This is a genomic window from Streptomyces sp. NPDC006235 (genome assembly GCF_040613735.1).
Taxonomy (GTDB): domain Bacteria; phylum Actinomycetota; class Actinomycetes; order Streptomycetales; family Streptomycetaceae; genus Streptomyces.
Window position 1 is genome coordinate 54262 of record NZ_JBEXSR010000019.1, and the last position, 54359, is coordinate 108620.

At 71.8% G+C, this 54359-nt stretch carries 57 protein-coding genes and 1 pseudogene (2 of these 58 only partly in view); 28 read left to right on the forward strand and 30 right to left on the reverse strand.

Annotated features, from left to right (window positions below):
* Positions 1–198: the end of an NADH:flavin oxidoreductase gene (locus ABZ192_RS22570; RefSeq protein ID WP_356926238.1), read on the forward strand. Its footprint begins 933 nt before the window's first position; the window shows 198 of its 1131 coding nt (coding positions 934–1131); its start codon lies off the left edge, out of view; it ends in the stop codon at positions 196–198.
* A gap of 87 nt (positions 199–285) precedes the next feature.
* Entirely contained in the window at positions 286–1836 is a 1551-nt protein-coding gene (locus ABZ192_RS22575; protein WP_356926239.1) for a carboxylesterase family protein, read from the forward strand.
* A 1-nt stretch (position 1837) separates the two neighbouring features.
* Here the strand turns inward: ABZ192_RS22575 and ABZ192_RS22580 are convergent, their stop codons facing one another.
* The 5 genes from ABZ192_RS22580 to ABZ192_RS22600 all read right to left on the reverse strand — a co-directional run bounded on the left by ABZ192_RS22580 (position 1838) and on the right by ABZ192_RS22600 (position 5241).
* Positions 1838–2407 (reverse strand): hypothetical protein, encoded by a 570-nt coding sequence (locus ABZ192_RS22580; protein WP_356926240.1) that lies wholly within the window; start codon positions 2405–2407, stop codon positions 1838–1840.
* A gap of 14 nt (positions 2408–2421) precedes the next feature.
* A complete protein-coding gene (locus ABZ192_RS22585; RefSeq protein ID WP_356926241.1) occupies positions 2422–3102 on the reverse strand; it encodes a Uma2 family endonuclease in 681 nt (226 codons plus the stop codon).
* Positions 3103–3161: 59 nt separating this feature from the next.
* A complete protein-coding gene (locus tag ABZ192_RS22590; protein ID WP_356926242.1) occupies positions 3162–3968 on the reverse strand; it encodes a hypothetical protein in 807 nt (268 codons plus the stop codon).
* Positions 3969–4220: 252 nt separating this feature from the next.
* The gene (locus tag ABZ192_RS22595) at positions 4221–4418 is read right to left on the reverse strand and encodes a DUF397 domain-containing protein (RefSeq protein ID WP_356926243.1); all 198 of its coding nucleotides are present in this window, start codon (positions 4416–4418) and stop codon (positions 4221–4223) included.
* On the reverse strand, positions 4402–5241 hold the full coding sequence (locus ABZ192_RS22600; protein ID WP_356926244.1) for a helix-turn-helix transcriptional regulator: 840 nt from the start codon (positions 5239–5241) through the stop codon (positions 4402–4404). The genes ABZ192_RS22595 and ABZ192_RS22600 overlap by 17 nt, the downstream gene beginning before the upstream one ends.
* A gap of 114 nt (positions 5242–5355) precedes the next feature.
* Here ABZ192_RS22600 and ABZ192_RS22605 point away from each other — a divergent pair, with 114 nt between their 5' ends.
* Together ABZ192_RS22605 and ABZ192_RS22610 are read left to right on the forward strand one after the other, a co-directional pair.
* Positions 5356–5601, forward strand: coding sequence for a hypothetical protein (locus tag ABZ192_RS22605; RefSeq protein WP_356926245.1), 246 nt, complete (start codon positions 5356–5358; stop codon positions 5599–5601).
* Positions 5602–5735: 134 nt separating this feature from the next.
* Complete coding sequence (locus ABZ192_RS22610; RefSeq protein ID WP_356926246.1) at positions 5736–7775, forward strand: hypothetical protein; 2040 nt, start codon at positions 5736–5738, stop codon at positions 7773–7775.
* Here ABZ192_RS22610 and murQ read toward each other — a convergent pair.
* Together murQ and ABZ192_RS22620 are read right to left on the reverse strand one after the other, a co-directional pair.
* The gene (gene murQ / locus ABZ192_RS22615) at positions 7772–8728 is read right to left on the reverse strand and encodes an N-acetylmuramic acid 6-phosphate etherase (protein WP_356926247.1); all 957 of its coding nucleotides are present in this window, start codon (positions 8726–8728) and stop codon (positions 7772–7774) included. The two genes, ABZ192_RS22610 and murQ, sit on opposite strands and share 4 nt — an antisense overlap.
* A gap of 46 nt (positions 8729–8774) precedes the next feature.
* A complete protein-coding gene (locus ABZ192_RS22620) occupies positions 8775–9665 on the reverse strand; it encodes a MurR/RpiR family transcriptional regulator (RefSeq protein WP_230528713.1) in 891 nt (296 codons plus the stop codon).
* A gap of 67 nt (positions 9666–9732) precedes the next feature.
* Here ABZ192_RS22620 and ABZ192_RS22625 point away from each other — a divergent pair, with 67 nt between their 5' ends.
* On the forward strand, positions 9733–10116 hold the full coding sequence (locus tag ABZ192_RS22625; protein WP_356926248.1) for a hypothetical protein: 384 nt from the start codon (positions 9733–9735) through the stop codon (positions 10114–10116).
* A complete protein-coding gene (locus ABZ192_RS22630) occupies positions 10113–10403 on the forward strand; it encodes a DUF4031 domain-containing protein (protein WP_356926249.1) in 291 nt (96 codons plus the stop codon). The genes ABZ192_RS22625 and ABZ192_RS22630 overlap by 4 nt, the downstream gene beginning before the upstream one ends.
* Here the strand turns inward: ABZ192_RS22630 and ABZ192_RS22635 are convergent.
* Both ABZ192_RS22635 and ABZ192_RS22640 read right to left on the reverse strand, forming a co-directional pair.
* Positions 10376–11427 (reverse strand): annotated as a pseudogene (locus tag ABZ192_RS22635) (GNAT family N-acetyltransferase). The gene ABZ192_RS22630 and the pseudogene ABZ192_RS22635 overlap by 28 nt on opposite strands.
* Positions 11428–11461: 34 nt before the next feature.
* Positions 11462–12124, reverse strand: coding sequence for a hypothetical protein (locus tag ABZ192_RS22640; RefSeq protein ID WP_356926250.1), 663 nt, complete (start codon positions 12122–12124; stop codon positions 11462–11464).
* A 47-nt stretch (positions 12125–12171) separates the two neighbouring features.
* Between ABZ192_RS22640 and ABZ192_RS22645 the strand changes: the two genes are divergently transcribed.
* Both ABZ192_RS22645 and ABZ192_RS22650 read left to right on the forward strand, forming a co-directional pair.
* Complete coding sequence (locus ABZ192_RS22645) at positions 12172–12852, forward strand: maleylpyruvate isomerase family mycothiol-dependent enzyme (RefSeq protein ID WP_356926251.1); 681 nt, start codon at positions 12172–12174, stop codon at positions 12850–12852.
* Positions 12853–12969: 117 nt separating this feature from the next.
* Positions 12970–13668 carry a copper homeostasis protein CutC gene (locus ABZ192_RS22650; protein WP_356926252.1) on the forward strand — a complete coding sequence of 233 codons (699 nt, stop codon included), beginning with the start codon at positions 12970–12972 and terminating at the stop codon, positions 13666–13668.
* Positions 13669–13788: 120 nt separating this feature from the next.
* Here the strand turns inward: ABZ192_RS22650 and ABZ192_RS22655 are convergent, their stop codons facing one another.
* The gene (locus ABZ192_RS22655) at positions 13789–15798 is read right to left on the reverse strand and encodes a UvrD-helicase domain-containing protein (protein ID WP_356926253.1); all 2010 of its coding nucleotides are present in this window, start codon (positions 15796–15798) and stop codon (positions 13789–13791) included.
* Between the two features lie 245 nt (positions 15799–16043).
* Between ABZ192_RS22655 and ABZ192_RS22660 the strand changes: the two genes are divergently transcribed.
* Positions 16044–16235, forward strand: a complete 192-nt coding sequence (locus ABZ192_RS22660) for a hypothetical protein (RefSeq protein ID WP_356926254.1) — start codon at positions 16044–16046, stop codon at positions 16233–16235.
* A gap of 52 nt (positions 16236–16287) precedes the next feature.
* Here ABZ192_RS22660 and ABZ192_RS22665 read toward each other — a convergent pair whose 3' ends face one another.
* Complete coding sequence (locus ABZ192_RS22665) at positions 16288–17931, reverse strand: DNA repair helicase XPB (RefSeq protein ID WP_356926255.1); 1644 nt, start codon at positions 17929–17931, stop codon at positions 16288–16290.
* Between the two features lie 199 nt (positions 17932–18130).
* Between ABZ192_RS22665 and istB the strand changes: the two genes are divergently transcribed.
* Positions 18131–19417, forward strand: a complete 1287-nt coding sequence (gene istB / locus ABZ192_RS22670) for an IS21-like element helper ATPase IstB (RefSeq protein WP_356926256.1) — start codon at positions 18131–18133, stop codon at positions 19415–19417.
* Here istB and ABZ192_RS22675 read toward each other — a convergent pair.
* The 3 genes from ABZ192_RS22675 to ABZ192_RS22685 all read right to left on the reverse strand — a co-directional run bounded on the left by ABZ192_RS22675 (position 19395) and on the right by ABZ192_RS22685 (position 22529).
* Entirely contained in the window at positions 19395–19586 is a 192-nt protein-coding gene (locus tag ABZ192_RS22675; RefSeq protein WP_356926257.1) for a hypothetical protein, read from the reverse strand. The genes istB and ABZ192_RS22675 overlap by 23 nt on opposite strands.
* Before the next feature lie 101 nt (positions 19587–19687).
* Positions 19688–19819 (reverse strand): hypothetical protein, encoded by a 132-nt coding sequence (locus ABZ192_RS22680; protein ID WP_356926258.1) that lies wholly within the window; start codon positions 19817–19819, stop codon positions 19688–19690.
* A gap of 175 nt (positions 19820–19994) precedes the next feature.
* On the reverse strand, positions 19995–22529 hold the full coding sequence (locus ABZ192_RS22685; protein WP_356926259.1) for a helicase C-terminal domain-containing protein: 2535 nt from the start codon (positions 22527–22529) through the stop codon (positions 19995–19997).
* Between the two features lie 154 nt (positions 22530–22683).
* Between ABZ192_RS22685 and ABZ192_RS22690 the strand changes: the two genes are divergently transcribed.
* Both ABZ192_RS22690 and ABZ192_RS22695 read left to right on the forward strand, forming a co-directional pair.
* Positions 22684–23706, forward strand: a complete 1023-nt coding sequence (locus tag ABZ192_RS22690; RefSeq protein WP_356926260.1) for a hypothetical protein — start codon at positions 22684–22686, stop codon at positions 23704–23706.
* A 67-nt stretch (positions 23707–23773) separates the two neighbouring features.
* Positions 23774–24406 carry a haloacid dehalogenase-like hydrolase gene (locus ABZ192_RS22695; protein WP_356926261.1) on the forward strand — a complete coding sequence of 211 codons (633 nt, stop codon included), beginning with the start codon at positions 23774–23776 and terminating at the stop codon, positions 24404–24406.
* Here the strand turns inward: ABZ192_RS22695 and ABZ192_RS22700 are convergent.
* Positions 24385–24633: a hypothetical protein gene (locus ABZ192_RS22700; protein ID WP_010035898.1), complete on the reverse strand. Its 249-nt coding sequence runs from the start codon at positions 24631–24633 to the stop codon at positions 24385–24387. The two genes, ABZ192_RS22695 and ABZ192_RS22700, sit on opposite strands and share 22 nt — an antisense overlap.
* 163 nt (positions 24634–24796) lie before the next feature.
* Here ABZ192_RS22700 and ABZ192_RS22705 point away from each other — a divergent pair, with 163 nt between their 5' ends.
* Positions 24797–25180: a cold-shock protein gene (locus ABZ192_RS22705; RefSeq protein WP_010035896.1), complete on the forward strand. Its 384-nt coding sequence runs from the start codon at positions 24797–24799 to the stop codon at positions 25178–25180.
* Positions 25181–25202: 22 nt separating this feature from the next.
* Here ABZ192_RS22705 and ABZ192_RS22710 read toward each other — a convergent pair whose 3' ends face one another.
* From ABZ192_RS22710 to ABZ192_RS22725, 4 genes are all read right to left on the reverse strand, one after another.
* Entirely contained in the window at positions 25203–26051 is an 849-nt protein-coding gene (locus ABZ192_RS22710) for a 1,4-dihydroxy-6-naphthoate synthase (protein WP_356926262.1), read from the reverse strand.
* Entirely contained in the window at positions 26041–26847 is an 807-nt protein-coding gene (locus ABZ192_RS22715; RefSeq protein ID WP_356926328.1) for a futalosine hydrolase, read from the reverse strand. The genes ABZ192_RS22710 and ABZ192_RS22715 overlap by 11 nt, the downstream gene beginning before the upstream one ends.
* A gap of 14 nt (positions 26848–26861) precedes the next feature.
* Positions 26862–27335 carry a DUF2771 domain-containing protein gene (locus ABZ192_RS22720; protein WP_356926263.1) on the reverse strand — a complete coding sequence of 158 codons (474 nt, stop codon included), beginning with the start codon at positions 27333–27335 and terminating at the stop codon, positions 26862–26864.
* A gap of 108 nt (positions 27336–27443) precedes the next feature.
* Positions 27444–28877: an MFS transporter gene (locus tag ABZ192_RS22725; protein WP_356926264.1), complete on the reverse strand. Its 1434-nt coding sequence runs from the start codon at positions 28875–28877 to the stop codon at positions 27444–27446.
* 282 nt (positions 28878–29159) lie between these two features.
* On the opposite strand from ABZ192_RS22725, the gene ABZ192_RS22730 reads away from it, so the two are divergent.
* From ABZ192_RS22730 to ABZ192_RS22745, 4 genes are all read left to right on the forward strand, one after another.
* Positions 29160–30074: a DUF3027 domain-containing protein gene (locus tag ABZ192_RS22730; RefSeq protein ID WP_356926265.1), complete on the forward strand. Its 915-nt coding sequence runs from the start codon at positions 29160–29162 to the stop codon at positions 30072–30074.
* A 141-nt stretch (positions 30075–30215) separates the two neighbouring features.
* Positions 30216–33362, forward strand: coding sequence for a molecular chaperone Hsp90 (locus ABZ192_RS22735; protein WP_356926266.1), 3147 nt, complete (start codon positions 30216–30218; stop codon positions 33360–33362).
* Between the two features lie 173 nt (positions 33363–33535).
* Positions 33536–34402, forward strand: coding sequence for a calcium-binding protein (locus ABZ192_RS22740; RefSeq protein ID WP_356926267.1), 867 nt, complete (start codon positions 33536–33538; stop codon positions 34400–34402).
* 216 nt (positions 34403–34618) lie between these two features.
* Positions 34619–35473, forward strand: coding sequence for a hypothetical protein (locus ABZ192_RS22745; protein WP_356926268.1), 855 nt, complete (start codon positions 34619–34621; stop codon positions 35471–35473).
* A gap of 45 nt (positions 35474–35518) precedes the next feature.
* On the opposite strand, the gene ABZ192_RS22750 is transcribed toward ABZ192_RS22745, so the two are convergent.
* The 3 genes from ABZ192_RS22750 to ABZ192_RS22760 form a co-directional block, all read right to left on the reverse strand.
* Positions 35519–37912 carry an HAD-IC family P-type ATPase gene (locus ABZ192_RS22750; RefSeq protein ID WP_356926269.1) on the reverse strand — a complete coding sequence of 798 codons (2394 nt, stop codon included), beginning with the start codon at positions 37910–37912 and terminating at the stop codon, positions 35519–35521.
* A gap of 144 nt (positions 37913–38056) precedes the next feature.
* A complete protein-coding gene (locus ABZ192_RS22755; RefSeq protein ID WP_356926271.1) occupies positions 38057–38902 on the reverse strand; it encodes a methyltransferase domain-containing protein in 846 nt (281 codons plus the stop codon).
* Positions 38903–39020: 118 nt separating this feature from the next.
* Positions 39021–39323: a DUF2530 domain-containing protein gene (locus ABZ192_RS22760; RefSeq protein ID WP_356926272.1), complete on the reverse strand. Its 303-nt coding sequence runs from the start codon at positions 39321–39323 to the stop codon at positions 39021–39023.
* Between the two features lie 117 nt (positions 39324–39440).
* Between ABZ192_RS22760 and ABZ192_RS22765 the strand changes: the two genes are divergently transcribed.
* The gene (locus ABZ192_RS22765) at positions 39441–40892 is read left to right on the forward strand and encodes an NCS2 family permease (RefSeq protein WP_356926273.1); all 1452 of its coding nucleotides are present in this window, start codon (positions 39441–39443) and stop codon (positions 40890–40892) included.
* Here ABZ192_RS22765 and ABZ192_RS22770 read toward each other — a convergent pair.
* Positions 40862–41107 (reverse strand): ribbon-helix-helix protein, CopG family, encoded by a 246-nt coding sequence (locus tag ABZ192_RS22770; protein ID WP_356926274.1) that lies wholly within the window; start codon positions 41105–41107, stop codon positions 40862–40864. The genes ABZ192_RS22765 and ABZ192_RS22770 overlap by 31 nt on opposite strands.
* 155 nt (positions 41108–41262) lie before the next feature.
* On the opposite strand from ABZ192_RS22770, the gene ABZ192_RS22775 reads away from it, so the two are divergent.
* Entirely contained in the window at positions 41263–41700 is a 438-nt protein-coding gene (locus ABZ192_RS22775) for a MarR family transcriptional regulator (RefSeq protein WP_020273509.1), read from the forward strand.
* Positions 41701–41727: 27 nt separating this feature from the next.
* Entirely contained in the window at positions 41728–43113 is a 1386-nt protein-coding gene (locus ABZ192_RS22780) for an MFS transporter (protein ID WP_356926275.1), read from the forward strand.
* A 30-nt stretch (positions 43114–43143) separates the two neighbouring features.
* On the opposite strand, the gene ABZ192_RS22785 is transcribed toward ABZ192_RS22780, so the two are convergent.
* Positions 43144–43665 carry a GNAT family N-acetyltransferase gene (locus tag ABZ192_RS22785; RefSeq protein WP_356926276.1) on the reverse strand — a complete coding sequence of 174 codons (522 nt, stop codon included), beginning with the start codon at positions 43663–43665 and terminating at the stop codon, positions 43144–43146.
* 25 nt (positions 43666–43690) lie between these two features.
* On the opposite strand from ABZ192_RS22785, the gene thpR reads away from it, so the two are divergent.
* Positions 43691–44263, forward strand: coding sequence for an RNA 2',3'-cyclic phosphodiesterase (gene thpR, locus ABZ192_RS22790; RefSeq protein WP_356926277.1), 573 nt, complete (start codon positions 43691–43693; stop codon positions 44261–44263).
* Positions 44264–44470: 207 nt separating this feature from the next.
* Here thpR and ABZ192_RS22795 read toward each other — a convergent pair whose 3' ends face one another.
* Positions 44471–45463: an aldo/keto reductase gene (locus tag ABZ192_RS22795; protein ID WP_356926278.1), complete on the reverse strand. Its 993-nt coding sequence runs from the start codon at positions 45461–45463 to the stop codon at positions 44471–44473.
* A 300-nt stretch (positions 45464–45763) separates the two neighbouring features.
* Entirely contained in the window at positions 45764–46348 is a 585-nt protein-coding gene (locus ABZ192_RS22800; RefSeq protein ID WP_356926279.1) for a Uma2 family endonuclease, read from the reverse strand.
* A gap of 91 nt (positions 46349–46439) precedes the next feature.
* Here ABZ192_RS22800 and ABZ192_RS22805 point away from each other — a divergent pair, with 91 nt between their 5' ends.
* Positions 46440–47189 (forward strand): aminoglycoside adenylyltransferase family protein, encoded by a 750-nt coding sequence (locus ABZ192_RS22805; protein WP_356926280.1) that lies wholly within the window; start codon positions 46440–46442, stop codon positions 47187–47189.
* Here ABZ192_RS22805 and ABZ192_RS22810 read toward each other — a convergent pair.
* Positions 47177–47851: a GDSL-type esterase/lipase family protein gene (locus tag ABZ192_RS22810; protein ID WP_356926281.1), complete on the reverse strand. Its 675-nt coding sequence runs from the start codon at positions 47849–47851 to the stop codon at positions 47177–47179. The genes ABZ192_RS22805 and ABZ192_RS22810 overlap by 13 nt on opposite strands.
* Before the next feature lie 134 nt (positions 47852–47985).
* Between ABZ192_RS22810 and ABZ192_RS22815 the strand changes: the two genes are divergently transcribed.
* The 3 genes from ABZ192_RS22815 to ABZ192_RS22825 all read left to right on the forward strand — a co-directional run bounded on the left by ABZ192_RS22815 (position 47986) and on the right by ABZ192_RS22825 (position 49690).
* Positions 47986–48345 (forward strand): VOC family protein, encoded by a 360-nt coding sequence (locus tag ABZ192_RS22815; RefSeq protein ID WP_356926282.1) that lies wholly within the window; start codon positions 47986–47988, stop codon positions 48343–48345.
* A gap of 122 nt (positions 48346–48467) precedes the next feature.
* Positions 48468–48638: a hypothetical protein gene (locus tag ABZ192_RS22820; RefSeq protein WP_356926283.1), complete on the forward strand. Its 171-nt coding sequence runs from the start codon at positions 48468–48470 to the stop codon at positions 48636–48638.
* A 77-nt stretch (positions 48639–48715) separates the two neighbouring features.
* A complete protein-coding gene (locus ABZ192_RS22825; RefSeq protein ID WP_356926284.1) occupies positions 48716–49690 on the forward strand; it encodes a WD40 repeat domain-containing protein in 975 nt (324 codons plus the stop codon).
* A gap of 259 nt (positions 49691–49949) precedes the next feature.
* On the opposite strand, the gene ABZ192_RS22830 is transcribed toward ABZ192_RS22825, so the two are convergent.
* Complete coding sequence (locus ABZ192_RS22830; RefSeq protein WP_356926285.1) at positions 49950–50156, reverse strand: hypothetical protein; 207 nt, start codon at positions 50154–50156, stop codon at positions 49950–49952.
* Positions 50157–50181: 25 nt separating this feature from the next.
* Here ABZ192_RS22830 and ABZ192_RS22835 point away from each other — a divergent pair, with 25 nt between their 5' ends.
* A complete protein-coding gene (locus ABZ192_RS22835; RefSeq protein WP_356926286.1) occupies positions 50182–50706 on the forward strand; it encodes a CGNR zinc finger domain-containing protein in 525 nt (174 codons plus the stop codon).
* Between the two features lie 57 nt (positions 50707–50763).
* On the opposite strand, the gene ABZ192_RS22840 is transcribed toward ABZ192_RS22835, so the two are convergent.
* Positions 50764–51540, reverse strand: a complete 777-nt coding sequence (locus ABZ192_RS22840; protein ID WP_356926287.1) for a TetR/AcrR family transcriptional regulator — start codon at positions 51538–51540, stop codon at positions 50764–50766.
* Between the two features lie 109 nt (positions 51541–51649).
* Here ABZ192_RS22840 and ABZ192_RS22845 point away from each other — a divergent pair, with 109 nt between their 5' ends.
* Together ABZ192_RS22845 and ABZ192_RS22850 are read left to right on the forward strand one after the other, a co-directional pair.
* On the forward strand, positions 51650–52609 hold the full coding sequence (locus tag ABZ192_RS22845; protein WP_356926288.1) for an ATP-binding cassette domain-containing protein: 960 nt from the start codon (positions 51650–51652) through the stop codon (positions 52607–52609).
* Positions 52606–53424: an ABC transporter permease gene (locus tag ABZ192_RS22850; RefSeq protein WP_356926289.1), complete on the forward strand. Its 819-nt coding sequence runs from the start codon at positions 52606–52608 to the stop codon at positions 53422–53424. Before ABZ192_RS22845 ends, ABZ192_RS22850 begins: the two co-directional genes overlap by 4 nt.
* Positions 53425–53812: 388 nt before the next feature.
* Here ABZ192_RS22850 and ABZ192_RS22855 read toward each other — a convergent pair whose 3' ends face one another.
* Positions 53813–54359 carry the 3' portion of a glutaminyl-peptide cyclotransferase gene (locus ABZ192_RS22855; RefSeq protein WP_356926290.1) on the reverse strand. Its footprint extends 347 nt past the window's final position, so the window shows 547 of its 894 coding nt (coding positions 348–894); the start codon falls outside the window, past its right edge; the stop codon is at positions 53813–53815.

The following is a 54359-nucleotide window of genomic DNA, read 5'->3' on the forward strand; positions in this document are numbered from 1 at the left end:
CTCAAGTCCTTCCAGGGCGAGGGCGCCGAGGTCGGCGACCTCGACAACCTCCTGGACCGCTTCGAGCGCGACGAGTTCGACCTGGTCGCCGTCGGCCGCGCCCTGCTCCAGGACCCGCAGTGGGCGCGGAAGGTCCTGTCCGGCCGCTTCGACGAGCTGGCGTCGTACGACCCGGCGGCGCTGAAGACGCTCAGCTGAGTCCGGAGCCTGTGCCTCTGGATCTCCTTGCGTCAGTCAAGGACACTGACTGAGCGCCTGTTCACCGGCACTCGTGAGGAGATCCAGATGACGACGACGGAGCCCCGCCCGGCGGCCGACGCCCCCCGGTCCGCACCAGTGGTGCGCACCACCGCCGGTGCGGTACGCGGCCGCAGGGAAGAGGGCCTGGCCGTCTTCCGCGGCATCCCCTTCGCCGCGCCCCCCGTGGGTGAGGCCCGGTTCCTGGCACCGCGCCCCGCCCACGCCTGGGACGGCGTACGGGACGCGTACGCCTTCGGCCCGCCGCCCCCGCAGGATCTCGGCAACCTCGGCGGCCCGGGCCTGCTCGACGTCCCCGAGGGCGACGAGTGGCTCACCGTCAACGTCTGGACCCCCGAACCCGACCCGGGCGCCCGCCGCCCGGTGATGGTGTGGATCTACGGCGGCGCCTACAAGCTCGGCCACGCCGGCAGCCCCGGTTACGACGCCCGGCGCATCGCGGCCGACGGTGACGTGGTGGTCGTGTCGCTCAACTACCGCGTGGGCATGGAGGGTTTCGCGTTCATCGAGGGCGCCCCCGCCAACCGCGGCCTGCTCGACCAGGTGGCCGCTCTGGAGTGGGTCCGGGACAACATCCAGGCCTTCGGCGGCGACCCCGGCCAGGTCACGGTCTTCGGTGAGTCGGCCGGTGCCGGTTCGATCGCCTCGCTGCTCTCCATGCCGGGCGCGGCCGGTCTGTTCCGGCGGGCGATCGCGCAGAGCGTGCCGGGGACGTTCTTCTCCGACGCACTGGCCCGGGACATCGGTGCCGCTCTCGCCGCGGAGGTGGGCCTGCGCCCCACGGTTGCCGATCTCGCGACGATCGCCCCGCACCGGCTGACGTCGGCCGGTGAGACGCTGAGCGCCAAGATGCTCCAGTACGTCGACCGCTGGGGCCAGGCGGCGCCCACGGTCACGCCCTTCTCCCCGGTGGTCGACGGCGAGGTGCTGCCGACGAGCCCGTGGCAGGCACTGCGGTCCGGCTCGGCAAAGGACGTCGACCTGCTCGTCGGCCACAACCGCGACGAGTACCGCCTCTTCGTCGCCATGGCGGGTCAGCTGGGCCAGATACCCGAGGAGCGGGCGACAGCGGCCCTCCGCCTCTTCGCCCCCGGCCCCGACGGGGAGCAGGCGTACCGAGCGGCCTTCCCCGACGCCGGCCCCGGCGAACTCTACGAACGCGTCCAGACGGACTGGCTGTTCAACATGCCCTCCCTGCACCTGGCCGAGGCGCAGCGCGCGGGCGGCGGGCGCGCGTACGTCTACGAACTGACCTGGCCGGCCCCGGGCAACGGAGGCGCGCTGGGCGCCTGCCACGGCCTGGACATCCCTCTGCTCTTCGGCACGTTCGGGGCGGACCTCGGCGCGCTGCTGTTCGCGGGCGCCGAACCGTCAGCCGAGGCCGAGGCGCTGTCGTCCCGTTTCCGCGCGTCCTGGACGGCGTTCGCGAGGTCGGGAGACCCGGGCTGGCCGGCGTACGACGACGAGCGGCGGCTCGTGCAGGTACTGGACGCGGAGCCGGTGGTGAGGGCGTACCCGGAGGAGGCCTCGCGTCGCCTGTGGGAGGGCCACGGCTTCCACGCCCTGCCCCTGCTCTGATCTACAGGTTGCCCATCGGCTCGATGTCGACCCTGACCGGCGTACCCCACACGCGCAGGACCTCGTAGTCGGTGAACTCGTGCACGAGCCGGTACGCCATGGCCGCCCGGGGAGCCTTGCGCTGGGCGGCGATGTACAGCTCGGCCTCGCGGCGGTCCCGGCGCGGGGTGCCGCACAGCTGCCACGTCTGGCCGTTCCACAGCTCCGGCAGCCAGCGCTGCTGGGGCTGGGGACGGTCACCGCTCACGCCGTAGCGGGACTGGACCGGCTCGGTGGGCCGGTGATGCGGGGCGGGGCCGTTGAACTCCGCGCGGCGGGCGGCCCGGCGCCGGGTCTCGCACAGCAGGCACAGGTCGGGGGCGGCCTCGTCGACCGGGCCGGTGGGGTGCTCCGGGCAGCGCGTGCTGGGCGCGGCCGTGGTGACGCTGTCCTCCAGCAGGTCCAGGGCGCGCTTCAGGTCGGCCCTGACCTCGTGCAGTTTGGCGTCCGGGCTGTCGGAAGTGAGGGCCTCCCCGTGCTCACCGAGGAGACGGAGGGCACGGCCTAGGGCGGTGAGCTGGGCGTGGTTCATGTGTCCCATTGTCGTCAGTCGGCGTAGTCCTTGAGTTTCTCGGTGTCCAGGGTGATGTTCACGGGGGCGGGGAGCTCGACGGTGGCACCCCAGGGGTGTCGGGAGATCTGCTGGTAGCGGCCGTCTTTCGGTTCGCTGTGGACGGTGAGTGTGTTGTTGTCGCGGTCGATGAGGAGGTATACGGGGATGTCGGCCGCTGCGTAGCCGACGGGCTTGTCGATGCGGTCGCGTTGGTCGGTATCGCGGTCGTGGGAAGCGATCTCTACGGCCATCAGGGCACCGTCGGGGTCGGACCACTCTCGGTCGCCCTTGAAGTGATCCACTGGTGCCAGGAACCCATCCGTGCGTGCCCGGCCCTTGCGGTAAGCCTCTGCCTTGACGCCCCGCTCCGGTGCGAGATCGAAGTCGGGTCGATGTTGCATGCACTGGCGCGACAGCCACAGGAAGATCGACGTGTGGTTGCCGTCCGGTATGGCTTTGACCTCTACCTTTCCATTGATGTACTCAAGCCGCACTGCCTCGGGCGCCGCTGCGGCAAGCTCCTCGAACTCGTCTACGTCGAGCGGGCCGTGCCGGATGCACAGTCGTCCGCCCAGGAACTCCAGCCTGTTCCGGATCTCCCTCGGAGCCCTGCTCACGAGTTCGTCGAAGTCCTCGACATCCATCTGCGGGCGGTCGGTCGTGTCTCGGGTCATGGCTTCGCCTCCTTCCCTCCATCGTGCCCCGGGCTGGTGGCGCCGGACGGTAGGAGCCGTCATGTGTGTGCCCTCTCTTGTCGTCGTCGGGACATCGCAGCGCGGATCTGGGCTGCGTGGTCGTGAACCGTGGGGGCGGACAGGGGTGCGGGCGGTTGCGCGGGGGCGCGTTCGCCCCGGCAGGCGCTGCAACGTCCCCCCGGCAGGGTTTCGGGACGGCCCGGGGCACCGCAGTTCGCGCACTCCAGGATCCGGAGCGGCGGACGTGGGGCGGGTGGAGGCGGGAGTTTGCTGGTCAGGCGGTTGCGGACCAGGGCGGCGGCGTGGTGGACGGGGGTCGGCAGGCCGGCCGTGAGCGCACGTAGTACGTCCTCCTCCGAGGCGCCCCGCTCGAACCACTCCGTCACCAGCGGGGCGAGCGTCGCGCAGTCGGCCTGGGAGAGGGACAGGACGGGCGCCGTGCGGCCGAGGGCGGCCAGGAGGATGTGGGCGCGGGAGCGGGTGGGGCGCGCTGCCTGCTTCGGTACGTCGCCGCGGGTGAAGGCGGCCCACCAGTCGTCATCCCGGGCGGTGCGGGTAAACCACGTTCGGGTGATCCAGCGGGAGCTGCCGTCGTCCGCCGTCACGCACTCCCGGCCTCGGCGCAGGTGTCCAGCTTGCTGGATGCGGTTGAGGGCGGTGCCGAGGGCGCACTGGCCGTACGGGAGCTGTTTGGCCAGCGTCTTTACGGAGATGTCGGCGCCGTCGGGGAGCCGGTCGAGGTAGGCGGCGATGGCTGCTTCGCGGGGTGGGAGGTGTGCGAAGTCCTGCCTGGTGCGAGGAAGTTGGTTGGGGGCGGAGCGCTTTCCGTAGCCGGGGTTGGCCATCGGGTGCGCGGACAGCGCGGGCCCACTAAAGTTGGCGTCAGCCATGGGATCGAACCTGTTCTTCGATGCCGCTGGTTAAGCCCCCGCAGGTGTTGGCGCACCGGGCGGGGGCTGTTGCTTGTGCACGAACGTTAGAGGCGTGTCACTGTCCGTGGCAAGCCGAACGCGTCAAGTCAACACGCGGGGTGGGGGGGCGGGTTGAGCCCTCTACCCGTTCCTTGAAAAAAGGGCTCGAAGCCCGGGTCCCGAAGCTCAGGCGGTGCCGTCCTTGAGGTTCGCGACGAACGCGCCCCAGGTGGTGGCCCGGAACACGAGCTTCGGGCCGTGGGGGTTCTTGGAGTCGCGGACAGGGATGAATGGGGCGTGGTTGTCGGCTATCTCCAGGCAATCGCCGCCGCTGCCGCCGCTGTAGCTGGACTTGTGCCAGGTGGCCTCAGTGATGCTCCTCATGGCCGTAATCCTGCGCGATGTCCTCGATGAGGGCCAGGGAGTCGGCCGGTGAGAGGGCGCATGCCGTAAGGAGTTGGAAGGTGCGGCGCTGGTACCGGACGGTGGTCGGATCGTCCTCCAGCCGTCCCGTACCCACTCCCTCGAAGTACAGCAGCGGAGGCGCGTCCTCGAAGTCCATCAGCTTCATGGAGCCCTCCATCGACGCGTGAGCGCCCGCTCCGAACGGCAACACCTGCACGATGACCCGGTTGCGGCGAATCAGGCCGGCGACGTGGTCCAGCGCCTCTGCCATCACTTCCCGGCCGCCTGTCTGCCGACGCAGCGCGGCCTCGTCAAGCACTGTCCACAACAAGGGGCCTGTTGGGTCGTCGAGGAGGGTTGTCCTGTCCATTCGGGCCGCCACCAACTCCTCGATCACCTCCGCCGGTGCCGTGGGCCGGTAGGCGCGGAACACGGCTCGCGCGTACGCAGGAGTCTGCAGCAGCCCGGAGATCAGGAGCGACGCGTACTGCCGGATCTCTGTGGCCTCCGCCTCCGCCTCTACCGCCTCCGCGAAATGCTCCGGATACTTCGACTTCGCCGCCGCCCCACAGTGCCGCTGGAAGAAGTCCTCCGTCCCCAGCGCCTCGTCGAGCAACCGCGCGTACTCCCGCTGCATCCTGCGCGTACCCGCCTCCAACTGCCCGATGAACGACCCGCTCACGAACAGCCGCTGTCCCAGTTCCTCCTGGCTGAGGCCCGCCTTCTCGCGGGCGTGGCGGAGTTCGGCGCCCAGGAGAGCCCGCGGGGAGGAGGACGGGTCGAGGTTCCTGGATCCGGGCATGGGCAACTCCCTGTCGTACACATCGGGTTGTTGGACCGCCGTATCTGGCCAGGTTAGGGGCGGCTCGGACACGCTGTGTGGTGAATCGCGAACTCAGCGTGGAGGTAGGGAAAGGTGCGTTCGACCGAAGAGATCGTGGAGTCACTGCGGGACGCGCTCGCGGGAGTCGGTGTCGTGCTGCCGTCGCTGGGCGTCGACCCGGTGACCGGTGCGAGCGCCGAGCCGTTCGCCCTGGTCGATCTGGGGCGGTGCAACGTGAGGACGGCCGAGCATCTGACGGACGTACTGCGCTCGCTGCCCGCGCGGGAGACGCTGCGGGCTCGCGTGAGGCAGGTCAACCGGGAGACGAAGTCACGGTGAAGTATTGGTGACCGGCGGGCGTACAACCATTTACCCGCCATCGCCGTCGAACTGGCGTATCACGCGTACAGCGGCGTATGCCCCACCGCACGCCATCCCGGAAGACACGTCCTTTTCTCAGAGGGATCCTGTTCATGACGCTCCGTTGGCTGTGCGGTGTCCTGCGCGTGCGCGGGAAGACCGATCTGTTCCTCGTCCTCCTCCTCGCCGCCGGTTTCGCCGCCCTGCCCGTCTTCGCGTTGCTGCCGTCGCTGTGGGGCTTCGCGGCGGCCTCGGCCATGACTTACGTCGCGGACGAGGTGCTGCACGCGCGGGCCCCCTCCTTCGTGCGGCGGTTGGCCGCCTTGCAGCTGACGCGCACGATGCGGTTCACCGTGCGGACGGTGATGCTGCTCGCCCTGGCCGACCGTATGAACGCGTCGGACGCGGTGCTGGTGACCGCCCTGGCGGTGTTCAGCGCCCACTTCGCGCTGGTGACGCTGTATACGGCGGTGCATCACGCCATCCGGCGGCGGCGCACGCTCCCCGTGGTGGCGCGCAACCTCGACATGAGCGGGGCGGGCATCCCCGAGGCCCCGCCCGCCTTCCTCTACCGGCGCTTCCTGCGCAAGCTGCTGCACCTGGACCTGCCGGCCCACGCCGGGCTGCTGGCCGCGCTCGCGGCGGGGGCGTGGCAGCCCGCCGTCGCCGGTTTCGCGCTGACCGCCGGGCTCACGGTGGCCGCCGTACTGGCGTTGCTGGCGCAGCTGCGCCGGGCCCGCCGGACGCCGTCCGACGACCAGGTGATCGCCGAGGTCAACCGGCAACTCGCTGGATACCGGCCGGAGGTGGCGCTGTACTTCAGCTTCGCGTCCGTGTCCCGGGACTTCATGTACCAGGTCAACATGTGGATCGAGACGCTGGAACAGCTCGACCGGCGGCCGCTGATCATCCTGCGGGAGCGGGCCTCGTTCCGCTACCTGAGCCGTACGTCGATCCCGGTCCTGTGCGTACCGAAGGCCGACGACGTGGCGCAGCTGGAGCTGCCCGAGCTCCGGGTCGTCCTCTACCCCGGCAACGCGGGCAAGAACGTGCACATGCTGCGCGTCGCCGAGGCCAAGCACGTCTTCATCGGGCACGGCGACAGCGACAAGCTCGCCAGCAGCAACCGGGTGAGCAAGGTGTACGACGAGATCTGGGTCGCCGGGCGGGCCGGACGCGACCGCTACCAGCGGGTGCGGCACGCCATCGACGACGGGGCGATCGTCGAGGTGGGCCGTCCGCAGCTGTCGTCGATCCGGCTGCACGCGGACCATGTGCCCGGGCCGCTGCCGACCGTCCTGTACGCGCCGACCTGGGAGGGCTGGAGCGACGACGACTGCCACACGTCCCTGATCCCGATGGGCGTGACGCTGGTGGAGAAGCTGCTCACGGAGAACGTGCGGGTGCTCTACAAGCCGCACCCTCTGACCGGCAAGCGCTCCCGCGCCGCGGCCGAAGCCGACCGGGCCATCAGGGAGTTGCTGCGTGCCGACAACGTCTGGCGGGACGCCGAGGGGCGGGACGGTGACCGGGCTGAGGCCGCGATCGCCGCCGCCCGGCCGCGGCTCGCGGAGATCCAGGCCCGGCTCGGCGAGCTGTCGGGACGGCTCCGCGGCGACGACGCGCAGCAGACCCGCGAGGCGCGCGTCCCGGACCGGAGCGGCGAGGCCGAGTGGCACGCGCTGCGGGCCGAGTGGCACCGGATCTTCTGGGAGAGCCGGGGCGCCGTCCGGCACCACGTGATCGTCAGGCAACTGCCCACGCTCTACGAGTGCTTCGACCAGGCCGACATGCTCATCAGCGACGTGTCGTCCGTGGTCGCGGACTTCGTGGCGAGCCTCAAGCCGTACGTCCTGACCAACGCGGACGACCTGCCCGACGAGGCCTTCCGGGCCGCGTACACCACCGCCGGGGGTGCCTACCTCCTCGACCGCGAGTGCGTCCGGCTGCCGGAGATCCTCCGCGCGGTCCGCGCACCGCTGCACGACCCGATGGCACCCGAGCGCCGCGTCCTCAAGGAGTACGTCCTGGGCCCGGACCATCCCACCTCCACGGAGCGGTTCAACGCGGCAGTCAACGCCCTGGCCGGCAAGGCCGCGGCGGAGCACGAGAAGTGGCGCGGCGACGGACCGCGGGTCGCTGTGGGGCTCTAGGCCGTGTCCGCCCGAGTGGTGCTCGTGGCCGCTGCCAGGGCCGCCCGCAGGTGGCCGGCGGACTCCGCCAGCAGGCGGGCCGCCGTCGGGCCGTCGACGCCGGCCAGGAGGGTCAGGATCGCGTTCTTCACCTCGCCGTCGGTGGCGGCCAGGGCCCGTTCGATCTCCTCGTCGCCGGCGCCGGTGGCGAGGGCGACGATGCGGTGGGAGCGGGCGCGCAGTTTGTCGTTGGAGGCGCGGACGTCGACCATCAGGTTCCCGTAGGTCTTGCCCAGGCGGATCATCGTGATCGTCGAGAGCATGTTCAGGACGAGTTTCTGTGCCGTGCCGGCCTTCAGGCGGGTGGAGCCCGTGAGGAGTTCGGGGCCGACGACGATCTCGATGCCGTGGTCGGCGGCGGCCCCGAGCGGGCTGCCCGGGTTGCAGGCCAGGCCGATGGTGAGGGAGCCGCGGGCGCGGGCGTACTCGACGGCGCCGATGGCGTACGGGGTGCGGCCGGAGGCCGAGATGCCGACCACCGTGTCGTCCGGGGTCAGGCCGAGGGGCTCCAGGTCGGCACGGGCCAGTTCCCGGGAGTCCTCCGCGCCCTCCACCGAGGTGACCACGGCCTGCGGGCCGCCCGCGATCAGCCCGACGACCCGGTCGGGGTCCGTGTTGAAGGTGGGCGGGCACTCGGAGGCGTCCAGGACGCCCAGCCGGCCCGCCGTGCCGGCCCCCGCGTAGACCAGGCGGCCGCCCCGGGCCATCCGCTCGGCCAGGGCGTCGATCGCGGCGGCGATCTCAGGCAGCCGGGCCGCGACCGCCCCGGCCACGGTCGCGTCCTCGCCGTTCATGAGCCGCGCGATGTCGAGGGTGGGTAGCCGGTCGATGCCGGCCAGCTCCGGCCGGAACGCCTCGGTGGTCAGGGACTCCAGCTCGGCTCTGAGACCACGGGGGTTGGAGGTGGAGGTCATGGACGGCTCTTTCCGTGTCTTTCCGGTGCTGGGCGGGGCGGCTGCCTCAGGAACGATGCCGGTGGGCCAACGCCTCGTACGACGCCGAGAGCGCCGGCGCCGCCGTCTCGTACGTCCGCTGCGCCACGCCCACGAACAGGCAGTCCACCACAAGAAGCTGTCCGGTCCGGGACGACATGGCCGCGGGACGCAGCTCGCTCTCCCGGGCCGTGGACGTGGTGAGGACGTGGTCGGCGTACTGGGAGACCGGGCCGTCCGGGCGGCCGGTGATCGCCACCGTCGTCGCCCCGCGCTCGAAGGCGACCCGCAGCGGCTCGATGACGTCCCCCGTCGACCCCGAGTGCGTGATGGCGATCGCGACGTCGCCCGCGCGCAGTTGGACGGCGTTGGTGACGGCCAGGTGCGGGTCGCTGTGCGCATGCGCGACCAGCCCTATGCGCAGCAGCTTCTGCGTGAGGTCCTGGGCGACCAGGCCGGACGCCCCGACGCCGTACACGTCCGTGCGGCGGGCGCCGGTCAGCGCGGTGACGGCCGCGCCCAGTTGGACGGTGTCGAGACCGGCGGCGGTGTCGGCGAGGGTCTGCTGCTCGTCGTAGGCGAGCTTCGCGACCACGTCGGCGATCGGGTCGTCGACCGCGATGTCCGTCGTGATGGCCGGGGCGCGGCCGGACTGCTGCTGCGCGGCGAGGCCGGCGAGGGCCAGGCGCAGGTCCCGGTAACCCGGATAGCCCAGCAGCCGGGCGGTGCGTACGACGGTCGCCTCGCTGGTGCCCGTGAGCTCGGCGAGACCGGTGACCGTGAGGGCCGCGCAGCCGGCCGGATCGCCCGCGACGGCCTCGGCGACGCGCTGCATGGAACGCGTCATCGACGGGCCCAGCGTACGGACCTTGGCCGCGAGGGCGGCGGGCGCCGGCGGGGTGCCGAAACTTTCCTTCACTCTTGAGGTCACCTCTGAAAGATATTTTCGGCTCGGCGTCACGGTCAAGAGTGCGCACAATGGGGGCATGGACCCCATCAGCCCCCTGGAGCAGGCACTGCACGCCGCGCGCGCCCTGGTGCTCGCCGACCTCGTCGCGGGACGCGTCGCCGAGGCGGACGTCGTCTCCCTGGTCGAGGAGTCCGTCGTGCAGCGGCGCTGGTGGGTCGAGCAGTGGCCGGAGGGCGCGCAGTACGTCGCCGGCCTGGTCGCGCAGGACGTGCAGGACGCCCTGCTGGAGCGCTACGGCCGCTGGCCGCTGTGCCCGGTGTGCGGCACGGGCGAGCCGCACGCGCTGGACGTGCAACCGGAGTTGGGGCCCGACCCGCACTGGGTGTGCAGCGAGGCGGGCGTGAAGGTCGCGGCGGTCGGGTCGCTGGGCGAGGCGCTCGGCGGAGCGGCGCCCTCGTGACCGTCTACATCGACCCGCCGACCTGGCCCGGCCACGGCCGCATGTGGTCCCACCTGATCAGCGACGTCTCGTACGAGGAACTGCACGCCTTCGCCGAACGCCTCGGCGTGCCCCGGCGGGCCTTCGAACGCGACCACTACGACATCCCCGCCCAGCGGTACGCGGACGCCGTGGCGGCCGGGGCCGTGGAGGTCAGCAGCCGCGAGGTGGTGCGGCTGCTGCACGCGGCGGGGCTGCGCCGGCCGAAGGGGCGGCGGACTCAGCCGCGTGGTTCGCGCAGCTCGTAGGTGACCTGCTCGGTGTCCTCCGCGACGGCCTTGAAGCCGGCCCGGGCGAGGACGTTGTGCGAGGGCGCGTTGTCCCGCTCGACGTTCGCGACGACCGTGTGCACCTCGTCCCGGGACAGCGCCCACGCGGACAGCGCGCGCAGCGCCTCGGTGGCGTAACCGTGGCCACGGGCCGCCTCGACCAGGTCGTAGCCGACCTCCACCCGCCCCGACTCGTCCGGCACGCTGTGGAAGCCCATGGCGCCGAGCGCGCGGCCGTCCTCCCGCCGGACCAGGACGTACATGCCCCACTCGGGCCGGTGGACGCCGTCCTCGTACTGCTTGAACACCAGTCCGGAGCCGACCCGGGTGCCCTCGATCGGGCCGCCGTCGAGCCACTCGAAGCCGCCGTCGCCGACCGTGGCGAGGTCGCTCGCCACCGCCGGGGTGACGCCCTGCAGGGTGAGCCGGTCGGTGGGGATCACGAGGTTGTTGCTCCACCGCCACGCGGTGACCGGCTCCCGGCCGGGCAGGTCGCCCCGGCCGGTGGCCCACAGCAGGGTCCGCCAGGGGGTGGGGCCGGGCTGGACATGCGGGAAGATCCGGGTGAGGACGAAGTCGCACAGCTCGGGGGCCGGTTCGCACGCCACGCCCAGGCCCTCGGCCACGTCGTGGGTGTGCAGCAGCACCTCGGCCACGCCCATCGCGGCGAACCCCTCGCGGTTCGCGCTGCGGAACGGATACGGATGGAAGGCCCGGACCTCGCGCGGGGTGGTGCGGATCGTGGCGGCGAGCAGGTGCCCGTCGTGCGGATCACCCGCAGCGCACCCGCGTTGTCCGTGCCCTCCTCCAGCGAGATCTCGAACGGCGTCCACGCCTCCTGCTCGCGCCCCGCCAGCTGCCCCGCGTACGCGATGAGATTCTCGGCGATGTGCACCGCCGTCTCCCGGCAGCTCCACTCCATCCGCCCGGCGCGCACCGGCTCCCAGTCCCGGTCGGTGACCGCCCCCAGCAGGCCCACGCACTCGTCGACGGCCTGCTCCACCTGTTCCGCGCCCGTTGTCCACATGCCGGGCAGGCTACGAGGTGCCGCCGGGCGGAAGCGACAGCATTTCCAGCTCGGCGGTGAGGTTGTAGCGGGCCGTGGCCTCCCACTCCGAGGCTCCGTACGGCGTCCTGAACAGCCTCGGCAGGTCGAGGAGTTGGCGCAGGATCGCCGCGCGGCCTGTGCGGAAGGCCTCATTCGGGACGAAGTGGTACTCCTCGCGGACGGCGGCGGTGTAGGCGGCGTACGCCGACGGGGGCGAGGCGAGGACCGCCAGGTCGGCGTCGCACAGCACCTGGCCGTCGGGGTCGTCGTCGGCGGGGTCGTGGCCGACGGTGAGACGGACCAGGCGGGCCACCTCGGCGGTCCTGGCGGCGGACACGCCGGCCTCGGGCAGGGCGCGTTCGGCGAGACGGGCGGAGCGTTCCTCGTTCTCGGAGCGCTCGGGGAGGTACACGGCGTCGTGGAACCAGGCGGCCAGCCGGACCACGTCCGGGTCGTGCGCGTACTTCTCCAGTACGTCGATGTGGTCCAGGACCGCCGTGAGGTGCGCGACCGTGTGGTAGCGGCGCTGCGGCTCCTGCCAGCGCCCGAGCAGGTCGTCGGCGTACCGGACCGGGTCCGGGCCGGCGGCCGGGCCCCGGGCCGCTTCCAGGGTGCGGACGAAGCGGGCGCGGAGGGCGTCGATATCGGCCATGGGGTCATTCTCCCGCTCGGCGGGGGCGGGCACCTAGCGTGGGTCCTATGACGACTCCTGCTGATGTGCACGACGTAAGGGATCCCGAGCAACCCGGGCGGCTGCTCGCGAGCGAGCGTGACGCGCTGATCCCGCTGTTGCGGGCCAGGGCCGAGGAGGACTTCGCGCTGCCCGTGAGGGCGTGTCCGGGCTGGTCGGTGCGGTCGGTGCTGGCGCACTGCTCGGCCGCGCTCACCCGGGTGGTGGAGAACCGGTTCGAGGAGGGCGTGTTCTCGCCCGAGTCGAACGACCGGGACATCGCCGAGCGGGACGGCTGGAGCAACGCCCGGGTGGTCGACGAGCTGGAGCGCGGGATGACCGAGGCCGGGCCGGTGATCGCCGGGGCGGACGGGAAGCTGGACGGCCTCGCGCTGGGGGAGTGGGTGCACGCCGGGGACGTGCGCGACGCCTTCGGCGAGCCCGGGGCGTACGGCGGGGCCGGGCTGCCGGACGCGCTGGCGCTGCTCGCCCGGATCACCCGAGAGCGGGGGCATGTGCCGCTGCACGCCGACCTGGACGACCTGGACGAACCCCTGCGGCTCGGGGAGAGCGGCGGGGAGCGGCCCCCGGGGCGTTTCATCGGGGACGGGCCGACCCTGGTGCGGCTGTACACGGGGCGGCCGGTCGGCGGGGCGCCCGCGTTCGAGCTGGTCGGGGTGGAGGCGAAGGACCTGAACATCTTCGGCTGAGCCAGGTCCGCGGGGCGTGGGAGGCGGCGGGAGCGGGCAGCGTTAGTCTTGATTGGACTAGACCTGTTTGGCTAGACCTGTCGCCGAACGCCGACGCCATGCCGACGAAGGGGCCCCATGAGCAAGCGTGCAGTCCTGGAGGTGATCGCCCTCGGCGTCGAGGACGCGGTCGCCGCCCAGGCCGGAGGCGCGGACCGGCTGGAGCTGGTCACCGACATGGCGGCCGACGGGCTCACCCCGTCGGCCGCCACCGTCGCAGGGATCCGCCGGGCCGTCGACCTCTCGCTGCGGGTGATGCTGCGGCTCGCCGACGGCTTCGCCGCCGGGGACGTCGACCGGCTGGTCGGCGTGGCCGCCGACTTGCGGGAGGCCGGGGCCGAGGAGTTCGTGCTGGGGTTTCTCGACGCGGGGGGCGGGGTGGACCTGGCGGCTGTGGAGCGGATTGTGGGGGCGCTGGACGGCTGCCCCTGGACCTTCCACCGGGCCATCGACCGGGCCGCCGACCGGGACGCCCTGCGCAAGCAGCTGGACGGGATGCCCGGGCTGGACACGTACCTGACGGCCGGGTCGGCGGACGGGGTCGACGACGGGCTGCCCGTGCTGCTCGCCGAGGCGGGGCGGTCGCGGTCCGGGGAGCCGGGGTATGAGCAGCAGTTGCTGGTGGGGGGTGGGCTGCGGCTGGAGCATGTGCCGATGCTGCGGGGCGCGGGGGTGGACGCGTTCCACATCGGTGGGGCGGTGCGGCCGGGGGGCTGGGCCGCACCGGTGTCGACGGCGGCCGTCGCCGAGTGGCGGGCTGCGGTGGACGCTTCTTGACAGGCGCAGGGCGTTGTGGCTGGGGTCGGGTGGGTGCGCAACCCGGCGCAGCGGGGTGCCGCTGCGCCCACCCGTGCCGCCCCAGCGGCACGACTGCCCGCAGCTAAGCGATCATCGCAGCTAGGCGATCAACTGCGGCGGCAGCGGGGCCGCATGCGTCACCGTCAGGCCCGACACCGCTCGTGTCAGCGCCACGTACAGGCGCCGCAGGCCCGTGCGTTCGTCCGGCTCGCCGTCGACCACCGCCCGGGGCTCGTCCAGGACCACGTAGTCGTACTCCAGGCCCTTCGCGAGCGACGCCGGGACCAGGGTCAGGCGGGTGTCCTGAGTGGTCTCCTCGCCGGGGCCGAGATACGGGATCCCGGCGTCTGTCAGGGCCTTGGCCAGCTCGGGTACGCGGGCGTCCGCCGCGATCAGGCCCGTCGAGCCCTCGTGGCGCAGCGACTCCCGGCAGGCGTCAACCACGTCGGCGGTGCCGGTGACCTCCCGGACCTCGAAGTGGCCCGGGTTCTCACGGATCGACACGACCGGCGTGAGCCCCGGGGCGATGTGCGGCAGCAGCCGGGACGCGTAGGTGATGACGTCCGTCGGCACGCGGAAACCGGCCGTCAGCTCTTCCACCACCGCGTCCGCCTTGCCCAGGTGGGCCAGCGCCTCCTGCCAGCTGCGGGTCGCCCACGGCGTGGTGCCCTGCGCCAGGTCGCCGAGGACGGTCGCGCTACCGGTCGTGCAGCGGCGGCCGACCGCCCGGTACTGCATGGGGGAGAGGTCCTGCGCCTCGTCGAGGACGACATGGCCGAGGGAGTGCGTACGCTGGATCAGGTCGGTGGCCTCGTCGATGAGGACGGCGTCGGCGGCCGACCACTTGGCGGATCTGACACTGCGGGCCGGCTTCGCCCACAGCACCGCCTTCTGCTCCTCCTCGTCGAGGATCCCCGCCGCGTGCTCGGCGAGGAAGTCCGCGTCCGACAGCAGGCGCAGCACCAGCTTCGCCGGGTCGACGGCCGGCCAGACCGCCTTGACGGCCGCCTTGACCGCGCTGTTGCGGGCCACCGCGTCCTGCACCCGGTCGTCCGGCGCCTCGCCCGACCGCTCCATCTGCACCAGCACGGCGTGCGCGATGCGCTGCGGCAGGGCCTCGCGGGCGGCGCCGTAGCGGATGTCGCGGTCGAGCAACTCGCGGACGATCTCCTCCAGTTCGTACGCCGCCACGCGCCAGCGGCGGGAGCCGCGCACGACCACGACCGGCTCGGTGGGCATCGTGACGTGCGCGTAGAGGGCCCTGCGCAGCACCCGCGCCATGCGGGCGTCGCCCTTGACGACCGCGGCCGTCGCGTCGTCCGTCCCCTTGATCTCCACGTGCGCCACCAAGTCCTCGACGGTGGCCTGCTGCACCGTCAACTCGCCGAGCGCGGGCAGCACTTGCTCGATGTAGTGCAGAAAGGACCGGTTGGGTCCGATGACGAGCGTGCCGGTGCGGGCCAGGCGCTCGCGGTGGGCGTAGAGGAGGTAGGCGACCCGGTGCAGGCCGACGGCGGTCTTCCCGGTGCCCGGGCCGCCCTGCACGCACACCGTGCCGGAGAGCCCCGACCGGACGATCTCGTCCTGCTCGGGCTGGATCGTCGCGACGATGTCCCGCATCGGGCCGACGCGGGGCCGCTCGATCTCCTGCTGGAGCAGCTTGCTGGTGCGCGCCGCCTCGGCCGGGTCCGACAGGTGCTCGTCCTCGTACGCCGTGAGGTCGCCGCCCGTGTAGCCGAAGCGGCGGCGCAGCGCGATGTCCATCGGGTCCTTCTTGGAGGCCCGGTAGAACGGCTGGGAGACGGGGGCGCGCCAGTCGATGACCATCGGGTCGCCGTCGGCGTCGTGCACATGCCGCCGCCCGATGTAGAACCTCTCGCCTGGGAGATAGTCCAGCCGTCCGAAGAACAGCGGGGTGTCGCTGAGGTCGGCCAGGGCCTTGATGCGCTCCTCGATCTGGTGGGCCAGCACCTCCGCGTTGACCCAGTTCGCGGTGACGTCGCTGATGTCGAGGGCCTCGACGTCCTCGCGCATGGCACGTAGGGCGGAACGGGACGCGGCGAGGTGGGAGCGCTCACGGGAGAGCGGGTCGTCGACGGGCGTGGACAAGGGGGTGCCTCCGGAGGACCTGCTGGGAGATGGCGGTGAGATGCCGGCCGGTTTCCGTCCGGTCGGCGGCGCTCCGAGAGGGAGGCGGGCAAGAGCGGAGATCCTAGAGGAGCGGGGGAGGCGACCGCCAACGGTTTTTCTCATCCCCTAGGGGCCGGCGTCGGTCCGCAGGCGTACGGGCGGAGCACGCGGGTTCGGTCCTCAGGCCGACGCGGACTTTACGTGCGGAAACGCACCATGGAGACATGAGCGCAGCAACCATCTCCCCCGCCCCGGCACCGGGCCGCCCGCCCGGCGCCACCGCCGTGGCAGGCAGCCACCACCGTCATCTCCTCGGCGATGCCCTGCGCGCCGTCAAGGTGTTCGCGGGCGCCGCCTTCGACGTGGTCATCCTCGGCCAGTACGGCGAGGAAGTGGGCGTGGTCCGCCGCAAGTGAGCGGCCCCACCGCCCGCGAGCAGACCCACCACCCCCGAGCAGCCCGCCCGCCTCAGCTCTCCGCGAGCAGCTCGTCCGCGTCCATGATCCGGTACGCGTACCCCTGCTCCGCCAGGAAGCGCTGGCGGTGCGCGGCGAAGTCCTGGTCGAGGGTGTCCCGGGCGACCACCGAGTAGAAGTGGGCCTTGTGGCCGTCGGACTTCGGGCGGAGCACCCGGCCCAGCCGCTGGGCCTCCTCCTGGCGCGACCCGAACGTGCCGGACACCTGGATCGCGACCGTCGCCTCCGGCAGGTCGATCGAGAAGTTCGCGACCTTCGACACGACCAGCACGCTGATCTCGCCCTGCCGGAACGCGTCGAACAGCTTCTCCCGCTGCGCGTTCGACGTCTCGCCCTTGATCACGGGCGCCCCGAGGTGCTCACCCAGCTCGTCGAGCTGGTCGATGTACTGGCCGATGACGAGGATCTGCTGCCCGGTGAAGCGGCGGACGATCGCCTCCGTGACCTTCCGCTTGGTGTCGGTCGTCGCACAGAAGCGGTACTTCTCCTCCGCCTCGGCCGTGGCGTACGCGAGCCGCTCCGCGTCCGTCAGATTGACCCGGACCTCCACACAGTCGGCGGGCGCGATGTAGCCCTGCGCCTCGATCTCCTTCCACGGCGCGTCGAACCGCTTGGGCCCGATCAGGGAGAACACGTCCGACTCGCGCCCGTCCTCACGCACCAGCGTGGCCGTGAGGCCCAGCCGCCGCCGCGCCTGGAGATCCGCCGTGAACTTGAACACCGGCGCCGGCAGCAGGTGCACCTCGTCGTAGACGATCAGGCCCCAGTCCCGGGAGTCGAACAGCTCCAGGTGCGGATAGACGCCCTTCCGCCTGGTCGTCAGCACCTGGTAGGTGGCGATCGTGACGGGCCTGATCTCCTTCTTCGTCCCGCTGTACTCGCCGATCTCGTCCTCGGTGAGCGACGTCCGCTTCACCAGCTCGTGCTTCCACTGCCGGGCGGAGACCGTGTTCGTGACGAGGATCAGGGTCGTGGACTTCGCCTGCGCCATCGACCCGGCGCCGACCAGCGTCTTGCCCGCACCACAGGGCAGGACGACCACGCCCGACCCGCCGTGCCAGAAATTCTCCACGGCCTGCTTCTGGTACGGCCTGAGCGCCCAGCCGTCCTCGGCCAGCTCGATCGGGTGGGCCTCGCCGTCGACGTACCCGGCGAGGTCCTCGGCCGGCCAGCCCAGCTTCAGCAGCGTCTGCTTGATCTGGCCGCGCTCGGAGGGGTGCACGGCGACCGTGTCCGGGTCGATGCGGGTGCCGACCAGCGGCGCGATCCGCTTCGACTTCAGGACCTCCTCCAGCACCGGACGGTCGGTGGTCGTCAGGACCAGCCCGTGCGCCGGGTGCTTGGACAGCGTGAGCCGCCCGTAGCGGTCCATCGTCTCGGCGATGTCCACCAGCAGCGCGTGCGGCACCGGGTAGCGGCTGTACTGCACCAGCGCGTCCACGACCTGCTCGGCGTCATGGCCCGCCGCCCGGGCGTTCCACAGGCCCAGCGGGGTCACCCGGTAGGTGTGGATGTGCTCCGGCGCCCGCTCCAGCTCCGCGAACGGGGCGATGGCCCGACGGCATTCACCGGCCTGCTCGTGGTCGACTTCCAGGAGCAGGGTCTTGTCGGACTGGACGATCAGCGGACCATTCACGCGTGGCACCCTTTCCCACGGCCGGACGGCTCGGACGGCTCGAACGACTCGGCCAAACGTCCAGTGTGCCTGATCGTCGCCGCCCCGAGGGTGTGATCTGCGCGGGATCGGACCGGCTCCGGTCCTACAGAATGCCTTTTCATCCCAACGTGTGGTGTGAATTCAGTTTTTCCACGGCGGCCCCGAAGAATGGCGAACCGTGCGGAACCCAACAACCACCACCCTCGGATACGCCCTGTTCGCCACCCGCTGGCTCCAGGCCCCGCTGTACTTCGGGCTGGTGGCCGCCCAGGGCGTCTACGTCTACAAGTTCTTCAAGGAGCTGTGGGCCTTAATCCTGATGTGCGTGAGCGGTCACGCCACCGAGACGTACGTGATGCTCGCGGTCCTGAAGCTGGTCGACGTCGTCATGATCGCCAACCTGCTGATCATGGTGATCGTCGGCGGCTACGAGACCTTCGTCTCGCGCATCGGCCTCCAGGGCCACCGTGACCAGCCCGAATGGCTCTCGCACGTCAACTCCAACGTACTGAAGGTCAAGCTCGCCACGGCGATCGTGGGCATCTCCTCCGTCCATCTGCTGCAGATGTTCGTGGACGTCCACCACACCTCCCACCACGCCCTGCTGTGGGGGACGGTGATCCACATGGCGTTCATCGCCTCGGCGGCGATCCTCGCCTACATGTCGGGCCCGATGGCGGCACAGTCGGACCGCGGGCACGGGGACCGCGGGCACGGGGACCGCGGACACGGGGACAGCCGGCATGGCGACCGCGGGCATGCGGACCGTTCCTCGGTCGGCCGGCCCCCCGCCGGGCAGCCCGAGACATCGCAGCCCCCGGCATCGCAGCCCGAGGCCCCGGCCGCCACCCCCGCCCTGCCCCGCCAGCCCGCCCCCGACGCGGACGCCGAGGCCCGGATCCGTGCGGCCGGGTTCCCCGTCCGCAAGCTGCTGGAGGACTTCGACCCGGAGCACCCCCGGGGCTTCGACCGGGAGGCACTGGCCCGGCTCGGCAAGGCCGAGTTCGTCGCCGCCCCGCGCAACGTCGTGCTCGTCGGCCCGCCCGGCACCGGCAAGACCCACCTCGCCATCGGCCTCGGCGTGCGCGCCTGCCAGGCCGGGCACCGGGTGCTGTTCGCGACCGCCGCCGAGTGGGCCGCCCGGCTCTCCGACGCCCGGGCCGCCGGCCGGCTCGACGCGGAGCTGGCCGCCCTCGACGAGTACCCCCTGCTGATCGTCGACGAGGTCGGCTACACGCCCTTCGACGCGGCGACCGCCGGACTGTTCTTCCGCCTGGTCGCCCACCGCTACGAGCGTGCCTCGCTGATCGTGACCGGCGACCGCCCGCTCGGCCGCTGGGACGAGGTCTTCGGCGGCGCCTCCACCGCGGCGATGGTGGACCGCCTCGCCCATCACGCCGACATCGTCCGGCTGGACGGCGACAGCTACCGGACGCGACGCGCTACTTCAGCGTGGGCAGACTGACGTTCTGGATCAGCGGTCCCTCGATGCCGATCGCCTCGGAGACCAGGGGCTCGGTGCCCGCGGCGGGCAGGGGCAGCGGCAGTGCGGGCGTGGCCGCCGCGGCGGAGGGCGCGAGCACGCCGATGAGGGCGACGGCGGAAAGGACGACGGCGGGCAGCTTTTCACGCATGGGGACGACAGCGCCTTTCATGTGCTGAGAGATGAGGGACACCCCACCGCGGGCCGGCCCGGGGACCCCGGGGCCGGCCCTATGGGTGCGCGGGAGGCGGATCAGATCTGCGGTGTCTCGAGGACGAGGCCGGCGACATCGATGCTCACCGCGGCGGCCGGAGTGGCCAGCCCGCCGAACGTCATCAGGGCGGCGGTGGCCAGGACGGCGGCGAAACGACGGACAGCGCGCATGCTGGGACTTCCTTTCGACAAGGGCTCACAGGACACCCCGTGGCTGCCCCCGCGCGGACGGCGGAATGCGGCACGCCCGGCAAGGTCGCTCAAGGGTGGGAAATCCCCGGCGTGGCGTGCATGAACGCCGACGTGCACCCGAACGGGTGAGACGACGCCCTGGCCGAATGCTCCGTCAGCCCGCGTCGTCGGCGAGTTCCGCGACCCCGGTGATCCGGTGCAGCGGGTACGTACGGACCTCGTCCGCCGTGTGGTCGTACGCCGTGACGAAGCCGCCCTCGACGCGGATCGGGGCGATGACCCGCTGGCTGGCGGCGCCCTCGGCGTTGACGTAGCCGATCCACAGGGCCTCGCCGGTCAGGACGGCGGCCTGCATGGTGGCGAGGGTCTCGGCCGAACCGGTGCGGGGCAGTACCCCGTTGACCGCGGGAGCAGTGCCCGGCTTGCGCGGGGTGGTGGAGGCGAGGTCGCCGGCCCGGATGGCGCGCAGCGCCGCCGCGAGGAGCGTGTCGTCGGGGACCGGCGGGCCTTCCGGCACCGGCTCGGGTGCCGTACGGGGCGGGGTGCGGTGCGCGTGCGCGCGGGTGATCAGCACATCACCCTCGGCGGACTCGGCGGCCGGCGCGAACCCCATCGCCCGCAGTCCCTCCAGCAGCCCCGCCGGGTCGGTCTGCGCGGCCAGCACGGTCGGGGCGAGCCGGCGCAGCCCGAGCCCGGCGGCCCGCTTGTCGGCGAGGATCTCGCCCAGCACCGCGTCGTCGTCGCAGCGGACGTAGGCGGAGGCGGCGCCCACGCGCAGATGGCCGTGCCTGCGGGCCACGTCGTCGATCAGGTACGTCAGCGGCTGCGGCACCGGCGTACGGGAGTGCGCGGCGAGGAAGGCGTGCAGGTCCGAGGCGCTCTGCCCGGCGTCGAGGGCGCGCCGCACCGAGCCGGGCGTGAACCGGTAGACGGTGGCCCCGCCCTTGGACTCGACGTCCGCCAGCACGCCCAGCATGTCGGCGAGCGGGCGCTGCAAGGGCCCGGGCGCCACCGCCGTCAGGTCGGCCTGGAGCAGCACGTGGTCCAGCGGCTCGGGCAGCAGGGGAGTGAGCAGCCGGGCCGCGGCGGCGGAGGCGACGGCCTGTTCGGCGGCGGAGAGGGTGGGGACATGTGTGGGGCGGTGGTGGACCGGGAGCTTGTCGCCCGGCCCGGAGGGCTCCGCTTCCGGGCTCTTCGCCGGAGCGGCGGGTGCCCCCAGCAGGGCCCGGCCGTGGGCCGACAGCGCACCCCTGCCCGTCACGCCCAGCAGTTCCGCCTCGGACAGGGCCCACTGGGCGAGCCGGCTGCGGAGATCGTCCTCTTGCTGGGCACCGCGCAGCGGGCGCTCCCAGCGCAGCCGGGCCAGCACCGACTCGGCGGCGGGCGCGGTGCCCTCCGGCAGCCCGGCCAGCAGCGCCAGCACCCGGTGCCGCACCTCGGGCGCGGCCGAACGGTCCAGGCCGGGCCCGAGCGCCGACAACGTGCGGTCCTTCGCGTCCCGGCCGCCCACCAGCCCGGGGGTGCGGGTCGCCGGGAGCCATGCCGTGACCAGGTGCGACCAGCGCTCGGCGGCGGGCCGTTCCCGCCACTCGTCGTACGCCGGGGTCGCCGCGTACCGCTCGTCGGCCTCCCCGTCCGGCGCGATCAGGCCCGCCGCGTACGCCAGCTCCACCCAGAACGCGGCGACCGGCTCGGGCACGTCGAGGGCGACGGCGGTCCGCTTCAGGTCCCGCACACTGAGCCCGCCGGCCCGCAGCACCGCCGGCCCGCCCTCGTCCCAGTCCTTCAGCAGCTCCTCGATGGTCGCGAGGGCGGTGTAGGCCTGCCCGGCCGCGGTGCTGTCCACAACCTGTGGACGGTGAACGGCTGCGGCCTCGACCGCCGGCGGCACCGGCTCGGGCGTCCGGTGCGCCAGCCCCCGCCGCAGGTGCAGGGCGACCTCGCGCGGCAGTACGACCGTGCCGGGCGCCGTCGGCAGCAGCAGCCCCCGGTCCAGCAGCCAGCGCAGCCGGGGCGCCGGATCGGCCGTGACCTGCCCGTACGGCGGTCCCCACACCAGCCGCTCCAGCACGTCGAGGGAGTCGGCCGGGGCCTTAGCGAGCAGCGCGGCCATCCGGCGCCGGTCCGTGAACAGCTCGGTCAGGGACGTCACCGCGGAGACCGAGTCGTGGGTCGAGGGCAGTCCGGCGGCCGTGACGATCTCCTGGATACGCCCCGGGGACATCCCGGCGGTGGCCTCCTGGACCGTCGGGCCGAGCCCCGTCGGCGAGGGGTGCTGCGGCGAGGGGGCCAGCAGCTCACGGGCCGTGCGCACCAGCCGCAGCCGGTCGTCGCCGCCCCAGACCAGGGCCTGCTCGCGCAGGACGCCCAGGGCGTGCGGCAGGGCCTGGGCGACGGCCGGGTCGGCGTCGTCCCCGGCCATGAGTCCGAGCAGTTCGTCGCCCGTCGCCGGATCCGCCGCCACGGCCAGGGCCTCAGCCGTCTGGAGCGTGAACCGGTCCAGCCGCTCCAGGGCCCGCACGACCGAGGCCCGGGTGCCGGCGCGGGTCGCGAGCTGGGTGAGGTCGGTGGGGACGGGCGTGATGAGATCCGGACGGCTGCGCAGGAGCGCGCCCAGCGAGACGTCGTCCCGCCCGCGGAGCGCTTCCGCGAGGGAACGGGGGGCCGAAGGCCTGTCCTCGGTGCTCATCCGGTCCACGGTAGCGGGTCGCCTCCGGCGCCCGGGGCGACTGTGCGCGGGTGAGCGGGGGCCGGTGCCGGACGGGCATGTGGGGCGCCCGCCCGTCCTCGCGGTACCGTCGACCGACGGCGTCAGCCAACGCACACGCCCCGGAGGGGACTTCGTGGGGATTGAGAGCGACCAGGTCGTTTACGAGTATCTGAGCCGCGTCGGCGACGTGGCCCAGCAGCGGCAGTTGTCGTCGGCCACGCGCATGCGTCTGGTCGCGGACCTGCGCAGCGAGATCGACAAGCGCCGCGCGAAGGCCACCGTCGACTCGCCCGCCGCCGTCCGCCGCATCCTGTCCCGCCTCGGCAGCCCCGACGAGATCGTGGCGGCGGCCGCCGACGGCACGGGCGCGGGGGGCGGAGGTACGACGCGGAGTGCCCCGGCCGCCGTGCCCGTACAGCGCGAGGCCCACGAGCCGCAGGAGACGGGCGAACGGCCGAAGGGTGTCCTGCGGCGCGTCGTACCGCGTCCCCGCCCGGCCCGGCCCGCCGAGGAGTCACACCCCGCCGCCGGGGGCGCGGCCCCGCCGCACCTGGCCGCCGGGCACGAGCTCGGGGACAGCGCCGTCCAGCCGGACTGGTGGCGGGTGGACAGCAGCCCCTTCGGCGTCGGCGACGAAGTGCCGGGCTTCGTGGGCGGCGTGGAGCTGCCGGACCTGCTGAAGCAGCCGAAGCCGAGGAAGCCGGACCTGGAGAAGCCGGCGGCCGACGAGGAGACGGCTGCGGCCGTCGAGGTGGCCGGGGAACCGGAGGAGACGGCGGGCAAGGCGGCCCGCCGGCGTCTGCCGCGCCTGCCCGCGGGCGGCTGGAGCAACCCCCTCCTGCTCATCGCCGCCGGTCTGCTCGTCGCGGGCGCCGTGCTCGGCAACTGGTTCGTGCTGATCCTGGGCTGGCTCATCGCCTACGCCTCACGCCGCCTGACCCCGGCGGAGACGAAATGGGCGGTGGTGATCCTCCCCAGCCTCTCCGTCGCGGCCGGGATCCTCTGGCTGTGGGGCCGGACGAACGACCGCTGGGGCACCCCGATCGCCGAGGGCCACATGAACGACGCGGTGGCACAGACCTGGCCGTGGGTGGTCAGGGGCGCGGCGGTGGCGTCGGCACTGTTCCTGGTCTGGCGCTCACAGCGCTCTCGTTAGACCCTGTCGGGCCTGGCCGTCACAGGGCGGCGTCTGCCGTTCACACCGCCTGGGCACAATGGCCCATATGGCCTTCATGACCCCGCCCGCGCTCACCGTCGGCTTCGACCTCGACATGACCCTCATCGACTCCCGCCCCGGCATCCGCGCCTGCTACCAGGCGCTGTCCGAGCGGACGGGGACGTACATCGACGCCGATCTGACGGTCACGCGGCTCGGGCCGCCGCTGGCCGAGGAGCTGATCAACTGGTTCCCGGCCGGGGAGATCGCGGCCGTGGCGGACCTGTACCGGGAGATGTACCCGACGATCGCCATCACCGCGACCCCCGCGCTGCCCGGCGCCCGGGAGGCCATCGCGGCCGTACGGGAGGCCGGCGGACGCGCGATCGTCGTCACCGCCAAGTACGAGCCCAACGCCAAACTGCACCTCGCCCACCTCGGCATCGAGCCCGACGCCGTCATCGGCGACCTGTGGGCCGAACAGAAGGCGGAGGCGCTGCGCGAACACGACGCGGGTGTCTACGTCGGCGACCACGTCGGGGACGTGCGCGGCGCCCGGACGGCCGGCGCGCTGTCGGTCGCGGTGGCCACCGGCCCCTGCCCCGCGGAGGAACTGCGCGCGGCGGGCGCGGACGTCGTCCTCACCGACCTGACGGAATTCCCCGGGTGGTTTTCGGACTACCGTCCCGCACGCGCCTGACGCCGGCCGGCCGCCACGGAACGCAGTACTCCCGCGCCGGCCATCAGGAATCCGACCGCCATGAGCATGCTCAGGCCGAACATGTACGTCGGAAAGGGCGTCGTCCCCAGGAACAGCGGGGCGACCGTGACCAGTGTGGCCACGGCGCCGATGAAGAAGACGATGGCACCGGCACGGACCAGACGGTCACCGGGAGCGGCGGAATTCGTTTGGGTTTTGTCACGCACCCGACCAGGGTAGTTCCCAGCGCGAAGGAACAACCGGGTGACGTCTTGTCACCGGCCTGAAGAGCATTAGCCTTGGTACCGGCGGGTCGTACGACCCGCCCGAGTGCTATCAAGAGCCGTTTCCAGAAGCAGTTTTCCGACGAGTACGAGGACGAGGACAGACGTGCCTACCGGCAAGGTCAAGTGGTTCAACAGCGAGAAGGGCTTCGGCTTTCTCTCCCGCGACGACGGCGGTGACGTCTTCGTCCATTCCTCGGTCCTCCCCGCCGGAGTCGAGACGCTCAAGCCGGGACAGCGGGTGGAGTTCGGTGTCGTCGCCGGACAGCGCGGCGACCAGGCGCTGTCCCTGACGATTCTGGACCCGACCCCCTCGGTCGCGGCCGCGACCCGCAAGAAGCCGGACGAGCTCGCGTCCATCGTCCAGGACCTGACGACGCTCCTGGAGAACATCACGCCGATGCTGGAGCGGGGCCGCTACCCCGAGAAGACCGCCGGCAAGAAGATCGCGGGCCTGCTGCGCGCGGTCGCCGACCAGTTGGACGTGTAGACCGCTTGGACGTGTAGCCCGCTTACGGGAATCGCAGTGCGTTCGGGCCGAGGGGCGGCACCAGTCCCTCGGCCGCCGCGCGTGTCAGCAGCCCGCGTACGGCGGCGTAGCCGTCCTCGCCGAGGTCGGCGGTGAACTCGTTGACGTACAGCCCGATGTGCTGGTCGGCGACGGCCGGGTCCATCTCCTGGGCGTGCTCCATGACGTACGGGCGGGAGGCCTCGGGATCGTCCCAGGCCGCCCGGACCGACGTCCGGATGGAGTCGGCGAGCAGCAGCAGCTTCTGCTCGCCGAGCGACCGCTTGGCGATGATCGCGCCCAGCGGGATCGGCAGCCCGGTGGTGTTCTCCCAGTGCTCGCCCATGTCGGCGAGCTTGTGCAGGCCGTAGTTCCGGTACGTGAAGCGCGCCTCGTGGATGACGAGCCCCGCGTCGACCTTCCCGTCCCGTACGGCCGGCATGATCTCGTGGAACGGCATGACGACGATCTCGCCGACCCCGTCGCCCAGCGTGTCCGCGGCCCACAGCCGGAACAGCAGATAGGCGGTGGACTTCTCACTGGGCACGGCGACCGTACGGCCGGTGAGGTCGACGTCCGGCTCCCGCGTCAGCACCAGCGGCCCGCAGCCCCGCCCCAGCGCACCGCCGCACGGCAGCAGGGCGTACTCCTCCAGCACGTACGGCAGCACGGCGTACGACACCTTCAGTACGTCGAACTCGCCGCGCTCGGCCATGCCGTTGGTGATGTCGATGTCGGCGAAGGTCACGTCGAAGGCGGGGGCGCCGGGGACGCGGCCGTGGGCCAGGGCGTCGAAGACGAAGGTGTCGTTCGGGCAGGGGGAGTAGGCGATCTTCAGCTGCTCACTGGTCATGCCGGTTCCAACTCTCCAGTACGGGCACGAGCTTCCCGAAGCCCTCGGTGAGGGCCGCGAGGGCGTCCGGGATACGCCAGGCGGCGCGGTCGCGCGGCCCGACGGGATTGGAGATCGCCCGCACCTCCAGCACGGGCACCCCGTGCAGGGCAGCGGCCTCGGCCACCCCGAAGCCCTCCATGGCCTCGGCGAGGGCGGTGGGGTGACGCTCGCGGAGCGCGGCGGCCCGCTCGGCGGTCCCGGTCACGGTGGACACGGTGAGCACGGCCCCGCTACGCGCCCCGACGGCGTCGCAGACCAGCCGTACGAGGTCCGCGGGCGGCTGATGCCGAACGGTGCCGAACCCGAGCTCGGTGACCGACAGGAACCCGTCGGGCGTCTCGGCCCCCAGGTCGGCCGCGACGATCTCATCGGCGACGACGAGCGATCCCACGCGCGCCTCCGGCAGGAACCCCCCACCGATCCCAGCGGAAACGACCAGGTCATAGGGCGTGCCCCGCAGGGCGGCGGCGGCAAGCACGGACCCGGTGGCCGCACCGGCAAGCCCGGGCCCGACACCAACGACGACAACGTCGATACCCCTGCCGCTGCTCCCGCCGTGGGCAGTCGCCCCGCTCCCGCCGTGGGCAGTCGCCCCGCTCCCGCCGTGGGCAGTCGCTCCGCTGGGGCGGAACGGGTGGGCACGGCCGACAACGCCGAGCACCTCACCATCGGACCCCGACGGCAACGCCCCAACGGCAGCAGCCACCGCATCCCGCTCAACAGAAACAGCGGTGGCGACAAGCACCCTGCCCAGCCCAGCGGCAGCGCCTACGCGTTCTTCTCCAGCTTGAAGTTCCACAGCCCCGACGCGTCCTTGTCGCCCTCCTTGATGGACACCAGCGTCGAGTCGCCCTGCGCCCCGTACTGCGCGTTGAAGAACACGCTGCCCGGAATGGTGCGGTACGTCTTCGTGCTGGAGTCGGTCAGCGGCTGACCGTTCATCAGGATCGTCCAGCCCTCGTCCGCGATCTCCGGGTCGACCCCGAAGCGCACGGTCTCGTCAGGGTCGACGGAGATGCTCTTGATGCCCTTGGCCTTCAGGCACTGGTTGAGATCGGACGGCTTCAGGGCATCGCCCTCGCCGCCACACGTGGCCTCGGAGTTCACCGAATCCTGGCCCACGGTGACCGTGGCCATCGGAGTCGGCTTGTCACAGGCCGAGAGGACGAGCAGTCCGGCGGACACGACGCCGGCGGCGGCGACGGCGCGGCGGCGTCGCACAGCGGATTGCAACCTGGTCATGGGCGAAGGCTATCTGGCCCACCGGCCGGACCGCCCACGCGGGGTACGGCGTGCCCGTCCGGCTACGCCGAGCACAGCCGTACCCGTACGCCACGCGCAGCCGTACCCCTACGCCACGCGCGGCCGTGCCGCGCCCCCGTGCCGGGCCGAGGCGATCAGCCCCTGTACGGTCGTCAGCCACCCCGTGCCGACGATCGCGGCGCCCACCGCCAGCCCGAGCGTGCCGTTGAGCGGCATCGCGATGCCGACCGCCCCGCCCAGCACCCAGGACATCTGCAGGAGCGTCTCGGAGCGGGCGAAGGCCGACGTACGGACCAGTTCGGGCACGTCCCGCTGGATCAGCGCGTCGAGCGACAGCTTGGCCAGCGCCTGCGCGAAGCCGGCGATCGCGGCCAGGCACGCCACCAGGACCGCGCCGAAGAACAACGCGGCCGTGATCGCCGCGCCCAGCACGCACGCCACGACCGTCACGATGATGATCTCCGGCGCCCGGGACCGCAGCCACGCCCCCACGGCCGTACCGAGCGCGTTGCCGACGCCCGCCGACACGCCCACTATCCCCAGGGACACGGCGGCGCTCTGGCCGGACATCGGGTGCTCGCGCAGCAGGAAGGCGAGGAAGAAGATCAGGAAGCCGGTGAGACAGCGGATGGCGGCGTTGGCGGCCAGGGCGTGCGTGACGGCCGGGCCGACCGTGCGCAGCCCGGGGCGCTTGACGGGGCGGCGGTGCGGCCCGTGCAGGTGCTCCTCGTCCGCGGCCAGCAGCGCGGTGTCCTCGCCCTTGGCGGAGTCGACCTTCGGCGGCAGCGTGAACGACAGGAACGTCCCCGCCACGAAGATCACGAAGGCGCCGTAGAGCGGCCAGCGCGGTCCGAGCTGCTGGAGTCCGGCTCCGATCGGCGCGGCGATGCCGGTGGCGAGGAGCCCGCCGAGGGTGACCCGCGAGTTGGCCTTCACCAGGGAGAAGCCGGGCGGCAGCAGCCGGGGCACGACGGCGCTTCTGACCACCCCGTACGCCTTCGACGCGACGAGGACGCCGAGCGCCGCCGGATACAGCTGGATGCTGCCGCTGACGACCGCGCCGGACAGGATCAGCGCGAGCAGCGCCCGGGCCAGCATCGCCCCGGCCATCGCGGCCCGGCGGCCGTGCGGGAGGCGGTCGAGGAGCGGGCCGACCACCGGCGCGAGGAGGGTGAAGGGCGCCATGGTGATGGCGAGGTACAGCGCGACACGGCCGCGGGCCTCGTCGGTCGGTACGGAGAAGAACACCGTCGACGCGAGGGCGACGGTGATCATCACATCCCCGGCGCCGTTCACACCGTGCAGCTCGATCAGCTTGCCGAGGCCGGACTCGCCGGCGCCGTGCGCGTGGGTGGCCTTGCGGATGCCGCGGGCGGTTCCGGTGAACGGGAGGTGCAGGGCACGGCCGACCGCGCGGAGGGAGCCGCCCAGACGGCCCGGCCCGCTCAGTCGTCTGCTTCCCTTGACCCCTTTCGACCCACCGGTACCGGTGGCGCCCTGGGGCGTCCTCGCGGCTGCCACGTCGTCATAGTGCCCCGAGATGGCAGTGGGTAGTGCCATTACCGCTTGTATAGGGCCTGTGGGGTGACTGTCCGGGTTGCGGGGACCCGGTCGGCACGGTGGTCCGGGGCGTCGGTCACGACCGTCGGTGTACGCGAAGTGGGGCGGAAGGGTAGCGTGCGTATCTCAGCCATCCCGCAAAATGGATGAAGGACGTCGACGCGGTCCCCTGGTCCGCTCCGTCCGCCCCCTGCGCTGGGAGTGGCGCACACGTGAGACGGCGTATGGAGAGAAGCGATACCTGTGAGCGCAGCGACAACGCGAAGCCGCACCCCTGACCGTCTGTGCGCCGAGGCCGTCGACCTCGCCCGCGCCGCAGCCGAGGAGGCCGCGGCACCAGGAATCGTCGGCGAGCACGTGGAGCTGGTCTCCGAAGGGGATCGCGTTGTCACGCACTTCTTCGAGTGCAAGGAGCTCGGGTACCGGGGCTGGCGCTGGGCCGTGACGGTGGCCCGGGCGTCCCGGGCGAAGATCGTCACGGTGGACGAGGCGGTGCTGCTGCCCGGCCCGGACGCGGTGCTCGCGCCCGAGTGGGTGCCGTGGAGCGAGCGGCTGCGCCCCGGCGACATGGGCCCGGGGGATCTGCTGCCCACGGACGCCGAAGACCTGCGTCTGGAGCCCGGCTGGACCGGTGAGGACGAGCCGCCGCCGAACTCCGTCGTCTCCGACGAGATGGCGGCCCTGGCGGAGGCCGAGGACGCGGAGGTCACGGCGGGGCCCCTGGCCGTCCCCGCCCGCGGTTCGATCGCGGCGGTGGCCGAGGAACTCGGCGTGCGCCGCGCCAGGGTGCTGTCCCGCTACGGCCTGCACATCGCAGCCGACCGCTGGGAGGAAGCCTTCGGCCCCAAGACCCCGATGGCACAGGCGGCCCCGGCCGCCTGCGTGAGCTGCGGCTTCCTGCTCCGCATCGGCGGTTCCCTGGGCCAGGCCTTCGGCGTCTGCGCCAACGAGTTCTCCCCGGCCGACGGCCGCGTCGTCTCCCTGGCCTACGGCTGCGGCGGCCACTCCGAGGCGGCGGTCATGCCCAAGCCGCCCCAGCCGGCCCCACCGGTCATCGACGAGACCCGCGTGGACCCGTTCCCCCTCCGCCCGGCCTCGGACTCGGGCTCGGTCCCGGCGACGCCGGACGAGGACACGGAGGAACTGGGCCACTCGTAGCCGCAGCCGCCCTCGCCTGCTCGTCCTGCTCGTCCGCGCGCCGCTTGGGCGGATTTCGTGACGTTCGCCCCCGGGGGCCGAACCGGGGCCGGACGGCGCGCGCAGCCCCGCGTCCCAGGCGGTACCTTCGTCCTCTCGTCGATGAGGAGAAGGAACGTGAGCAGCAAGTTCGTGCGGCCCGCCGCCGAGGGTGCCGATCCGTTCGGTACGGCACGTCTGCGGCGTGGAGTGCTGGACGCGTGGGCCACCAGCCCCGCCCGGTTCCGTGAGGACGCCAACGCCGAGGAGGATCTCGTCCTCGGCGGGTACCGGGACAGGCTCGTCGTCGAGCTCGCGCAGAACGCCGCCGACGCGGCGGCCCGGGCGGGGGTGCCGGGGCGGCTCCGGCTCACCCTGCGGGACGGGGTTCTCGTCGCCGCCAACACCGGCGCTCCGCTGGACGCGGCCGGGGTCGAGTCGCTGTCCACGCTGCGTGCCTCCGCGAAGCGGGAGACCCACGAGCAGGCCGTCGGGCGGTTCGGTGTCGGGTTCGCCGCCGTCCTCGCCGTGACCGACGAGCCCGCCGTCGTCGGCCGGCACGGCGGCGTGCGGTGGTCGCTGGCCGAGGCCCGGGAGCTGGCCGCCGAGACCGCCCGGCACAGCCCCGGCCTCGGGGACGAGGTCCGGCGGCGCGACGGTCACGTACCGCTGCTGCGGCTGCCGTTCGCCGCCGAGGGCAGCGCCCCCGACCCGTACGACACCGCCGTCATCCTGCCGCTGCGGGACGCCGCCGCCGCCGACCTCGCCGAGCGGCTGCTGCGGGCGGTCGACGACGCGCTGCTGCTCACCCTCGCCGGCCTCGAAGAGGTCGTCGTCGAGATCGACGGCGAGAGCCCCCGGACCATCTCCCGCCGCACCGACGGCCCCTTCACCGTCATCGACGACTCCGGCGACGGCGTCACCTACTGGCGCACCGCCGCCGCCCACGGCCCCCTCACCCCCGAGCTGCTCACCGGCCGCCCCGTCGAGGAGCGGCTGCGCCCCCACTGGTCGGTCACCTGGGCCGTGCCCGTGGACTCCGACGGCAGCCCGGCCCGGCCCCGCACCAGCCCGGTCGTGCACGCCCCCACGCCCAGCGACGAGTCGCTCGGCGTCCCCGCCCTGCTCATCGCCTCGTTCCCGCTGGACTCCACCCGCCGGCACGCCGCCCCCGGCCCGCTGACCGACTTCCTGGTCCAGCGCGCGGCCGACTCCTACGCCGGACTCCTCGGCGAGTGGCGGCCGGTGACGGCCGGGCTCATCGACCTCGTGCCCGGCCCGCTCGGCAAGGGCGAGCTGGACGGCGCCCTGCGCCGGGCGATCCTGGAGCGGCTGCCGCGCACGTCCTTCCTGCCGCCCGCCGTCGAGCGCCGCGAGCACGACGGCGACGAGCTGCCCGAGTCGCTGCGGCCCCGGGACGCCGAGGTCGTCGAGGGCGCGGGCGCGGACACGGTCCGGGTGCTCGCCGAGGTGCTGCCCACCCTGCTGCCCGCAGGTCTCGAACGCCGGGCGGAGCTGCGCACCCTGGGCGTCGCCCGCGTGCCGCTGACCGACGCGATCGACCGGCTGGCCGGGCTGGAGAAGGAGCCCGGCTGGTGGCGGCGGCTCTACGACAGCCTGGCCGGGGTCGACCCGGACCGGCTGTCGGGCCTGCCGGTGCCGCTCGCGGACGGCCGTACGACGATCGGGCCCCGGCAGGTGCTGCTGCCCAGCCCCGACGCAACCGGGACCGACCCGGAGACCCTGGCCCGGCTCGGTCTGAAGGTCGCCCACCCGGACGCCGCGCACCCGATCCTGGAGAAGCTGGGCGCCCTGCCCGCGACCCCGCGCGCGGTGCTCACCACCCCGCAGGTCAGGGCCGCCGTCGCCGCCTCGCTCGACGACGAGGGCGGCGCGCTGTGGGAGGAGGACACCCTCGACGCGGAGGAACTGGCCGACACCGTCCTCGCGTTGGTGCGGGACGCCGGCCTGGAGCCCGGTGACGAGCCCTGGCTCGGCGCGCTCGCGCTGCCCGACGAGGACGGCGAACCGGCCCCGGCCTGCGAACTCGTCTTCCCCGGCGGCCCGTTCGCCCAGGTCATGCGCGAGGGTGAACTGGCCGCGGTGGACGCCGAGATGGCCTCGAAGTGGGGCGAGCAGCCGCTGGCGGCCTGCGGGGTGCTGGTGAACTTCGCGCTCGTCCGCGCCACCGACGTCGTCCTCGACCCCGACGAACTGGAGCCGCGCGAGGGCGACTTCGCCGAGCCCGACGACCCGGGCCTGCTGGACGCGGTCGACGTGTGGGCCGAGGACGTCCTCGACCGTTTCCCGGACAGCCCGGTGCCGCCGGTCGCGACCGAGATCATCGCCGTACGGGATCTGGACCTGGTCGACGAGGACAAGTGGTCCCAGGCCCTGTCCCTGCTGTCACAGCCGCCTCTGCGGGACGCGATCGTCCAGACCGTGCGCGTCCTGCTGCCGGACGGCACGCACGAGGTCGTACGGCCGTACACGGCGTGGTGGCTGCGCGGCAACCCGGTGCTCGACGGCCGCCGCCCGGCCGGACTGCGGGCCGCCGGCGGCGACCCGCTGCTGCGCGGCCTCTACGAGGAGGCCGACGCGACCGGCTTCGAGGACGAGCAGGTGCTGCGGGCGCTGGGCGTACGGACGTCCGTCGCCGCGCTGCTGGACGAGCCCGGCGGCGCCGCCGAACTCCTCGACCGGCTGGCCGACCCGGAACGCGACGTGACGGACGCCCAACTGCACGCGCTGTACGGGGCCCTGGCCGACCTGGACCCGGAGCAGGTGACCCTGCCGGACGAGCTGCGTGCCGTCATCGACGGCCGGGTGGAGGTCGTGGACGCGGCCGACGCCGTGGTGTGCGACTCACCGGATCTGCTGCCCTTCACGGCGGGCGTCCCGCTGCTGCCGGTGCGCCCGTCCCGGGCCGCCGAACTGGCCGAACTCTTCCAGGTGCGGCGCCTGAGCGAGTCGGTCACCGGGCAGGTCACCTCCGAGGGCACCGAACACGACGTCCCGGACTCCGTCCGCGTCCTGCTCGGCCCCCGCACCCCGTCCTCCTACCTCGAGCACGAGGAACTCGTCGTCGACGGCGTGGAGATCGACTGGCGGCTCACCGACGACGGTGTCCTGCACGCCGCCACGCTGGAGGGCGTGGCCGCGGGACTCGCCTGGGCGGCGGGGCAGTGGCCGCGGCGGTTCGAGGTGGCGGCGCTGCTGGAGGATCCGTCGCGGACGGAGGAACTGGCGCGGGATCGGTGGTTCGACTGAAGCGCGCGGTGGCGTTTGGCTGTTCGGTGAAAATCTCCGCACAAATTTTTCACCTGCCGTACAACCATGCGCATTGCTCGTGGATCTGATCACGTGAGTCAACAGACTCCACGATCACTTGGGCCCCAGGAGCCGACGACGAGCGCCGGGGCCCCTCTCCACCTGGAGAACGCATGCGTATCCGAGCCACTGTGGCCGCCGTCACCGGTGCCCTGGCCCTTTCCGCCCTGGCCGTCCCCGCCGCGCAGGCGGACGACCACATGCCGGACCTGGCCTCGATGGTCCCCTCCACCTCGAAGGCCACGCCGTTCGCGGCCGCCGGCCCGACGGACGAGGGCGAGGGCGACACGAAGGTCACGAGCGTGACCGTCAACGGCGGCAAGAACATCGTCGTCGGCACGACCGTCAAGAAGTCCTTCACCGTCTCCGTGACGGCCACCGACCCGGAGGGCATCTACGACGCCTACCCCGTCCTGTGGCACGGCACGGACGTGGACAACGCCGACGGGGCGCTCGTCCCGGAGAGCCTGGACCAGGAGTTCGTCGGCGACTGCGCCAACTCCAGTGCCACCACCGCCACCTGCAAGGTGACGATCATCGCCGACCCGGCCGTGGACCTCTACAGCAACATCCTGGCCGGCACCTGGAAGGTGTGGGTCGGCGCCATCGGCAACGACGGTGACTACATCATCCGCGACGCCTACAAGACCGCCAAGGTCCAGCGTGCCTCGAAGCTGACGGTCAACGCCTCCCCGGAGCCGGTGGCCAAGGGCAAGACCATCACCGTCACCGGCAAGCTGTCCCGGGCCAACTGGGAAGACCACAAGTACCACGGCTACACCAACCAGCCGGTGAAGCTCCAGTTCCGCAAGAAGGGTTCCGACACCTACTCCACGGTGAAGACCATCACGTCGAACAGCACGGGTGAGCTGAAGACCACCGTCAAGGCCGCCACCGACGGCTACTTCCGCTACTCCTTCGCGGGCACGACGACCACCCCGGCCGTCAACGCCACGGGTGACTTCGTCGACGTGCGATAACACCGTCCCGCACGACACGGTCGACACCGCCGGCCCCGGAATCCGTTCCGGGACCGGCGGTTCCGTACGTCTCCTGTCCCTCACGTCTCATGCCCGGGTCAAACATTGGGGATGCGGCGGCAAAACCGGAACGGGGCGTACAACTTGTTCCCGGGCTCGTGGATCTGATCATCCGAGTCAAGAGACTCCTAGATCACTTCTCCACCTGGGGAACACATGCGCATCCGAGCCACCGTGGCCGCCGTCGCCGGCGCCCTGGCCCTCTCCGCCCTCGTCGTTCCGGCCGCACAGGCCGCCGACGCGCCGTCCGGCAAGGCGGCCTTCAGCTCCGCCTCCGCCGACGCCGAATCGGGCACCACCGCGTCGACCCTCGACGTCACCTTCTCCGACGTCAAGGTCAACAGCGGCAAGAACATCGTCGTCGGCACCACGAACGTGGTCAGCTTCCCGGTCACCTACACCGTGACCCACGCCGCGGACCTCGACACCAGCTCGGACAACTTCGCCACCGGCCCGCTGATCTACCACGGCTCCTCGCTGGACACCGCGGACAACGTCTTCATCAGCGACGACCCGGCCACCTGCACCGCCGCCTCGTCGACCGTCCTCGACTGCAAGGGCGTGATCAACATCCGCCCGGCCGACGGCGACCTGTGGAACTCCGACGCCGGCACCTGGGGCGCCGGCGCCCTCGCCGTCACCAGCAACGGCGACCAGAAGGAGCAGGGCGGCCTGGGCAGCACCAAGGTCCAGCGCTACTCCAAGCTGACCGTCAACGCCGGTCCCGAGCCCGTCTACAAGGGCAAGACCATCACGTCCACCGGCAAGCTGTCCCGCGCCAACTGGGAGGACAACGCCTACCACGGCTACACCAACCAGCCGGTCAAGCTCCAGTTCCGCAAGGCGGGCACCAGCACGTACACGACGGTCAAGACGGTCTACTCCGACCAGTACGGCAACCTGAAGGCCACCGCCACCGCCCAGTACGACGGCTACTGGCGCTTCAGCTTCGCGGGCACGACGACCACTCCGGCGGTCAGCGCCACCGGCGACTACGTCGACGTGAAGTAAGAAACTCAAGGGGCGCGGGGAACCGCGCGCCCAGCCCCCACGGTGCTAAGCGGGAAAGCGGCGGTCCACCCACCTCCACAGGAGTTCCAGGGCGGCCGCCGCCACCACCGCGATGCCGACCGCGATCCACGGCATGGTCATCCCGACCAGCTTCAGCGCGAAGAATTCCTGAAGCCACGGCACCACCAGCACCAGCAGAAACGCTCCGGCCATCGTCGCCACCAGCGCGACACGCCACCAGGTATACGGCCGGGCGATGATCGCCAGGACCCACATCGAGATGAGGAACAGCGTGAGCGTCGCGGCACTGGTCTCCGCGTCCAGCGCACCCGCGCCGGTGTAGTGCTCCCGGGCGATCAGATACGTCGCGAAGGTCGCCAGCGCGGCCACCACCCCGCTCGGGATCGCGTACCGCATCACCCGCCGCACGAAGTTCGGCTTCGCGCGTTCCTTGTTGGGCGCGAGCGCGAGGAAGAAGGCCGGGACGCCGATCGTCAGGGTCGACAGCAGGGTCAGATGGCGCGGCAGGAACGGGTACTCGACCTGCGAGCAGACCACCAGGATCGCCAGCAGCACCGAGTAGACCGTCTTGACGAGGAACAGGGTCGCGACCCGCGTGATGTTGCCGATGACACGGCGGCCCTCCGCCACCACCGACGGCAGCGTCGCGAAGCTGTTGTTCAGCAGCACGATCTGCGCGACCGCCCGGGTCGCCTCCGAGCCGGAGCCCATCGCGACGCCGATGTCGGCGTCCTTCAGGGCGAGGACGTCGTTCACCCCGTCGCCCGTCATCGCGACCGTGTGCCCCCGGGATTGCAGCGCGCCCACCATGTTCCGCTTCTGCTGCGGGGTGACCCGCCCGAACACCGTGCCGTCGTCGAGGGCCTCGGCCATCCCCTCCTGCTCGGCGGGCAGCCGGCGCGCGTCCACCGTGGCGCCGGACAGCCCCAGCTTGGCCGCGACCGCGCCGACCGACACCGCGTTGTCGCCGGAGATGACCTTGGCGGCCACGTTCTGGTCGGCGAAGTAGCGCAGCGTCTCGGCCGCGTCCGGCCGCAGCCGCTGCTCCAGGACCACCAGCGCGACGGGCTTCGCTCCCTCGGCCACCTCCGGGTCGTCGAGGTCCCGGTCGACCCGGGCGAGCAGCAGCACCCGCAGGCCCTGCTCGTTCAGCCGCCCCGTCTCGGTGAGGGCCGGGTCCTCGTCGGGCAGCAGCACGTCCGGCGCCCCGAGCAGCCAGGTGCTGCTCTCCCCGTCGGCCTCGGTGAACGCGGCGCCACTGTACTTGCGCGCGGAGGAGAACGGCAGTGCCTGGGTGCAGCGCCAGTCCTCGGTGGCCGGGTAGGTGTCGATGATCGCCTTGAGCGAGGCGTTCGGCCGGGGGTCGGACTCGCCGAGGGCGCCGAGCACTCGGCGTACGTACGTCTCGTCGGCGCCCTGCAGGGGTCGCAGCTCGGTGACGTCCATGCCGCCCTCGGTGAGGGTGCCGGTCTTGTCGAGGCAGACCGTGTCGACCCGGGCCAGCCCCTCGATCGCGGGCAGCTCCTGGACGAGGCACTGCTTGCGGCCGAGGCGGATGACGCCGATGGCGAAGGCCACCGAGGTGAGCAGGACCAGCCCCTCGGGGACCATCGGGACGATGCCGCCGACCGTGCGGGCGACGGAGTCGTCGAAGGCGTTCTCCTTCACGAACAGCTGGCTGATGATCAGCCCGATCGCGGTCGGGACCATCATCCACGTGACGTACTTGAGGATCGTGGAGATGCCGGAGCGCAGCTCGGACTGGACGAGGGTGAACCGGGACGCCTCCTCCGCGAGCTGCGCGGCATACGCCTCACGGCCGACCTTCGTCGCCTGGAAGGCCCCGCCGCCCGCGACCACGAAGCTGCCGGACATCACCTGGTCACCGGGTCGTTTGACGACCGGGTCCGCCTCGCCGGTGAGCAGCGACTCGTCGATCTCCAGCCCGTCGGCCTCGGCACAGACGCCGTCGACGACGACCTTGTCACCGGGCCCGATCTCGATCAGGTCGTCGAGGACGATCTCGGAGGTGCCGACCTGGCCGGAGGTCCCGTCCCGGCGGACGGTGGGACGCACCTCGCCGATCAGCGCGAGCGAGTCCAGCGTCTTCTTCGCCCGCCACTCCTGGACGATCCCGATCCCGGTGTTGGCGAGGATCACGAAGCCGAACAGGCTGTCCTGGATCGGCGCGACGAACAGCATGATCAGCCACAGCACACCGATGATCGCGTTGAAGCGGGTGAAGACGTTCGCGCGGACGATGTCGACGGTGGAGCGGCTGCTGCGCACCGGCACGTCGTTGACCTGGCCGCGCTCCACCCGCTCGGCGACCTGAGCCGAGGTCAGGCCGGTCTCGCGTGAGGTGACCGTCGCCGGCCGGGCGGAGTCGGGCCGGGCACCCGCGTCGAGATGCGTCATGCATTCGACGGTACGTGCGGTTTTGCCGCTTCACCTGCCGAATGCGGGGAAGATCCGACCTGGGGACGACGGACGTCGTGCCCTGGTCGTACGGCAGTTGTACGTCCTGAAGATCCCCGTCGGACCCGGGTGCCACCCGCGGGGTCAGCCCGCCCTGCGCGCGGTGAACAGCAGGTACTCCCACTCCAGGACGGTCCCGCCCCCGCCCGTGCTCAGATCGCTCTCGCGGGCGAGGTCCGCCAGGCCGCGGTCCAGGGCGGCGGTGCGCTCGGGATCGCCGGCGGTGTTCTTGTAGACGGTGATCGTGGGGCCGTAGCGCTCCTTGAAGTAGTCGCGGAACGCCTCGGGCGTCTCGAAGCGGTCGACCCGGACGGTCCGGCGTTCGGCCCGCACGTCCGTGATCCGGTCGCCGAAGAGGGCGCGCACATGCTCCTCGTCCCCCCACAGCGGAGGCGGCTGCGCGCCCGGCGGGGGCGGCGGCGCGTACGGCTTCATCGTGGCGAACATCCGTCCGATGAAGCCCTGCGGCGTCCAGCTCAGCAGGCCGATGGTGCCGCCCGGACGGCAGACCCGGACGAGTTCGCCGGCGGCCTGCTGGTGGTGCGGGGCGAACATCACCCCGACGCAGGACAGCACGGTGTCGAACTCCGCGTCAGCGAAGGGCAGCGCCTCGGCGTCGGCCTCCTGCCAGCTCAGCTCCACTCCCTGTTTCCCGGCCGCCTGTCGGCCGGCCTCGAACAGCTCCGGGGTCAGGTCCGAGGCGACCACGTCCGCGCCGGCCAGGGCCGCCGGGATCGCGGCGTTGCCGCTGCCGGCGCCCACGTCCAGCACCCGCTGGCCGGAGCGCACCCCGCACGCCTCGACCAGGACCGCCCCGAGATCGGGGATGACCTCGGCGGCCAGGGACGGGTAGTCGCCCTGTGCCCACATCGCCCGGTGCTTGGCCTTCAGGGCCCGGTCGGCCTCCGCCGCGCTGTCCTGCGTCGTCATGGCTGCGCTCCTCACCGGTGGGGCGGCGGCCGCGACGATTTCGGGCGTTTCGCCGCCTCTCTCCGAGACTAGGGAGGGGACGGCTGCTTGTCTCGCCGGGAAGCGGGCAGGAACGTGCCTACTCGGCCGGAGGCGTCGCCGTCTCTCCGGCCGACGGAGTGGCCGTCACCTCGTGCTGGGCCGCCGCCCGCTTGATCGCGGCCTCGCGCTTGCGGACGTACCAGATGCCGATCAGCCCCAGACCGCCGCCGGCCAGGCAGGTCCACACCCACCACGTGTGGCCGTGGTCGTCGAACCAGCCGTAGAAGGGGAGCTGGACCAGGAAGAGGACGAACCAGAGGATCGTGCCGCCGGTGACGGTGGCGACCACGGGGCCCTCCAGGGGCTCCGGCGCCTCGTGTCTGGGGGTCCATTTCGCCATGGGGACAGCTTACGAGGCGATCAGGTCTACGCGCGCAGATGTGCGATCGCGGCCTTATATGTTCATACTGAAACGGTTTGTGTCTGACCACTTCTCTTCGTAGGAACCGCCAAACACATGTCCTCCTCGGCTCCCGCCAAGGTCCCCGCCCCTGAACAGCCGGGAGCCGGGCCCACGTACGGCGCACTCGACCGCTTCTTCCGGATCTCCGAGCGGGGCAGCACGCTGTCCCGCGAGGTCCGGGGCGGCCTCGCCACCTTCTTCGCGATGGCCTACATCATCGTGCTGAACCCGATCATCCTCGGCAGCGCCAAGGACATGTACGGTCACCAGCTCGACAACGGGCAGCTGGTCACCGCGACGGCCCTCACGGCCGCGCTCACCACCCTGCTCATGGGCGTCATCGGCAACGTGCCGATCGCGCTCGCCGCCGGCCTCGGCGTGAACTCCGTCGTCGCCCTCCAGCTCGCCCCGCGCATGTCCTGGCCGGACGCGATGGGCATGGTGGTCCTCGCCGGGTTCGTGGTCATGCTGTTGGTCGCCACGGGGCTGCGCGAGCGTGTGATGAACGCCGTCCCCTACGGGCTGCGCAAGGCCATCTCCATCGGCATCGGCCTGTTCATCATGCTGATCGGTCTCGTCGACGCCGGTTTTGTCTCCCGTATCCCGGACGCCGCCCAGACCACCGTCCCGCTCCAGCTCGGCGGTGACGGCCATCTCAACGGCTGGCCGGTGCTGGTCTTCGTCCTGGGCGTGCTGCTCACGCTCGCCCTGATCGTGCGCAAGGTCTCCGGCGCGATCCTGATCTCGATCGTCGCCATGACCGTCGTGGCCGTGGTCATCGAGGCCGTGGCCAAGGTGCCGAGCTGGGGTCTCACCACCCCGAAGTGGCCCGGCAACCCGGTCGCCAGTCCCGACTTCGGGCTGGTCGGGCAGGTCAGCCTGTTCGGCGGCTTCGAGAAGGTCGGGGTGCTGACCGGTGTGCTGTTCGTCTTCACCGTGCTGCTGTCGTGCTTCTTCGACGCGATGGGCACGATCATGGGCGTCTCGGACGAGGCGAAGCTGACCGACGCGCAGGGGCAGATGCCCGGCATCAACAAGGTGCTGTTCGTCGACGGTCTCGCGGTCGCCGCCGGCGGTGCCAGCTCCTCCTCGGCGACCACCGCCTTCGTCGAGTCCACGGCCGGTGTCGGCGAGGGCGCCCGGACCGGTCTCGCGAACGTCGTCACCGGCGGCCTCTTCGCCGCCGCCCTCTTCCTGACGCCGGTCGCCACGATGGTGCCGTCCCAGGCGGCCACCCCCGCCCTGCTCGCGGTCGGCTTCCTGATCCTGGCCGGCTCGGTCAGGGAGATCGACTGGGCGGACTACACGATCGCCATCCCGGCCTTCGTGACGATGCTGATGATGCCGTTCACGTACTCGATCACCAACGGCATCGGCATGGGCTTCGTCACCTTCGTGGTGCTGCGGCTGGCGGCCGGGCGGGGCAAGGAGGTGCCGACGGCGATGTACGCGGTGGCGGCGGTGTTCGCGTTCTACTACCTGATGCCGGCGCTGGGTCTGACCTGATCCTGGTCCTGGTCCTGGTCCGCGTCGCCCGAGCCGGGTGACCCGTAGAACCTCTCCGTCTCCTCGACGGCGGCCTGGAAACGCTGGTCGAAGTCATCGCGAATGAGCGTCCGGACGACATAGTCCTGGACGCTCATTCCTCTTTTCGCGGCTTGGTGCCGGAGCCGCTCAAGCAGCTCGTGGTCTATTCGCAGGCTGAGCACGCTGGTCCCCATGTCCATGAGGGTCGCGGCACCGTTCGGTCCGGTGTGTCCTCTTCCGCGGCCGGATCACCCATATGAGTGATGTCACGGTTCAGTGGCCGGGGTCACGCGCCTTCACGCGTGCCCCGGGTGGTACTTAGCGAGAGTAATGAGTTACGCTAAAGAACATGCCGGACCTCAGCCATGGCGACGACGTAGCCGCCGTGAACTCCCTCCGATCCGCCGTGATGCGGCTGTCCCGTCGGCTCAAGCACCAGCGGGTCGACGAGTCGCTCAGCCCCACCGAAATGTCGGTGCTCGGCACCCTGTCCCTGTGCGGCAGGGCCACCCCGGGCGAGCTCGCCCGCAAGGAGCACGTCCAGCCGCCCTCGATGACCCGCATCGTGGCGCTGCTGGAGTCCAAGGGACTGGTCCGTCTGGAGCCGCACCCCGAGGACCGGCGCCAGAAGGTCGTGACGCGCACCGAGCAGGCAGAGGCGATGCTCGAGGAGAGCCGCCGCAAGCGGAACGCATTCCTGGCCACATTGGTGGAAAACCTCGACGAGGACGAGTGGGCGAAACTGCGCGCAGCCGCCCCCGTGCTGGAGAAACTCGCGCATCTGTAAGCCGTACGTCGCAAGGAGGCGAACCCTTTGAGTTCGGGACCCGGAGCAGCTTCCGTCCCCGCACCTGATCCCCACGACTCCCCGCCCACCTCCGACACCCGCCCCTCCGAGTCCACCCGGCCGGTCCGCAAGTCCTCGATGTTCTCCTCCCTGAAGGTCAGGAACTACCGCCTGTTCTTCATGGGACAGGTCGTCTCCAATATCGGCACCTGGATGCAGCGCATCGCCCAGGACTGGCTGGTCCTCAGCCTCACCGGCTCCTCCGCGGCCGTCGGCATAACGACGGCACTGCAGTTTCTGCCGATGCTGCTCTTCGGCCTCTACGGCGGTGTCCTCGTCGACCGGCTGCGCAAGCGGCCCACCCTGCTCGTCACCCAGTCGGCGATGGCCCTCACCGCCCTCGCCCTCGCCGCCGCCGTCCTCACCGGCCACGTCCAGGTGTGGCACGTGTACGTCGCCGCCTTCGCGGTCGGTCTCGCCACGGTGGTCGACAACCCGGCCCGGCAGTCCTTCGTCTCCGAGCTGGTCGGCCCGGGGCAGCTGCAGAACGCGGTCAGCCTGAACTCGGCGAACTTCCAGTCCGCCCGCCTGGTCGGCCCGGCCGTCGCGGGCATACTGATCACCGGCGTCGGCACCGGCTACGCGTTCCTCTTTAACGGCCTGTCCTTCATCGCGCCGCTCACCGGCCTGCTGCTGATGCGTGCCCGCGAACTGCACGTCGTCGAGCGCGCCCCGCGCGGCAAGGGGCAGCTGCGGGAAGGCGTGCGGTACGTCACCGGCCGCCCGGAGCTGATCTGGCCGATCGTCCTGGTCGGGTTCGTCGGCACCTTCGCCTTCAACTTCCCCGTCTACCTCTCGGCCTTCGCGGACGACGTGTTCCACGCGGGCGCGGGCGCCTACAGCATGTTCAACACGCTGATGGCGGTCGGCTCCGTCGCCGGCGCCCTGCTCGCCGCCCGGCGCGGCACGGCCCGGCTGCGGCTGCTGATCGCGGCGGCCCTGGTCTTCGGCACGCTGGAGATACTGGCGGCGACCACCCCCACCCTGTGGATGTTCGCCCTGCTCATGGTCCCGCTGGGCCTGTTCGGCATGACGGTCAACGTCACGACGAACACCAGCATCCAGATGTCCACGGACCCGGCCATGCGCGGCCGTGTCATGGCCCTCTACATGATGGTCTTCCTCGGCGGCTCCCCGGTCGGCGCGCCGATCGTCGGCTGGATCACCGACACGTACGGCGCCCGGGTCGGCCTCGCGGCCGGCGGTGCCGTCGCGGCCGTCGCCGCGGCCGTGATCGGCCTGATCCTGGCCCGCGTCGGCAACCTCCGCCTGTCGGTCGGCTGGCACCACGGCCACCCACGGGTGCGGTTCGTTCCCCGGGAGCAGCAGGAGCAACTGGCACCGGCGGCGTAGCGCGGCGTGGCGCGTGTCCGGCCGGGAGGCTCACACCCTCCTGGCCAGCAGCTGGCCCGGCCAGCTGTTCTCGCCGACCGTGAAGGCCTCGGTCCGGGTGAAGCCGTTGGCCTCGTAGTAGCGGACGAGCTTGCCGTCGTCGCCGGCGTAACAGTCGACCCGCAACAGGCCCACCCCTGCCCGCCGGGTCACCTCGGCGGCGTGCGTGAGGAGCGCGCTGCCCACGCCGTGGCCCTTGAAACGGCGGTCGGAGGCGAGCCAGTGGATGTACCGCTCGGGCTCGCCGGGCTGCGCGAGGTGGGACAGGTAGGCGCCGGGCGAGTCGGTGAGGGTGAGGGTGGCGGCGGGGACGCCGTCGGCATCGGCCATGAACACGCTGCCCTCGTCCATGTACCGGCCGACCGACTCCACCGTCTTCGGGTTCTGGGACAGGGGTCTCGTCCCCCACTGCCCCGTGCGCCCCTGCGAGACCAGCCACTGCACACAGCTGTCGAGCATGCCGAGTATCGCGGGAATGTCGTCGGGACCGCCTTCTCTGATGGTGATCTCCATGGCCTCATGGTGCCAGGCTGGAGCCATGAGACTCTTCGCCGCCGTGCTTCCCCCCGACGGGGTGATCCGCGAACTCGGTGCCGTGGTGGACGCGTTGCACAAGCTGCCCGGGGCGGACGGGCTGCGGTGGACCGGCCGCCCCGGCTGGCACTTCACCCTCGCTTTCTACGGCGAGGTCGACGACGGGCTCCTGCCGGAGCTGTCGGCCAGGCTGGAGCGTGCGGCCCGCCGTACCGATCCGTTTCCGCTCGCCGTGCGGGGCGGCGGTCAGTTCGGGCGCGGGCGTGCCCTGTGGGCCGGGGCGGAGGGAGACCTGGCGACCCTGCGGCTGCTGGCCGAGCGGGCGGAGGCGGCGGCGCGGAAGGCCGGGGTGCCCATGGGGGAACACCGGCGGTACAAGCCGCACCTCACCGTGGCCCGTAGCCGGGGGGCCTCCGATGTCCGGGCCTGTGTCGAGGCCCTGGACGCGTTCGTGAGCCGGACCTGGACGGTGGAGGACCTGGTGCTGGTGCGGAGCAATCTGCCGACCTCGGGGGTCGCGGGCGAGCAGCCCCGCTACGAGGCGGTCGCCCGCTGGCCCCTCGGCGGCGCCGGTTAGGCTCGGGGCGTGGACCCGAAGACCCGGAACCGGATCATGGCCGGTGTGCTCGTGCTGATGTTTCTCGTCGTCGCCTTGGCTTCCGTGCTCGGGAGGTAGGGCGGCGGCCGGGGAACTGCGGCCGGCTGCCTTCCGGCTGCCGGCCGGTGGGGGCTGGTGGCGCAGTTCCCCGCGCCCCTGAAAAGAAGGTCGTCCGCCCTTGGGGAACTACCAGGCGAAGGCTTCCGGGCTCGGCCCCGGGCCCGGGAAGATCTCGTCCAGGCCCGTCAGGAGTTCCTCGGACAGGTCCAGCTCGGACGCGCGGACCGCGGAGGCGAGCTGCTCCGCCGTGCGGGGGCCGACGATCGGGCCGGTCACGCCGGGGCGGGTGAGCAGCCAGGCCAGCGCGGCCTCGCCGGGCTCGATGCCGTGCTTGTCGAGCAGGTCCTCGTAGGACTGGATCTGCGCGCGGGTGGCGGGGTCGTTGAGCGCGTCGGCCGCGCGGCCGGAGGCGCGGCGCCTGCCCTCGACCTCCTTCTTGAGGACACCGCCCAGCAGACCGCCGTGCAGCGGCGACCAGGGGATGACGCCGAGGCCGTAGTCCTGCGCGGCCGGGATGACCTCCATCTCGGCACGCCGCTCCGCGAGGTTGTACAGGCACTGCTCGCTGACCAGCCCGATGGTCCCGCCCCGCCGGGCGGCGATCTCGTTGGCCTGGGCGATCTTGTAGCCGGGGAAGTTCGACGACCCGACGTAGAGGATCTTGCCCTGCTGGACCAGGACGTCGATCGCCTGCCAGATCTCCTCGAAGGGCGTGTTCCGGTCGATGTGGTGGAACTGGTAGACGTCGATGTAGTCGGTCTGGAGCCGCTTGAGGCTGGCGTCCACGGCCCGCCGGATGTTGACCGCGGAGAGCTTGTCGTGGTTGGGCCAGGCCGGGCCGTCGGCGCCCATGTTGCCGTACACCTTCGTGGCGAGGACGACCTTGTCGCGCCGCCCCTCGCCCTTGGCGAACCAGGTGCCGATGATGCTCTCGGTGCGGCCCTTGTTCTCGCCCCAGCCGTAGACGTTGGCGGTGTCGAAGAAGTTGATGCCCGCGTCCAGCGCCGCGTCCATGATGGCGTGGCTGTCGGCCTCGTCGGTCTGCGGGCCGAAGTTCATGGTGCCGAGGACGAGCCGGCTGACCTTGAGTCCCGTGCGTCCGAGCTGCGTGTACTTCATGCTGCCCAAGCCAACGTCTTGAAGTGCGCTCCAAGCAAGCACGCGTTGAGCTTGAACGGGGGAGGCCCCCGCTCCGAACCGGGTGACAGCCGCAGTGAAGTGCGCGACGCACGCCCCCACGGTGCTGGTCATGAGGGCTCCCGCGTCATCCACCACCCGCCGCACCGTGCTCGCGCTCGGCACCGCCGCGGCGGCCACGCCCTGGCTCGGCACGGCCGCCCCGGGCCCGCACCGACTCCGGGGAACCGGACGAGCTGACATCACCGAGCTGCGCCGCCATGGGTTTCTGATGCGGCGTCGTCAGTCGCGGGGGAACTCGTCGGTCTTGAGGGCGAGGCCGAGGTCCGTGACGGTGAGGTCGACGCCCGCGCCGAAGGCGACCGTCGTCTCCGTGAGGTACTCGCCGTCCTTGGGCTGGGAGTACAGGTGGCACTTGCCCTGGTAGGGGTCGGCGATGAGGTAGACGGGGACTTCGGCGAGGGCGTAGGCGGTCTTCTTGGGACCGTAGTCGTTGTGGGCCGTGCCCTTCGAGATGACTTCCGCCACGAACTCGATGTCCTGGCAGCGCCAGAGGCCCTTCTCGTTCTTCTCGGCCCCCTCGGCCACGAGGGTCACGTCGGAGGCGAAACCGTTGAGGTGCCCCGGGTAGTCGACACGGACGTCCGACTTCACGCGCTTGCGCGGGTACTTGGTACGCAGTTGCTCGTAAATGTCGGCGATGATCTCCCAGTGCGTGTCACGCTGCGGCGACATGAAGATGGCCCCCTCGACGATCTCGACCTTGTAACCCTCGGGGGTGGTCCGCTCGAGCGACTCGAACAGCTCGTCCAAAGTCAGCTCGTCGTCTGCCTCGGCCATCTCGATCCTGTCTTCAAGGACGGTCATCGTGGCGCTCCTCCCCGACCGCCCCATGGACGTGGGCGACCGCGCAGTACAACGATACGCACGGTGACCAGGACACCGGAAAGAGGCGCATATGCCAGACCGGCCCGCCACCGACCACCTCGTCCAGCTCCTCCGCACCACCCTCGGCGACGCCGTCCTCGGCATCTACCTGCACGGCTCCGCCACCCTCGGCGGCCTCCGCCCGCACAGTGACATCGACGTCCTGGCTGTCGTACGGGAGCCCACGACACACGCCCAACGCCGGGCCCTGGTCGATCAGTTGCTCAAGGTGTCCGGCGTGGACGGGCGGCGGCACGTGGAGCTGATCGTCGTCGTCCAGGACGATGTACGGCCCTGGCGCTACCCACCCACCTGCGACTTCCTCTACGGCGACTGGCTACGGGACGACTACGAGCGCGGAATGACCCCGGGCCCCGAACCCAGCCCCGACCTCGCGACTCTCCTCACGATGGTCCTGCGCGCCGACGCACCGCTCCACGGGCCGCCGCCCGCCGAGCTCCTCGACTCCGTGCCGCACGACGACCTCAGGCGGGCCATCGTCGCCGGCGTGCCGGAGCTGATGGCCGACCTGGACTCCGACACCCGCAACGTGCTGCTCACCCTCGCCCGGATCTGGACCACCCTCACCACCGGGACCATCCGCTCGAAGGACGCGGCAGCCGTGTGGGCGCTCGACCGCCTCCCCACCGAGCACCGGCCCGCCCTCGCCCGCGCCCGGGACGTCTACCTGGGGGAGGAGGCGGAGTGCTGGGACGACCTGGCGCCCCGGCCCTGCGCCGAGTTCCTGACCCGGATGATCACCGAGAGTCACTGCTCGTAGGGCTCGCCCAGGTCCCAGGCCTGGTACATCGCCTCGGCGAAGGCCGCCGCGATCTTGTGCTCGCCGCTGTCGTTGGGGTGGGTGCCGTCGTAGGTGTCGGCGTCGATGTCGTAGGACGGTGGGGTCGAGGCGAGGAGGACGGGCGAGCCGGGCTCGTCGAGGTCCGCGGCCGTCTTCGCCAGCAGCTCGTTGAAGCGGGCGACCTCGGCGGCGAAGGCCGGGTCGGACTGGGCCCGCACGTTGGGGGTCACCGGCAGCCACACCATCCGCACCCGCCGGTTCGCCGCGCGGGCCTCGGCGGCGAAGGACCTCACGTTCTCGGCGGTCTGCTCGGCGTTGGTGTAGAAGCCCAGGTCGATCAGGCCGAGGGAGACCAGGAGGACATCCGCACGGCACGACCGCACGGCCTCGCCGATCAGCGGCGCCATGTGCAGCCACCCCTCGCCCCAGCCGGCCAGGTGGGCCCGCGGGAAGTCCGGGTCGGCGTACGCGTACGACGTCGGGGCGTCGGCGAACTTGTCGTGCAGCGTCTCGCGCGGACCGACGAGGGTGAAGGGCCCGCCGTAGGAACGGCACAGGTGCTGCCACATCCGGTAGCGCCACGTGTGTTCACCCGCGCTCCCGATCGTCATGGAGTCACCGACGGGCATGAACCTGAGCATCCGCTCATCATGAACGATCAGAACGCCGGACGGGGTGTGAGTCGGGCCACGCGCTGTGTGTTGGGGGTTGGTCATTCGGGCTCCGGCTGCTTCGGAACCAGGCCGGTGGCAGAGTGAGCCGGATGATCGGACGCATGTACACCGTTGTCATCGACTGCCCCGACCCGGATGAACTCGCCGGTTTCTACGAGAAGCTGCTGTCGCTCTCACGGCAGGCGGACACCGGCGACTTCGTCGTGCTCCAGAACGCGGCGGGCACCCCGGTGGTCGCCTTCCAGCGGGTGGACGACTTTCGCGCGCCGCGGTGGAAGGATTCCGCGCGCCCTCAGCAGATGCACATCGACGTGATGGTCGCGAACCTCGATACGGCTGAGGCCCAGGTGCTCGCCCTCGGTGCGAGGCTGCTGGACGGTTCGGACAAGCCGGTCGGTTACCGCGTCTACGAGGACCCCGTCGGCCATCCCTTCTGCCTGATCACTCCTGAGGGGGCCTGACCTTGCCACGTGAGGCCCCGCCTCGAAATGACGGTTGTCACCTCGAGCCGGAGCCGGACCGTGGTGTCGAAGACGCGACGCTGCTCATTCTGGAATGGCTCGGTGAGCAGGGCGTCGGGGCAATGATCCGGGTCGACGCGGAGCGCGTGCGGGAAGGCCGGCCGGCGTGGACCTTCGCCGCCGGTGGTGGGCCGCTGTCCGAAGGGCTGCGGGCCGACGGAGCCACGGTCGCGGAATGCATGGGCAGAGCACTGCTCAAGCTGCGAGAGGCCGGTCTGGACGTGCCCTTCTGAGGACCGGAACTCCAGATGCTCTCCCCGTGATCCGTTACCGGCGATGAACCGCGCAGCGGGATGGCAGGCTTAAGGGCATGCGCCGACCGTTCGCCATCCTCGCCGCGGCCCTTCTCGTGGGCGCCTTCGCCGTGCCCGCCTCCGCCGCCGACGGCGACGAGGACTTCACGATCAAGGATCCGCGCATCACCGAGTCCAGCGGTCTGGCCGCGTCCCGGCTCCACCCCGGCATCTACTGGACGCACAACGACAGCGACGACGGCTCGTACATCTACGCCGTCGACAGCAGGACGGGCGAGACCGTCGCCCGTCTGACCCTCACCGGCGTCGGCACGCCCCGGGACGTCGAGGCCATCTCCGTCGGCCCGGGCAACCGGATCTACGTCGGCGACATCGGCGACAACCTCGGCGGCAGCTGGCCCCACGTGTGGATCTACGAGCTGCCCGAGCCGAAGACGCTGAAGGACCAGACGATCCGGGCCACGCAGTACGTCGTGAAGTACTCCGACGGGGCCCGCGACGCCGAGTCCCTCGTCGTGCACCCGAAGACCGGCCGCGTCTACATCGTCGACAAGAACGAGAAGGGCGGGCACCTGTACGAGGGGCCCGCCGAGCTCTCCGCGTCCGGCACGAACGTCTTCCGGCCCGTAGCCCCCGTGCCCGAGCTGGAGGCCACCGACGCCACGCTCTCCCCGGACGGCGAACACCTCGTCGTACGCAGCTACTTCGGCGCAATCGCGTACGACTGGAACGGCGGGAAGATCAAGCGGAAGGAGCGGCTCGGCGTGCCGTTCCTCGGGCAGGGCGAGTCCGTCACCTACACCGCCGACGGGACGCGGCTCATGTACGGCGCCGAGGGGGCCGACAGCTCGGTGGAGGGGCAGGACGCGCCCGGTGGCTCCGGATCCTCGTCCGGGGAAGGGAGTTCGTCCGCGCGCGGCGACGGTGGCAACGGTGACGGGCTCGGCGGCGATCTCAAGACCGGCGCCATCGCCGTGGCCGTCGTCTGTGTCGCCCTGCTCGGTCTGCGCGGGCTGAGGCGGCGCAGGTAACCGGGGCGACGGCTTTCCCGGAGCCGGTGCCGATTCCGCCGGTCCTCGCGCACCTGGTCCGCGAGCACATCAAGGAGTCCGGCGGCCTCGCCGCCGGCTGACGTGCCGTACTCCCTGCGCCCCGTGGGCTGCACGCCGGGCTGGACAGAGGCCGCCGAGGAGGGACGGAAGCACCGGTCGCCCCGGCATGACAGCGTCAGGTCGCTGGACCGCCGGCCGGCGCCGGGCCGAGCACGGAGCCTGCCGCCCAGGGCGTGTCCTAGCACGCCGGTTCACCGCCATCGGCTGCCCGTGCGAGCGCCGTCACCGGCTCGTCGGATGAGGGACCGCGCGGCGGCGTGGGCCCGTCCTTGAGGACGTCCCCGGCCAGCAGTACACGGAGGTGGCCGCAGGCGCAGCGCTGGTAGCGCACCCAGCCCAGGGAGGTCGAGTGCTTCGACAAGGTGCGGAAGAGGCATGCAGTCATACCGTGAGCGTGATGCAATGGGTAAATGCATTTCAACGCTTACGGCGGCAACGCGGCCCTGCTGGCGGCGGCCCTGGCCAACCTCGACGACCGGTGCGATGCCCGCACGGTCGAGACGCTGCTGGCCGAGCACCGGGTGGCGCGCTGCGAGGTGAGCGACCAGCAGCTGAAGCTGCTGCTGGACTGGCGCCTGCTCCTGTGGGAGGCGTTCGCCGCCCCCACCACGCCGGAGCAGGTCGATGCCGTCAACCGGCTGCTGACCGATGCGGCGGCCCGCCCGTACGTGTCCACCCACGACGGCCAGCCGCCGCACCTGCACTACGCCGACGAGAACGCCGACGTCGTCACGCGCGTGCGGGCCACCACCGCGGCAGGGCTCGCCCTGGTCCTCACCGAGACCGATCCCTGCCGTCTCGGGCGATGCTCGGCACCGGGCTGCGGCGTCGTCTTCGTCGACGTGTCCCGCAACGGCCGCCGTGCCTACTGCTCACGCCTGTGCGCCACACGGGTCCACGTGTCCGCGCACCGCGACCGCAAGCGACGTCGGTAAGCGGCGTCGGTAAGCCCGCCCTGAGACCCGCGGGCCCGACATCGCTGCCAGGACGGCCTACGAGGCCGACTCGCCCCGGCGTTGCGCCACGAGTACTTCCAACCCGTCCAGGATCCGCTGGAGTCCGAACCCGAAGTGGTCGAAGTCCGGCCCGAACGTGTCCTCGGAGAGTGACGCCATCACCGGATAGCGGCCCGAGGCCAGGACCTTCTCCAGCACCGGCACCTGCGCCTGCCAGAACTCCGCGTCCGTCAGCCCCGTCCGGCGTTCCGCCTCCTGTTGGTAGAGCTGCGAGCGCGCGGCCCCGACGACGTACCCGTCGATCATGATGATCGCGGAGACCAGCTCGGGGTCCGTCAGCCCCATCGGCCGGATCCGGGCGAGGACCTTCTCCATGCTGTCCATGGCGCTCGGGCCGAGGATCGGGCGGGACTGGTTGACCTGGAGCAGCCAGGGATGGCGGCGGTAGAGGGCGAGTATCGAGCGGGCCATGGCCTCCAGGGCGGCGCGCCAGCCGCCGTCGCCCGGGTCCGACGGATCCTCCGAGGGGCGCTGGACCCGGTCCAGCATCAGGTCGAGCAGCTCGCCCTTGCCGGGGACGTACCGGTAGAGCGACATGGTGCCGGTGCCGAGTTCGGCGGCGACCCGGCGCATGGAGAGCCCTTCCAGGCCTTCCGCGTCCGCGACCTGGACGGCCGCCTCCACGATCCGGTCCAGGGTCAGGGTCGGCTTGGGGCCGCGACTGGGACGCCGGCCGGTGTCCCACAGCAGTTCGAGGGTGCGGGCGATGTCGCCGCTGCCGCTGGTCTCCGTACCGCTCGTGCCGCTTTCCATGGAGCCCAGCTTAGGTCCCCCGGAAAAAACTGGGTACGGCGTACGCGTAATCGGGTACGCTGTACTCAGTTTGGTGCCGAAGCAGGGTGCAGGACAGGGGAGGGGCGGTATGGACGGATACGCGGTGCGGGCCGAGGCGCTGGAGAAGCGGTACGGCGAGAAACGCGCCCTGGACGGCTTCGACCTGGCAGTACGCGAGGGCACGGTGCACGGCCTGCTCGGGCCGAACGGGGCGGGCAAGACCACCGCCGTCCGCATCCTGTCCACGCTGGTCCGGCTGGACGGGGGCAGGGCGACGGTCGCCGGCCTGGACGTGGCCCGGCAGGCGCGCGAGGTGCGGGCCCGGATCGGGCTCACCGGGCAGTACGCGGCGGTCGACGAGGTCCTCACCGGCCGCCAGAACCTGGAGATGTTCGGCCGGCTGTTCCACCTGGGCGGCAGGCGGGCCAGGCTCCGGGCGGCCGAACTGCTGGAGCAGTTCGACCTGACCGACGCCGCCGACCGGGGCGTCGGCAAGTACAGCGGCGGCATGCGACGCCGCCTCGACCTCGCCGCGTCGATGATCCTCGCCCCGGCCGTCCTCTTCCTCGACGAGCCGACGACCGGCCTCGACCCCCGTAGCCGGGGGGAAGTCTGGGACTCCGTCCGGGCGTTGGTGGCGGGCGGCACGACCGTGCTGCTCACCACGCAGTACCTGGAGGAGGCCGACAGGCTCGCCTCCCGCATCACCGTCATCGACCAGGGGCGGGCCATCGCCGACGACACCCCGGACGGGCTGAAGGGCCTGGTCGGCGGGGACCGTATCGAGGTCGTGGTCGCCGAACGGGCCGAGATCCCGCGGGTGGTGAAGGTCGTCGCCCGGGTCGCGGACGGCGAACCCGAGGCGGACGAGACCGAGTTGCGGGTGCACGCCCCGGTCACCGACCGGGTCACGGCGCTCACCGAAGTGGCGCGGACCCTCCAGGACGAGGGCGTCCGCGTCGAGGACATCGGGCTGCGCAGGCCCAGCCTCGACGACGTGTTCCTGCGCCTGACCGGACACCGGACCGAGGAGGGGGCAGCGGCATGAGCGCCATCGACCTGAACTCGCCCAGCACGCACGGCCGGACCTACTGGCTGCTCGCCGACTGCTGGAACGTCGTCCGCCGCGGCCTGACCCACTACCAGCGCCAGCCCGTCAACATCGCCTGGCAGCTGGGCTTCCCGATCCTCTCCGTGCTGCTGTACGGCTATGTCTTCGGCAGCGCCATGAAGGTGCCGGGCGGCGGCGACTACAACGACTACCTGATGCCGGGCATGTTCGCGATGACCATGGCGTTCGGCTTCATCAACACGGCGACCGTCGTGGTGTACGACTCCACCAAGGGTGTCATCGACCGCTTCCGTTCCATGCCGATGGCGTCCTCCGCCGTGGTGGCCGGACGCGGTGTCACCGATCTGCTCGTCGCCTGCGCCGAGTTGGCGATCATGATGCTCACCGCGCTCGCCATGGGCTGGCGACCGGACGGGGGCCTCGGCTTCCTGGCCGCGTTCGGGCTGCTGCTGTGGCTGCGGTTCGCGCTGATCTGGATCGGGGTGTGGCTCGGCCTGATCGTGCCCAACCCGGAGGCGGCGGGCGGCCTGTTCGCGGTCGCCTTCCCGCTGACGATGATCTCCAGCATCTTCGTCGCGCCGCAGCTGATGCCCGACTGGCTGGGCTGGGTGGCGGTCTGGAACCCGATCTCCTCCACGGCGGCGGCGACCCGCGAGCTGTTCGGCACGCCGGTCGGCGGCGACACCTGGGTCGAGCAGCACGCGCTGCTGATGGCCGTGGTGTGGCCGGTGATCCTGACGGCGATCTTCCTGCCGCTCGCGGTCCGGCGGTTCCGGAGGCTGAGCCGGTGAGTGCCGGGGCGGTGTGGTGAGCGTCGCTTCCCGCCATCGGGCGGACTTTTCCCGCCCGTGGACGACTCCTGCCGCCGGTCAGCGAGACGAATCCCGCTCACCGTCCGCGGAAGCGGACGTGGCGAGCGGGACGTCTCCTCGGTCGGCAGCGGGAAGCCGCCCCCCTTGGCCGAGGCGGCCCGCGCCGAAGTACCCAGTACGGCCCGCGCGGGCCCGGGGATGTCCCACCGGACACCTCGTGGCCGCCAGTGGGTCATCGCAGTGGCCTGCAGAGGGGTGAGACCGCCTCGGACCGTACCGGCCGCGACCGACCGGCGGATGAGCGGAGCACCCCTGAGACGTCCCCCGGCCCACTCCGAGCGGCCCGGCCGACCGGACGGGAACCGGATCACCTGGCGACGAAAGCCACCCGGAACATCTTCGGCCACCACTTGCCGGTGAGCAGGAACTCATTGGTGCCCGGGATGGCGGCGATGCCGTTCAGCACCTCGGCGGGCCGCTGCTCCTCCGGGGACAGCAGCCCCGAGGCATCGATCTCAGCGGTGACCGCGCCGGTGCCCGTGTCGACGCGCACGATCCGGTCGGAGGGCCAGACATTGGCGTAGACACGGTCGCCCACGCATTCCAGCTCGTTGAGCCGCGGCACCGGACGGCCTCGGAGAGTGACGAGGAGTTCACCGGCCGGGGCCAGCGTGCGCGGGTCCCGGAAGGTCAGCCGGGCGGAACCGTCACTGGTGATCAGCCGCCCGCGCCCCGGCTGGTGGCATACGCCCCAGCCCTCCGCCGGGTAGGGGAGACGACGCAGTTCGGCCAGGGTTGCGGCGTCCCGTTCGATCGCGATGTGGTCCCGCCAGGTCAACTGCCACAGCGTCGGTCCGAGGACGGTGACCCCCTCCCCGAACAGCGGTGCCGGCAGGTCGACACGGACGGTGGGA

Excerpts from the sequence above, each read along its gene's own strand:
- ABZ192_RS22575 (WP_356926239.1), top strand. The coding sequence starts at position 286 with ATGACGACGACGGAGCCCCGCCCGGCGGCCGACGCCCCCCGGTCCGCA.
- ABZ192_RS22580 (WP_356926240.1), bottom strand. The coding sequence starts at position 2,407 with ATGAACCACGCCCAGCTCACCGCCCTAGGCCGTGCCCTCCGTCTCCTC.
- ABZ192_RS22585 (WP_356926241.1), bottom strand. The coding sequence starts at position 3,102 with ATGACCCGAGACACGACCGACCGCCCGCAGATGGATGTCGAGGACTTC.
- ABZ192_RS22590 (WP_356926242.1), bottom strand. The coding sequence starts at position 3,968 with ATGGCCAACCCCGGCTACGGAAAGCGCTCCGCCCCCAACCAACTTCCT.
- ABZ192_RS22595 (WP_356926243.1), bottom strand. The coding sequence starts at position 4,418 with ATGAGGAGCATCACTGAGGCCACCTGGCACAAGTCCAGCTACAGCGGC.
- ABZ192_RS22600 (WP_356926244.1), bottom strand. The coding sequence starts at position 5,241 with ATGCCCGGATCCAGGAACCTCGACCCGTCCTCCTCCCCGCGGGCTCTC.
- ABZ192_RS22610 (WP_356926246.1), top strand. The coding sequence starts at position 5,736 with ATGACGCTCCGTTGGCTGTGCGGTGTCCTGCGCGTGCGCGGGAAGACC.
- murQ (WP_356926247.1), bottom strand. The coding sequence starts at position 8,728 with ATGACCTCCACCTCCAACCCCCGTGGTCTCAGAGCCGAGCTGGAGTCC.
- ABZ192_RS22625 (WP_356926248.1), top strand. The coding sequence starts at position 9,733 with ATGGACCCCATCAGCCCCCTGGAGCAGGCACTGCACGCCGCGCGCGCC.
- ABZ192_RS22640 (WP_356926250.1), bottom strand. The coding sequence starts at position 12,124 with ATGGCCGATATCGACGCCCTCCGCGCCCGCTTCGTCCGCACCCTGGAA.
- ABZ192_RS22645 (WP_356926251.1), top strand. The coding sequence starts at position 12,172 with ATGACGACTCCTGCTGATGTGCACGACGTAAGGGATCCCGAGCAACCC.
- ABZ192_RS22650 (WP_356926252.1), top strand. The coding sequence starts at position 12,970 with ATGAGCAAGCGTGCAGTCCTGGAGGTGATCGCCCTCGGCGTCGAGGAC.
- ABZ192_RS22660 (WP_356926254.1), top strand. The coding sequence starts at position 16,044 with ATGAGCGCAGCAACCATCTCCCCCGCCCCGGCACCGGGCCGCCCGCCC.
- ABZ192_RS22675 (WP_356926257.1), bottom strand. The coding sequence starts at position 19,586 with ATGCGTGAAAAGCTGCCCGCCGTCGTCCTTTCCGCCGTCGCCCTCATC.
- ABZ192_RS22680 (WP_356926258.1), bottom strand. The coding sequence starts at position 19,819 with ATGCGCGCTGTCCGTCGTTTCGCCGCCGTCCTGGCCACCGCCGCCCTG.
- ABZ192_RS22685 (WP_356926259.1), bottom strand. The coding sequence starts at position 22,529 with ATGAGCACCGAGGACAGGCCTTCGGCCCCCCGTTCCCTCGCGGAAGCG.
- ABZ192_RS22695 (WP_356926261.1), top strand. The coding sequence starts at position 23,774 with ATGGCCTTCATGACCCCGCCCGCGCTCACCGTCGGCTTCGACCTCGAC.
- ABZ192_RS22710 (WP_356926262.1), bottom strand. The coding sequence starts at position 26,051 with ATGACCAGTGAGCAGCTGAAGATCGCCTACTCCCCCTGCCCGAACGAC.
- ABZ192_RS22720 (WP_356926263.1), bottom strand. The coding sequence starts at position 27,335 with ATGACCAGGTTGCAATCCGCTGTGCGACGCCGCCGCGCCGTCGCCGCC.
- ABZ192_RS22735 (WP_356926266.1), top strand. The coding sequence starts at position 30,216 with ATGAGGAGAAGGAACGTGAGCAGCAAGTTCGTGCGGCCCGCCGCCGAG.
- ABZ192_RS22740 (WP_356926267.1), top strand. The coding sequence starts at position 33,536 with ATGCGTATCCGAGCCACTGTGGCCGCCGTCACCGGTGCCCTGGCCCTT.
- ABZ192_RS22745 (WP_356926268.1), top strand. The coding sequence starts at position 34,619 with ATGCGCATCCGAGCCACCGTGGCCGCCGTCGCCGGCGCCCTGGCCCTC.
- ABZ192_RS22750 (WP_356926269.1), bottom strand. The coding sequence starts at position 37,912 with ATGACGCATCTCGACGCGGGTGCCCGGCCCGACTCCGCCCGGCCGGCG.
- ABZ192_RS22755 (WP_356926271.1), bottom strand. The coding sequence starts at position 38,902 with ATGACGACGCAGGACAGCGCGGCGGAGGCCGACCGGGCCCTGAAGGCC.
- ABZ192_RS22760 (WP_356926272.1), bottom strand. The coding sequence starts at position 39,323 with ATGGCGAAATGGACCCCCAGACACGAGGCGCCGGAGCCCCTGGAGGGC.
- ABZ192_RS22765 (WP_356926273.1), top strand. The coding sequence starts at position 39,441 with ATGTCCTCCTCGGCTCCCGCCAAGGTCCCCGCCCCTGAACAGCCGGGA.
- ABZ192_RS22770 (WP_356926274.1), bottom strand. The coding sequence starts at position 41,107 with ATGGGGACCAGCGTGCTCAGCCTGCGAATAGACCACGAGCTGCTTGAG.
- ABZ192_RS22775 (WP_020273509.1), top strand. The coding sequence starts at position 41,263 with ATGCCGGACCTCAGCCATGGCGACGACGTAGCCGCCGTGAACTCCCTC.
- ABZ192_RS22785 (WP_356926276.1), bottom strand. The coding sequence starts at position 43,665 with ATGGAGATCACCATCAGAGAAGGCGGTCCCGACGACATTCCCGCGATA.
- thpR (WP_356926277.1), top strand. The coding sequence starts at position 43,691 with ATGAGACTCTTCGCCGCCGTGCTTCCCCCCGACGGGGTGATCCGCGAA.
- ABZ192_RS22795 (WP_356926278.1), bottom strand. The coding sequence starts at position 45,463 with ATGAAGTACACGCAGCTCGGACGCACGGGACTCAAGGTCAGCCGGCTC.
- ABZ192_RS22800 (WP_356926279.1), bottom strand. The coding sequence starts at position 46,348 with ATGACCGTCCTTGAAGACAGGATCGAGATGGCCGAGGCAGACGACGAG.
- ABZ192_RS22805 (WP_356926280.1), top strand. The coding sequence starts at position 46,440 with ATGCCAGACCGGCCCGCCACCGACCACCTCGTCCAGCTCCTCCGCACC.
- ABZ192_RS22810 (WP_356926281.1), bottom strand. The coding sequence starts at position 47,851 with ATGCTCAGGTTCATGCCCGTCGGTGACTCCATGACGATCGGGAGCGCG.
- ABZ192_RS22815 (WP_356926282.1), top strand. The coding sequence starts at position 47,986 with ATGTACACCGTTGTCATCGACTGCCCCGACCCGGATGAACTCGCCGGT.
- ABZ192_RS22820 (WP_356926283.1), top strand. The coding sequence starts at position 48,468 with ATGATCCGGGTCGACGCGGAGCGCGTGCGGGAAGGCCGGCCGGCGTGG.
- ABZ192_RS22825 (WP_356926284.1), top strand. The coding sequence starts at position 48,716 with ATGCGCCGACCGTTCGCCATCCTCGCCGCGGCCCTTCTCGTGGGCGCC.
- ABZ192_RS22830 (WP_356926285.1), bottom strand. The coding sequence starts at position 50,156 with ATGACTGCATGCCTCTTCCGCACCTTGTCGAAGCACTCGACCTCCCTG.
- ABZ192_RS22835 (WP_356926286.1), top strand. The coding sequence starts at position 50,182 with ATGCATTTCAACGCTTACGGCGGCAACGCGGCCCTGCTGGCGGCGGCC.
- ABZ192_RS22840 (WP_356926287.1), bottom strand. The coding sequence starts at position 51,540 with ATGGAAAGCGGCACGAGCGGTACGGAGACCAGCGGCAGCGGCGACATC.
- ABZ192_RS22845 (WP_356926288.1), top strand. The coding sequence starts at position 51,650 with ATGGACGGATACGCGGTGCGGGCCGAGGCGCTGGAGAAGCGGTACGGC.
- ABZ192_RS22850 (WP_356926289.1), top strand. The coding sequence starts at position 52,606 with ATGAGCGCCATCGACCTGAACTCGCCCAGCACGCACGGCCGGACCTAC.